This is a genomic window from Micromonospora desertarenae, from assembly GCF_056150265.1.
On record NZ_JAXCFQ010000001.1, the window covers coordinates 343,260 to 400,466 of the forward strand.

At 74.6% G+C, this 57,207-nt stretch carries 52 protein-coding genes (2 of these 52 running past the window's edge); 30 read left to right on the plus strand and 22 right to left on the minus strand.

Annotated features, from left to right (window positions below):
• The 3 genes from SM577_RS01550 to SM577_RS01560 form a co-directional block, all read left to right on the plus strand.
• A protein-coding gene (locus tag SM577_RS01550; RefSeq protein ID WP_474581220.1) for an NUDIX hydrolase crosses the window boundary here: on the plus strand, positions 1–416 show its 3' portion. It extends 127 nt beyond the left edge of the window; only the last 416 of its 543 coding nucleotides appear in the window; its start codon lies off the left edge, out of view; the stop codon is at positions 414–416.
• Positions 417–568: 152 nt separating this feature from the next.
• Positions 569–1,435 carry a nucleotidyltransferase family protein gene (locus tag SM577_RS01555; RefSeq protein ID WP_474586105.1) on the plus strand — a complete coding sequence of 289 codons (867 nt, stop codon included), beginning with the start codon at positions 569–571 and terminating at the stop codon, positions 1,433–1,435.
• 112 nt (positions 1,436–1,547) lie between these two features.
• A complete protein-coding gene (locus SM577_RS01560; RefSeq protein ID WP_088992685.1) occupies positions 1,548–1,835 on the plus strand; it encodes an Lrp/AsnC family transcriptional regulator in 288 nt (95 codons plus the stop codon).
• Between the two features lie 60 nt (positions 1,836–1,895).
• Here SM577_RS01560 and SM577_RS01565 read toward each other — a convergent pair whose 3' ends face one another.
• The 5 genes from SM577_RS01565 to ctaE all read right to left on the minus strand — a co-directional run bounded on the left by SM577_RS01565 (position 1,896) and on the right by ctaE (position 7,063).
• Positions 1,896–2,567 (minus strand): DUF4142 domain-containing protein, encoded by a 672-nt coding sequence (locus SM577_RS01565; protein WP_302921505.1) that lies wholly within the window; start codon positions 2,565–2,567, stop codon positions 1,896–1,898.
• 198 nt (positions 2,568–2,765) lie between these two features.
• On the minus strand, positions 2,766–4,400 hold the full coding sequence (gene qcrB / locus SM577_RS01570) for a cytochrome bc1 complex cytochrome b subunit (protein ID WP_302921504.1): 1,635 nt from the start codon (positions 4,398–4,400) through the stop codon (positions 2,766–2,768).
• Positions 4,397–5,485 carry a cytochrome bc1 complex Rieske iron-sulfur subunit gene (gene qcrA / locus SM577_RS01575; protein WP_302921503.1) on the minus strand — a complete coding sequence of 363 codons (1,089 nt, stop codon included), beginning with the start codon at positions 5,483–5,485 and terminating at the stop codon, positions 4,397–4,399. The genes qcrB and qcrA overlap by 4 nt, the downstream gene beginning before the upstream one ends.
• Positions 5,486–5,552: 67 nt before the next feature.
• Positions 5,553–6,389 (minus strand): cytochrome bc1 complex diheme cytochrome c subunit, encoded by an 837-nt coding sequence (qcrC, locus tag SM577_RS01580; protein WP_302921502.1) that lies wholly within the window; start codon positions 6,387–6,389, stop codon positions 5,553–5,555.
• Positions 6,390–6,463: 74 nt separating this feature from the next.
• Positions 6,464–7,063, minus strand: coding sequence for an aa3-type cytochrome oxidase subunit III (gene ctaE, locus SM577_RS01585; RefSeq protein WP_088992680.1), 600 nt, complete (start codon positions 7,061–7,063; stop codon positions 6,464–6,466).
• 108 nt (positions 7,064–7,171) lie between these two features.
• Here ctaE and SM577_RS01590 point away from each other — a divergent pair, with 108 nt between their 5' ends.
• The 4 genes from SM577_RS01590 (at position 7,172) to SM577_RS01605 (ending at position 10,204) form a co-directional block, all read left to right on the plus strand.
• Complete coding sequence (locus tag SM577_RS01590) at positions 7,172–8,116, plus strand: cytochrome c oxidase assembly protein (RefSeq protein ID WP_302921501.1); 945 nt, start codon at positions 7,172–7,174, stop codon at positions 8,114–8,116.
• A gap of 106 nt (positions 8,117–8,222) precedes the next feature.
• Positions 8,223–8,618: a helix-turn-helix domain-containing protein gene (locus SM577_RS01595; RefSeq protein ID WP_302921500.1), complete on the plus strand. Its 396-nt coding sequence runs from the start codon at positions 8,223–8,225 to the stop codon at positions 8,616–8,618.
• A 90-nt stretch (positions 8,619–8,708) separates the two neighbouring features.
• Positions 8,709–9,755 (plus strand): anthranilate phosphoribosyltransferase, encoded by a 1,047-nt coding sequence (trpD, locus tag SM577_RS01600; protein ID WP_474586106.1) that lies wholly within the window; start codon positions 8,709–8,711, stop codon positions 9,753–9,755.
• A gap of 242 nt (positions 9,756–9,997) precedes the next feature.
• Positions 9,998–10,204 (plus strand): hypothetical protein, encoded by a 207-nt coding sequence (locus SM577_RS01605; RefSeq protein ID WP_302921498.1) that lies wholly within the window; start codon positions 9,998–10,000, stop codon positions 10,202–10,204.
• Positions 10,205–10,421: 217 nt separating this feature from the next.
• Here SM577_RS01605 and SM577_RS01610 read toward each other — a convergent pair whose 3' ends face one another.
• Together SM577_RS01610 and ctaC are read right to left on the minus strand one after the other, a co-directional pair.
• A complete protein-coding gene (locus tag SM577_RS01610) occupies positions 10,422–10,847 on the minus strand; it encodes a cytochrome c oxidase subunit 4 (RefSeq protein WP_302921497.1) in 426 nt (141 codons plus the stop codon).
• Between the two features lie 10 nt (positions 10,848–10,857).
• Positions 10,858–11,829, minus strand: coding sequence for an aa3-type cytochrome oxidase subunit II (gene ctaC / locus SM577_RS01615; protein WP_302921496.1), 972 nt, complete (start codon positions 11,827–11,829; stop codon positions 10,858–10,860).
• A 195-nt stretch (positions 11,830–12,024) separates the two neighbouring features.
• On the opposite strand from ctaC, the gene SM577_RS01620 reads away from it, so the two are divergent.
• Together SM577_RS01620 and SM577_RS01625 are read left to right on the plus strand one after the other, a co-directional pair.
• Entirely contained in the window at positions 12,025–13,176 is a 1,152-nt protein-coding gene (locus SM577_RS01620) for a cysteine desulfurase family protein (RefSeq protein ID WP_474586107.1), read from the plus strand.
• On the plus strand, positions 13,173–13,406 hold the full coding sequence (locus SM577_RS01625; protein WP_302921494.1) for a sulfurtransferase TusA family protein: 234 nt from the start codon (positions 13,173–13,175) through the stop codon (positions 13,404–13,406). The genes SM577_RS01620 and SM577_RS01625 overlap by 4 nt, the downstream gene beginning before the upstream one ends.
• Positions 13,407–13,481: 75 nt before the next feature.
• Here the strand turns inward: SM577_RS01625 and SM577_RS01630 are convergent, their stop codons facing one another.
• The 3 genes from SM577_RS01630 to SM577_RS01640 all read right to left on the minus strand — a co-directional run bounded on the left by SM577_RS01630 (position 13,482) and on the right by SM577_RS01640 (position 16,496).
• A complete protein-coding gene (locus tag SM577_RS01630; RefSeq protein WP_302921493.1) occupies positions 13,482–14,459 on the minus strand; it encodes a carbohydrate kinase family protein in 978 nt (325 codons plus the stop codon).
• Positions 14,460–14,779: 320 nt separating this feature from the next.
• A complete protein-coding gene (gene erpA, locus SM577_RS01635) occupies positions 14,780–15,148 on the minus strand; it encodes an iron-sulfur cluster insertion protein ErpA (protein ID WP_088992670.1) in 369 nt (122 codons plus the stop codon).
• A gap of 208 nt (positions 15,149–15,356) precedes the next feature.
• Positions 15,357–16,496: a glycerate kinase family protein gene (locus SM577_RS01640; RefSeq protein WP_474586108.1), complete on the minus strand. Its 1,140-nt coding sequence runs from the start codon at positions 16,494–16,496 to the stop codon at positions 15,357–15,359.
• 68 nt (positions 16,497–16,564) lie between these two features.
• Here SM577_RS01640 and nadA point away from each other — a divergent pair, with 68 nt between their 5' ends.
• The 3 genes from nadA to SM577_RS01655 all read left to right on the plus strand — a co-directional run bounded on the left by nadA (position 16,565) and on the right by SM577_RS01655 (position 20,001).
• The gene (gene nadA / locus SM577_RS01645; protein ID WP_302921490.1) at positions 16,565–17,776 is read left to right on the plus strand and encodes a quinolinate synthase NadA; all 1,212 of its coding nucleotides are present in this window, start codon (positions 16,565–16,567) and stop codon (positions 17,774–17,776) included.
• A 196-nt stretch (positions 17,777–17,972) separates the two neighbouring features.
• Positions 17,973–19,328, plus strand: coding sequence for a UDP-N-acetylglucosamine 1-carboxyvinyltransferase (murA, locus tag SM577_RS01650; RefSeq protein WP_088992669.1), 1,356 nt, complete (start codon positions 17,973–17,975; stop codon positions 19,326–19,328).
• 73 nt (positions 19,329–19,401) lie between these two features.
• Entirely contained in the window at positions 19,402–20,001 is a 600-nt protein-coding gene (locus SM577_RS01655; RefSeq protein ID WP_302921489.1) for a DUF3043 domain-containing protein, read from the plus strand.
• A 294-nt stretch (positions 20,002–20,295) separates the two neighbouring features.
• Here SM577_RS01655 and SM577_RS01660 read toward each other — a convergent pair whose 3' ends face one another.
• Together SM577_RS01660 and SM577_RS01665 are read right to left on the minus strand one after the other, a co-directional pair.
• Positions 20,296–20,604, minus strand: a complete 309-nt coding sequence (locus SM577_RS01660; protein WP_474586109.1) for an AzlD domain-containing protein — start codon at positions 20,602–20,604, stop codon at positions 20,296–20,298.
• Complete coding sequence (locus tag SM577_RS01665) at positions 20,598–21,509, minus strand: AzlC family ABC transporter permease (RefSeq protein WP_302921486.1); 912 nt, start codon at positions 21,507–21,509, stop codon at positions 20,598–20,600. Before SM577_RS01665 ends, SM577_RS01660 begins: the two co-directional genes overlap by 7 nt.
• A gap of 65 nt (positions 21,510–21,574) precedes the next feature.
• Between SM577_RS01665 and SM577_RS01670 the strand changes: the two genes are divergently transcribed.
• A complete protein-coding gene (locus SM577_RS01670) occupies positions 21,575–22,135 on the plus strand; it encodes a helix-turn-helix domain-containing protein (protein WP_302921485.1) in 561 nt (186 codons plus the stop codon).
• Here the strand turns inward: SM577_RS01670 and SM577_RS01675 are convergent.
• The 3 genes from SM577_RS01675 to SM577_RS01685 are packed head-to-tail and all read right to left on the minus strand — an operon-like array spanning position 22,081 to position 24,774.
• Positions 22,081–23,091, minus strand: a complete 1,011-nt coding sequence (locus tag SM577_RS01675; RefSeq protein WP_474581216.1) for an ABC transporter ATP-binding protein — start codon at positions 23,089–23,091, stop codon at positions 22,081–22,083. The genes SM577_RS01670 and SM577_RS01675 overlap by 55 nt on opposite strands.
• Positions 23,088–23,930 (minus strand): ABC transporter permease, encoded by an 843-nt coding sequence (locus tag SM577_RS01680; protein ID WP_474586110.1) that lies wholly within the window; start codon positions 23,928–23,930, stop codon positions 23,088–23,090. The genes SM577_RS01675 and SM577_RS01680 overlap by 4 nt, the downstream gene beginning before the upstream one ends.
• A complete protein-coding gene (locus SM577_RS01685) occupies positions 23,923–24,774 on the minus strand; it encodes an ABC transporter permease (RefSeq protein WP_474586111.1) in 852 nt (283 codons plus the stop codon). Before SM577_RS01685 ends, SM577_RS01680 begins: the two co-directional genes overlap by 8 nt.
• Positions 24,775–24,955: 181 nt before the next feature.
• Here SM577_RS01685 and SM577_RS01690 point away from each other — a divergent pair, with 181 nt between their 5' ends.
• Together SM577_RS01690 and SM577_RS01695 are read left to right on the plus strand one after the other, a co-directional pair.
• Positions 24,956–30,478, plus strand: coding sequence for a WG repeat-containing protein (locus SM577_RS01690; RefSeq protein WP_474586112.1), 5,523 nt, complete (start codon positions 24,956–24,958; stop codon positions 30,476–30,478).
• 98 nt (positions 30,479–30,576) lie between these two features.
• Complete coding sequence (locus tag SM577_RS01695; protein WP_474586113.1) at positions 30,577–31,575, plus strand: aldo/keto reductase family protein; 999 nt, start codon at positions 30,577–30,579, stop codon at positions 31,573–31,575.
• A gap of 186 nt (positions 31,576–31,761) precedes the next feature.
• Here the strand turns inward: SM577_RS01695 and SM577_RS01700 are convergent, their stop codons facing one another.
• Both SM577_RS01700 and SM577_RS01705 read right to left on the minus strand, forming a co-directional pair.
• Complete coding sequence (locus SM577_RS01700) at positions 31,762–32,553, minus strand: site-2 protease family protein (protein ID WP_302921478.1); 792 nt, start codon at positions 32,551–32,553, stop codon at positions 31,762–31,764.
• On the minus strand, positions 32,553–32,753 hold the full coding sequence (locus SM577_RS01705) for a hypothetical protein (protein ID WP_088992660.1): 201 nt from the start codon (positions 32,751–32,753) through the stop codon (positions 32,553–32,555). Before SM577_RS01705 ends, SM577_RS01700 begins: the two co-directional genes overlap by 1 nt.
• 145 nt (positions 32,754–32,898) lie before the next feature.
• Between SM577_RS01705 and SM577_RS01710 the strand changes: the two genes are divergently transcribed.
• The 4 genes from SM577_RS01710 to SM577_RS01725 all read left to right on the plus strand — a co-directional run bounded on the left by SM577_RS01710 (position 32,899) and on the right by SM577_RS01725 (position 39,078).
• On the plus strand, positions 32,899–34,965 hold the full coding sequence (locus tag SM577_RS01710; RefSeq protein WP_474586114.1) for a serine/threonine-protein kinase: 2,067 nt from the start codon (positions 32,899–32,901) through the stop codon (positions 34,963–34,965).
• Positions 34,966–35,071: 106 nt separating this feature from the next.
• Positions 35,072–36,958, plus strand: a complete 1,887-nt coding sequence (locus SM577_RS01715; protein WP_474586115.1) for a bifunctional adenosylcobinamide kinase/adenosylcobinamide-phosphate guanylyltransferase — start codon at positions 35,072–35,074, stop codon at positions 36,956–36,958.
• Positions 36,948–37,721, plus strand: a complete 774-nt coding sequence (locus SM577_RS01720; protein WP_474586116.1) for an adenosylcobinamide-GDP ribazoletransferase — start codon at positions 36,948–36,950, stop codon at positions 37,719–37,721. Before SM577_RS01715 ends, SM577_RS01720 begins: the two co-directional genes overlap by 11 nt.
• A 67-nt stretch (positions 37,722–37,788) precedes the next feature.
• The gene (locus SM577_RS01725; protein ID WP_474581211.1) at positions 37,789–39,078 is read left to right on the plus strand and encodes a DUF2314 domain-containing protein; all 1,290 of its coding nucleotides are present in this window, start codon (positions 37,789–37,791) and stop codon (positions 39,076–39,078) included.
• Positions 39,079–39,201: 123 nt separating this feature from the next.
• Here SM577_RS01725 and gcvT read toward each other — a convergent pair whose 3' ends face one another.
• Complete coding sequence (gene gcvT, locus SM577_RS01730; protein ID WP_474586117.1) at positions 39,202–40,332, minus strand: glycine cleavage system aminomethyltransferase GcvT; 1,131 nt, start codon at positions 40,330–40,332, stop codon at positions 39,202–39,204.
• A 161-nt stretch (positions 40,333–40,493) separates the two neighbouring features.
• Between gcvT and SM577_RS01735 the strand changes: the two genes are divergently transcribed.
• On the plus strand, positions 40,494–42,065 hold the full coding sequence (locus tag SM577_RS01735) for a leucyl aminopeptidase (RefSeq protein WP_474586118.1): 1,572 nt from the start codon (positions 40,494–40,496) through the stop codon (positions 42,063–42,065).
• Between the two features lie 114 nt (positions 42,066–42,179).
• Here SM577_RS01735 and SM577_RS01740 read toward each other — a convergent pair whose 3' ends face one another.
• Positions 42,180–42,509: a hypothetical protein gene (locus SM577_RS01740; RefSeq protein WP_302922980.1), complete on the minus strand. Its 330-nt coding sequence runs from the start codon at positions 42,507–42,509 to the stop codon at positions 42,180–42,182.
• Positions 42,510–42,687: 178 nt separating this feature from the next.
• On the opposite strand from SM577_RS01740, the gene lpdA reads away from it, so the two are divergent.
• Positions 42,688–44,079 carry a dihydrolipoyl dehydrogenase gene (gene lpdA / locus SM577_RS01745; protein ID WP_302922981.1) on the plus strand — a complete coding sequence of 464 codons (1,392 nt, stop codon included), beginning with the start codon at positions 42,688–42,690 and terminating at the stop codon, positions 44,077–44,079.
• Positions 44,080–44,152: 73 nt separating this feature from the next.
• Positions 44,153–46,030 carry a 2-oxoglutarate dehydrogenase, E2 component, dihydrolipoamide succinyltransferase gene (sucB, locus tag SM577_RS01750; protein ID WP_474586119.1) on the plus strand — a complete coding sequence of 626 codons (1,878 nt, stop codon included), beginning with the start codon at positions 44,153–44,155 and terminating at the stop codon, positions 46,028–46,030.
• Between the two features lie 64 nt (positions 46,031–46,094).
• Here sucB and SM577_RS01755 read toward each other — a convergent pair whose 3' ends face one another.
• Entirely contained in the window at positions 46,095–47,042 is a 948-nt protein-coding gene (locus SM577_RS01755) for an SDR family NAD(P)-dependent oxidoreductase (protein WP_474586120.1), read from the minus strand.
• Between the two features lie 144 nt (positions 47,043–47,186).
• On the opposite strand from SM577_RS01755, the gene SM577_RS01760 reads away from it, so the two are divergent.
• The 3 genes from SM577_RS01760 to SM577_RS01770 all read left to right on the plus strand — a co-directional run bounded on the left by SM577_RS01760 (position 47,187) and on the right by SM577_RS01770 (position 50,142).
• Positions 47,187–47,765, plus strand: a complete 579-nt coding sequence (locus SM577_RS01760; RefSeq protein WP_302922984.1) for a TetR/AcrR family transcriptional regulator — start codon at positions 47,187–47,189, stop codon at positions 47,763–47,765.
• Positions 47,766–47,811: 46 nt separating this feature from the next.
• Positions 47,812–49,143, plus strand: coding sequence for a low temperature requirement protein A (locus tag SM577_RS01765; RefSeq protein ID WP_302922985.1), 1,332 nt, complete (start codon positions 47,812–47,814; stop codon positions 49,141–49,143).
• 75 nt (positions 49,144–49,218) lie between these two features.
• Positions 49,219–50,142 (plus strand): TIGR03621 family F420-dependent LLM class oxidoreductase, encoded by a 924-nt coding sequence (locus SM577_RS01770; protein ID WP_474586121.1) that lies wholly within the window; start codon positions 49,219–49,221, stop codon positions 50,140–50,142.
• 158 nt (positions 50,143–50,300) lie between these two features.
• Here SM577_RS01770 and SM577_RS01775 read toward each other — a convergent pair whose 3' ends face one another.
• Entirely contained in the window at positions 50,301–50,663 is a 363-nt protein-coding gene (locus tag SM577_RS01775; protein ID WP_302922988.1) for a MerR family transcriptional regulator, read from the minus strand.
• 53 nt (positions 50,664–50,716) lie between these two features.
• Between SM577_RS01775 and SM577_RS01780 the strand changes: the two genes are divergently transcribed.
• A complete protein-coding gene (locus tag SM577_RS01780) occupies positions 50,717–51,718 on the plus strand; it encodes an aldo/keto reductase (protein WP_474586122.1) in 1,002 nt (333 codons plus the stop codon).
• 58 nt (positions 51,719–51,776) lie between these two features.
• Positions 51,777–52,676: a TIGR01777 family oxidoreductase gene (locus tag SM577_RS01785; RefSeq protein WP_474586123.1), complete on the plus strand. Its 900-nt coding sequence runs from the start codon at positions 51,777–51,779 to the stop codon at positions 52,674–52,676.
• 96 nt (positions 52,677–52,772) lie between these two features.
• Here the strand turns inward: SM577_RS01785 and SM577_RS01790 are convergent, their stop codons facing one another.
• On the minus strand, positions 52,773–53,981 hold the full coding sequence (locus SM577_RS01790) for an extracellular catalytic domain type 1 short-chain-length polyhydroxyalkanoate depolymerase (RefSeq protein ID WP_474586124.1): 1,209 nt from the start codon (positions 53,979–53,981) through the stop codon (positions 52,773–52,775).
• Positions 53,982–54,235: 254 nt separating this feature from the next.
• On the opposite strand from SM577_RS01790, the gene SM577_RS01795 reads away from it, so the two are divergent.
• The 3 genes from SM577_RS01795 to SM577_RS01805 form a co-directional block, all read left to right on the plus strand.
• Positions 54,236–56,056 (plus strand): DUF6311 domain-containing protein, encoded by a 1,821-nt coding sequence (locus SM577_RS01795; RefSeq protein ID WP_302922992.1) that lies wholly within the window; start codon positions 54,236–54,238, stop codon positions 56,054–56,056.
• 143 nt (positions 56,057–56,199) lie between these two features.
• Complete coding sequence (gene lipB, locus SM577_RS01800) at positions 56,200–56,838, plus strand: lipoyl(octanoyl) transferase LipB (protein ID WP_302922993.1); 639 nt, start codon at positions 56,200–56,202, stop codon at positions 56,836–56,838.
• Positions 56,839–56,844: 6 nt separating this feature from the next.
• Positions 56,845–57,207, plus strand: the 5' portion of a protein-coding gene (locus tag SM577_RS01805; protein WP_474581201.1) for a VOC family protein. 33 nt of this gene lie beyond the right edge of the window; 363 of the gene's 396 nt are visible here — the first part of the coding sequence; it begins with the start codon at positions 56,845–56,847; its stop codon lies off the right edge, out of view.

Below are 57,207 nucleotides of genomic sequence, written 5' to 3' on the forward strand. Positions count from 1 at the left end.
TGGTCCGCGACGCCGAGGCCGAGGGGGCGGGCCGGTTGCTGCTGCTGCGCCAGCCGCCCGGCAACGGCTGGACCCTCCCGGCCGGGCTGCTGCAACGCGGCGAGGCGCCGGTGGTCGGCGCCGCCCGGGAGCTGTTCGAGGAGTCCGGGATCCGGCTCTCGCCCCGGCAGCTCCAGCCGGCCGTGCCGAACGCCGTGGTGCACGCCAAGGGCTGGGTGGACGTGGTGTTCACCGCCGAGGTGCCGGCGTCGACCACGGAGCTGAAGGTCGACGGCGCGGAGGTCTTCGAGGCGGCCTGGCACCCGCTGGACGACCTGCCCCGGCTGACCTGGCCGACGGCGCGCCTGCTCGCCTACTACGACATCGGCCCGCTGGCCGGCCAGTTCCCACCACCGGTCCCGGACACCACACCGTGAACCACCGCGCGCGGCGGAACCCCGGCGTGAGCGGGTCGGTCGGGCCCCACGCCGGGGCGCCACGCCTCCGGCGCGCAACGACGCGGAGTGCCGGCGTGAGCACGCTCGCCGCCGCGACCGCACGCCGGCGCGGAACCACGCGGAGCGCCGGCGTGACCGGGCCGGCCCGGCCCGACGTCTGCGCCGTGGTGCTCGCCGCCGGCGAGGGCACCCGGCTGCGGCCGCTGACCGAGCGGGTGCCCAAGGCGCTCTGCCCGGTGGGCAACGTACCGCTGCTCGACCGCGCGCTGGCCCGGCTGGCCGGGCTCGGCCTGACCGGGCCGGACCGGGTAGCGGTCAACGCCTGCTACCTCGGCGACCAGGTGGTCGCGCACGTGGGCGACCGGGCCCACGTCTCGGTCGAGCCGGGCGATCCGTTGGGCACCGCCGGCGGCGTCGGCAACCTGCGGGACTGGATCGCCGGGCGCGGGGTGCTGGTCGGCAACGCCGACGCCTACCTGCACGACCCGGCCGCCGCGCCGGGGCCGGACGTCGCCGCGCTGCTGCACGGCTGGGACGGCGAGAGCGTACGCCTGCTCGGTCAGCCCGCCGCGGACCCGGCGGCCCCCGGCACCTTCGACGGCCACGCGTTCACCGGTTTCTCGCTGCTGCCCTGGCGGCTGGTGCGGGACCTGCCGGCGGAGTTCGGCGACCTGGTCCGGGCGGTGTGGCGGCCGGCGGAGGCGGCCGGGGCGCTGACCGTGGTGCCGTACGCCGGCACCTTCTACGACACCGGCACCCCGGCGGACTACCTCGCGGCCAACCTGCACGCCGCCGGAGCCGGGAGCCTGGTCGACCCGACGGCCACGGTGACCGGCCGGTGCCACCGGTCGGTGATCGGCGCCGGGGCGAGCGTGCTCGGCGACGTCGAGCGCGTCGTGGTCTGGCCCGACGCCCGGGTGGCGGCCGGCGAACGACTCCGCGACGCCATCCGCGCCACCCCCGAGCTCACCGTCCCGGCAGCACCCCCGAGCCGGTGACCTGCCGGCCAGGGGCGGGTCGGATCGCCGGGGCCAGACCGGCGGACCGTCATCCGATCACGAGCCACCGCACTAGCATGAGCGACGACGTCGACGAACGGAGAAATGTCCCGTGATCACCGCGATCGTGCTGATCGACTGCGCCACCGACTCGATCCCCGAGGTGGCCGAGGCCCTGGCCGACCTGCCCGGCGTCAGCGAGGTCTACTCGGTGGCCGGCCACGTCGACCTGATCGCCATGGTCCGGGTGCGCGAGTTCGACCAGATCGAGCAGGTCATCGCCGGGCGCATCTCCAAGGTGCCGGGCGTGCTCAACACCGAGTCGCACATCGCCTTCCGGGCGTACTCCCAGCACGATCTGGAGGAGGCGTTCGCGATCGGCCTGGCCAACGCCGACTGAGCCCGGACAGGCGGCGACCGGCCCACCCCCGGGAGGGGATGGGCCGGCCGTCGTCCGACGTCAGCTCTCGCTCGGAACCGGCGTCTCGGTGGTGCCACCCGGGGCCGGCGACTCGGTGGTGCCGCCCGGAGCCGGGGTCTCGGTGGTGCCGCCCGGAGCCGGCGTGCCGCCCGGGCTCGGCGTGCCGGTGGCGGTGGCCTGCGGCACCGGGATGCCCAGCTGCTCGGCCAGCTGCACCAGCTCGTCGTAGTGCGCCTGGAGCGCCGGCAGCGCCGTCTGCGCCAGCTGGACCACCGACTGCTCGGTGCCCTGCGAGATCTCCGTCTGGGTGGCCTGGATGGCCTGGACGTGGCCGGCCAGCTGGCTGGTCACCCAGAGCCGGTCGAACTCCTCGCCGCTGGCGTTGTTCAGCTGGTCGATGACGGCCTGCTGGTCGGTCGTGGGCTCGGCGGGCAGTTGCACACCGAGCTGGGACGCGGTCTGCTGCACCGTCTGGTCCAGCTGGGTGTGATCCGTCTTGAACATCTCGCCCAGGTCCTTCACCCGCTGGTTCTGGCCCTTCTGCTGGGCCAGGTCACCGGTGGTGATCTCGAACAGGTTGACCTGGTGGATCGCCTGCAGATACTGGGTGTCCTGCGTCGACGGCTGCGCCGCCGCCTGGGCCGCCGCGGCGGGTGCCAGCCCCACCAGCACCAGCGCGGCCAGCAGGCCGAGGCGTTTGATACCCAACATGCTTCCCCCCCTTGAGACGTTGGACCGCACGGATACCCGACTGACCGGGGTTATTCCTGCGATCCGCCCGCCGGGACCGGCGCCGTCGTACCCGCTCAGGACGTCACGGTCCGACCGCTCCCCCGGCAGGCGGGGCGGAAACGGACGTGGCGCCCACCGGAGGACTCCGGGGGCGCCACGTCGGGGTGTCTCAGGCGGTCAGCCGCGACGCTCGCCGCTGCCGATCTCCTCCCGCTCCGGTCGGGCCTCGACCGGCGGGTGACCCGGCGACACCGGCGCCTCGGCCGGCTTCTCGATCGGGTAGAAGAAGCCCCGGATGGCCGGGCCGAGCGCGCCGAGCCGGTTCATCTTCTTCGGCACCACCCAGCCGGCGTACTCCAGCTCGCCGTGCGCCTCGCCGTCGTGCCCCTGGGCCGCGCTGAGCGGCTGGTGCACCTCGACGAACCGGCCGTCCGGCAGTCGCCGGATGATGCCGGTCTCGACACCGTGGGCGAGCACCTCGCGGTCGTGCTGCTGCAGACCGAGGCAGAGCCGGTAGGTGACGTAGTAGGCCAGCGGCGGCAGCACCAGCAGACCGATCCGGCCCGCCCAGGTCATCGCGTTCAGGCTGATCTGGAACTTGTCAGCGATCACGTCGTTGGCGCCGGAGAGCGTCAGCACGACGTAGAAGGCCACCGCCATCGCGCCCACCGCGGTCCGGGCCGGCACGTCACGGGGCCGCTGGAGCAGGTTGTGGCTCCGGTAGTCCTTGAGGTGCCGCGCCTCCAGGAACGGGTAGAGCGTGGAGAGGGCCACCAGGATGCCGGGCAGCACCACCGTCGGCCAGAACAGCGGCGGGATCACGTACCCGTCGCCGATCGGGATGGGGATCTCCCACGCCGGCATCAGTCGGGTCGAGCCGTCGAGGAACATCACGTACCAGTCGGGCTGGCTGGCCGCCGAGACCACCCACGCCTCGTACGGGCCGAACAGCCAGATCGGGTTGATCTGGAACAGGCCGCCCATCAGCGCGATCACGCCGAAGACGACCATGAAGAAGCCGCCCTGCTTGAGCGCGTAGCGCGGGAACATCCGCTCGCCGACCACGTTGCCGTTGGTCCGGCCGGGGCCGGGCCACTGGGTGTGCTTCTGCTTGAACACCAGACCCAGGTGGACGCTGATCAGCGCGACCAGCAGACCCGGGATGAGCAGCACGTGGGCGATGAAGAACCGGCTGATGATGATCGTGCCGGGGAACTCCCCGCCGAAGATCGACGAGGTGACCCAGGAGCCGATCACCGGGATGGAGAGCATGATCGCCGAGGCGATCCGCAGACCGGTGCCGGAGAGGCCGTCGTCCGGCAGCGAGTAGCCGGTGAAGCCGGCCAGGAAGCCGACCCAGAACAGCAGCGAGCCGATGATCCAGTTCGTCTCCCGCGGCTTGCGGAACGCGCCGGTGAAGAAGACCCGGAGCATGTGCACCACGATCGCGGCCATGAACAGCAGCGCCGCCCAGTGGTGCATCTGCCGCATGATCAGGCCGCCCCGGACGTCGAACGAGATGTCCAGGCTGGAGGCGTACGCGGCCGACATCGGCGTGCCCCGCAGCGGGGCGTAGCTGCCATTGTAGACCACCTCGGTCATCGCCGGCTCGAAGAAGAAGGTCAGGAAGACCCCGGTGAGCAGCAGGACGATGAACGAGAAGAGCGCGATCTCGCCGAGCAGGAAGGACCAGTGGTCCGGGAAGACCTTGTTCAGCAACCGGCGCAGCGGGGTGGCCGCCTGGAACCGGTCGTCCAGTCCCGCGGCGGTCTTGCCCGGCACCGCCGCCATGTCAAACTTTCGGCGCTTCACGGCCGCTCCCAGAAGTCGGGCCCGACGGTCTCGGTGTAGTCGGACTTCGCCACGAAGTAGCCCTCGGCGTCCACCTCGATCGGCAACTGCGGCAGCCGCCGGCTGGCCGGACCGAAGATGGGCCGGGCATTGTCGGTGATGAGGAACTGCGACTGGTGGCACGGGCAGAGCAGACGGTTGGTCTGCTGCTCGTACAGGCTCGCCGGGCAACCGGCGTGCGTGCAGATCTTGGAGAACGCGGCGTAGTTGCCCCACATGTAGTCGCCGTGGCCCTCGCGCTCGTTGTTGCGGCGCGACTCCTGGGCGTCCGAGTCCCGCAGGTGGATCAGCAGGGTCGGCGAGTCGGCGTGCCGGTTGCTCACGCCGTGCTCGATGCCGGGGAACACGGTGAGCTGGCCGCCGGCGCTGATGTCCGCCGGGCGGACCGGCCGGCCGTCCTCGCGGACCAGCCGGATCTTCTGGCCGCCCTCGGCCGGGGCGAACCCGGTGGTGAACATCTGGTTGTTCTTGTGCGGGTCGGAGATCAGACCGCCGACCAGCGGCGCCGCGACGACCGCGCCGACCGGCGCGAGGCCGGCCAGCAGCGAGATGCCGAGCAGCGGCCGGCGCTTCACGCCCAGCTCGTCGGCCATGTAGAGCATGGTCTGGCCGGTGATGGTGCGGTCGTCCGCGGACACCGCGCCCTCGTGCCGGTCCTGGATCGAGACCTCCTTGGGCAGCAGCTTCTTGCCCCAGGTCAGGATGCCGAAGCCGATGCCGAGCAGGGCCACGCCCAGGGTGACGCCGAGCAGCGGGGTGTACCACTTGTCCCCGCCGCGGCCCGGCGCGTACTCCCACGGCCACCAGATGTAGATGATCAGGAACGCGGTCGCGGCCAGACCGGTGAGCAGGAACATCGCCGCGACGGTACGGGTCAGCCGGCGCTCGGCCTTGCTGCCCGGGACGACCTGCGGCTCGTAGTGGACGATCTCGATGTCGTCCCGCCGCGCGCCCTCCCGCACGATGTCGAAACGGGTCAGCCCGGGGGTGTTCACGTCGAGCGGTTCCCGGCCCTGCTGGGCCTGGTGCTCGGTGTGCGTGCTCATGCCGTCACCTCGCTACGTGCGGTGCCGAGCCGCGGCACCACAGCACTGAAACCAACGATCCGCCCGGTCACGACTTGCCCGCAATCCACAGGCTCGTGAAGACCAGCGCGACGATGCCCACCAGGAAGATCGCCAGGCCCTCGGTGGAGGGGCCGTACCGGCCGAGGTTGAAGCCGCCCGGGTCCTGGTCGTGCTTCAGCGTCTGCTGGATGTAGGCGATGATGTCCGCCTTCTGCTCCGGGGTGATCTGGTTGTCCCCGAAGACCGGCATGTTCTGCGGGCCGCTCAGCATGGCGGCGTAGATCTGCCGGTCGGTGGCCGGACGCAGGCTCGGCGCGTACTTGCCGGAGGAGAGGGCGCCGCCGCCACCGCCGAAGGCGTGGCACTGCGAGCAGTTGATCCGGAACAGCTCGCCACCGGCGGCGATGTTCCCGTCCTCGTGCAGGTTGGCGCCCTCGGGCACGACCGGCCCGCCGCCGAGCTCCTGGATGTACTGGGCCAGCTGGCGGGTCTGCTCGTCGGTGAAGAGCTCCGGCTTGCGCTGCGCCTGGGCCTCCTGCCGGGCCATCGGCATGCGGCCCGTGCCGACCTGGAACTCCACCGAGGCCGCGCCGACGCCGATCAGGCTCGGCCCGCGTCCCTCGACACCCTGCGCGTTGCGACCGTGGCAGGTCACACAGCTCACGTCGAACAGCGCCTTGCCCTCCGCGGCGGCGCCGGTCAGCGGCGGATTGTCCTGCGCCTGCACGCCGGGGGCGAAGACGGTGTAGGCGCCGCCGGCCAGCATCAGCGCGGCCAGCAGCCGGACCGCGGCACCCAGCCGGCGGCGGCCCCTGCTGCGCGCTACGGGCCGCCCGCGCAGCCGCGCGAGCAGACCGCGTCGGCGGTCGTTGTCAGAAGTCATGACCTGTGTCCTTAACCGGTTGGACCTTGTGTCTCAGGGGACGGAGCAGCGACGCGATTCGTGACGCGCCAAGATCACTGAAGCCAGTAGATCATGGCGTAGAGGCCGATCCACACCACGTCGACGAAGTGCCAGTAGTACGACACGACGATCGCGGACGTGGCCTGCGCCGGGGTGAACCGGCCCATGGTGGTGCGGATCATGAAGATGATGAAGGCGACCAGACCGCCGGTCACGTGCAGACCGTGGAAGCCGGTGGTCAGGTAGAACATCGACCCGTAACCGTCTTCGTTGATCTTGATGCCCTCGTGCACCAGCTCGCGGTACTCGTTGAGCTGGCCGAGCACGAAGATCAGGCCCATCACGAAGGTGATCGTGAACCAGCGCCGCAGGGCGTGGACGTCACCCTTCTCGGCGGCGAACACACCGAGCTGGCAGGTCACCGAGGACAACACCAGGATCACCGTGAAGGTGGTCGCGTACGGGATGTTGAGGTGCTCGGTGTGCTCCGCCCACTGCTCCGGCGCCGCCGCGCGGATGGAGAAGTACATCGCGAACAGCGCCGCGAAGAACATGAGTTCGCTGGAGAGCCACACGATCGTCCCGACGCTGACCATGTTGGGTCGGGTCAGGGAGTGGATCCGGCTCTTGTCAATGGCTGGGGCCGCAGTCACGCGGTCATTATTGCCCTTGACCGGGGCCGGCGATCAGCGGGGGGCCAAACCGGTGGCCTCCGTGGCCCGATAGGGGTCGTCCGCTTCGCCTGACCTAGGCTGAAAAGCGTGCTGCACGTCGATCGGATCTCCGCCGCCACCTCGGTCGCCGCCTCGGCGGGAGGTGAGCCGACCCCACCGCCGTTCACCGTGACCTCGGTCTTCACCGAGACCCGGCTGGACAGCTGGCTCGCCGTCGGCCTGGTGCTGGCCGCCGGCATCTACCTCTACGGGGTGCACCGGCTGCGGCTGCGCGGCGACCGCTGGCCGGTCTCCCGGACGGTCTTCTTCCTCGGCCCCGGCCTGGGCGGCATCGCGTTGGTCACGGTCAGCGGCCTGCACGCGTACGACACCGCGCTGCTGTCGGTGCACATGGTGCAGCACATGGTGCTGTCGATGATCTCGCCGATCTTCCTCGCCCTGGGCGCCCCGATGACGCTCGCGCTGCGCACCCTGCCGCAGCGGCCGCGCAAGCGCCTGCTGGCGATCGTGCACAGCCGGATCGCGCGGGTCTACAGCTTCCCGCTGGTGGCGTTCGCGATCTTCGTGGTGAACCCGTTCGCGCTCTACTTCACCGACCTCTACCGGTTCACCCTGGAGCACGCCTGGGCGCACGAGCTGGTGCACGCGCACTTCATCCTGACCGGCTGCGTGTTCTTCTGGCCGCTGCTCGGTCTCGACCCGCTCCCCGGCCGCTGGCCGTACCCGGCGCGGGCGCTGCTGATGCTGCTCTCGGTGCCGTTCCACACCGTGCTCGGGCTCACCATCATGCAGAGCAGCACGCTCTTCGGCGGCGACTGGTACCCGTCGCTCGGGCTCGGCTGGGCCGACCCGTGGGACGACCAGGTGCTCGCCGGCGGCATCCTGTGGGCCGGCGGCGAGTTCGTCAGTGTGACCATGCTCGCCGTGCTGGTCGTGCAGTGGATGAAGCAGGCCGAGCGGGAAGCCCGCCGGATCGACCGCGAGCTGGACCGCCAGGAGGCCCGCCAGCGCGCCGCGGAGTCCGCGGCCTGAGCTGCGCCGACGGTACGCCCCGGGGGCACCCTCGGGCGGGACGTCACGCACCTCACACCGACCGGTACGATCAGCGGGCAGCTACGAGGTGGGAGCCAGTCCAACCATGAGCGATCGTTCGTGCACCATCCTGCTCTACAGCGACGACCCGCAGGTCCGCGACCAGATGCGGCTCGCCGTGGGCACCCGGCCGGCGCCCGGCCTCCAGGTCGAGTTCGTCGAGGCCAGCAACTACGCCGAGTGCGTCCGACTGGTCGACGACTACGAGATCCACCTGCTCCTGCTCGACGGCGAGGCCAGCCCGGGTGGCGGCCTCGGCATCGCCCGGCAGATCAAGGACGACCGCGAGGACGCTCCCCCGACCTGCGTGGTCATCGCCCGCGCCGCCGACCGATGGCTCGCCGCGTACGCCGAGGTCGACGCCACCCTGGTGCATCCGCTCGACCCGGTGACCACCGGCACCACGGTGGCCGAGCTGCTGCGGACGCACGCCCCCGCCTGACGTGCCCGCACCCGGCCCCGCCACGGCGTCGGGCCGACCGGCGCCGGATCCGTCCACCCGCACCCGCTCGCTTCGCTCGGGAGGCCCACCATGGGCGATCGGACCTGGCCGCACCTGCTCAACGCGCTGCTGCGTGGCGAGGAGCTGTCCACCGCCGACACCGCCTGGGCGATGGGCGAGATCATGTCCGGCGCCGCCTCCGCGGCCCAGATCGCCGGCTTCGCGGTCGGCCTGCGGGCCAAGGGCGAGACCTCGGCCGAGCTGGCCGGGCTGGTCGAGGCGATGCTCGGCCGGGCGGTCCAGGTCGAGCTGCCCGACGAGCTGCGGGCCACCGCGCTCGACGTGGTGGGCACCGGCGGTGACCTCGCCCACACGGTCAACATCTCCACGATGACCGCGCTGGTGGTGGCCGGCGCGGGCGTACGGGTGGTCAAGCACGGCAACCGGGCCGCCTCCTCGTCCTGCGGCACCGCCGACCTGCTGGAGTTCCTCGGCGTCCCGCTCGACCTCGGCCCCGAGGGCGTGGCCCGGTGCGTCACCGAGGCCGGCATCGGGTTCTGCTTCGCCGCCCGGTTCCACCCCGGCATGCGGCACGCCGGCCCGGTCCGGCGCGAGCTGGGCGTGCCCACCGCCTTCAACTTCCTCGGCCCGCTCACCAACCCGGCCCGGCCCCGGGGCGGCGCGGTGGGCTGCTTCGACCTGCGGATGGCCCCGGTGATGGCCGGCGTCTTCGCCGCCCGGGGCGACTCGGTGCTGGTCATGCGCGGCGAGGACGGCCTGGACGAGTTCACCACCGCCGCGCCGACCCGGGTCTGGGTGGCCCAGGACGGCACCGTACGAGAGGCCGTGCTCGACGCGGTCGACCTCGGGGTACCCCGGTCCACCCTCGCCGACCTGCGGGGCGGGGACGCCGCCTACAACGCCGAGGTGGCCCGGCGCCTGCTCGCCGGCGAGACCGGCCCGGTCCGCGACGCCGTACTGGTCAACTCGGCGGCCGCGCTGGCCACCCAGGGGCCGCTCGACGGCGACCTGATCGAGGCGCTGCGCGCCGGGATGGCGCGGGCGGCCGAGTCCATCGACTCCGGCGCGGCCGCCGCCGTCCTCGACCGCTGGATCGCCACCGCCCGCTCCCTCTGACCATCCCGCCCGCTCGGTGCCGGCGTACCGGCCCCGCCGGTCGCGGCATGTCGCGGCGACCCCGCGCCGGGTCGGCACGACATGCCGCACCCCGAGCCCCCGACGCCCAGGCCAGACCGCTCGGCCGGCGGGTGACGGGGGACATGTCGGACCCACGTGCCAAACTACAGCCGAGTAGTTTTCCGTTCCCGGCGCGCGCCGCGGTGCCCGTCGGGAGCCCGGAGGGAGAGGAGGCGTCCCCCATGCCGGATCGCGAACTCCACTGCGACACCTGCGCGGGCGTCCAGCTGTTCGAGGCGCCGCCCTGCGTCGACGACCACGGTGCCGACTGCCCCGAGCTGATCTGCACCCGCTGCGGCTCCGCCGTGCTGATCGCCACCTTCGCGTTCCGCGCCGCCCGCCTGGCCGACCGGCACCGTCCGCGCCCGCTCCACCGCCGCGCCGCCTGACGACACGGCGCCCGGCCGCCGCTCCTTGATCCACTCGGTTTCGGCGATATCGCGGTATCCGGGTCGCCACGACCCCCCCCGATATCGGCGATGTGGAGTGGATCAAGCGGGCCATGACCCGGGCCGACGAGTCGGCCGGCGAGATCACCCCGGACGGCGCGAAGCCCGCCACCCCGGAGGGTGGCGGGCTTCGTCAGGATCGTCCGGCGGAGCCGGGTCAGTGCTCGGCGGTGCGCCGGGTACCGGTGTAGTACTCGAAGAGCAGGCCGCAGGCAGCGAAGACGACCGCCACCAGACCGACGCCCAGCAGCCAGAACTGCCAGAACACCAGGCCGAGGCCGGCGATCGAGGCGGACAGCGCGATGCCGAACGGCCAGTAGCTGCCCGGGCTGAAGAAGCCGACCTCGCCCGCGCCGTCGGCGATCTCGGCGTCCGGCCGGTCCTCCGGGCGCAGGTCGATGCGGCGGGAGACGAACCAGAAGAAGCCGCCGCACATCGCGCAGAGCAGGAACGACAGCAGCAGGGCAGTGGTGCCCACCCACTCGACGCCGCCGGACTCACCGGCCGTCCAGGCGCCGTACAGGACGGTCGCGAAGAGCAGGAACCCGGCGATGATCAGGAAGATACGCCACTCGGTCTTCATGCCCGCTCCCTCAGCTTCCCGCGGTTGCCGGAGCGTTGTCCGGGTTGAAGTTGGCCTCGGTGCGCCGCGTCTCGAACGGCCGGGTGGTCGTGGCGTACGGCTCCTCGCCGATGGCCGTCAGCGCCTCCTGCGTCGACTTGCCGTCCTGCTTGGCCGCGAGGAACTGCTCGTACTTCTCCGGCGACACGACCCGCAGCTCGAAGTTCATGAACGCGTGGTAGCTGCCGCAGAGCTCGGCGCAGCGACCCACGTAGGCGCCCTCGGTGTCCAGGCTGGAGACCTCGAACACGTTGCGGATCTTGCCCGGCATGACGTCCCGCTTGAAGAGCATCTCCGGCACCCAGAACGAGTGGATGACGTCGCGGCTGGTCTCCTCGAACCGGATGGACCGGTCGGTCGGCAGCACCAGGATCGGGATGACCTCGCTGGTGCCCAGCGTCGAGGCGACGGTGTTGGCCTCCGGGCCCTGGCCGTCGCGGTAGTTGAACTGCCAGTTCCACTTGAAGGCGACCACCTCGACGGTGACGTCGGGGTTCTTGGTCGTCTTCACCACGTCGGTCTGCACGATCGCCGTGTAGTAGAAGAGCACGGAGACGATCAGGATCGGCGCGATGGTGTAGAGGAACTCCATCGGCATGTTGTAGCGGGTCTGCACCGGCAGCTCGTTGCCCCGCTTGCGGTAGCGGACGACGCACCAGAAGATCAGGCCCCACACGAAGACGCCGACCGCGAGCGCCGCGATGCACGAGGCGATCCACAGGTCGTACATCCGGTGGGACTCCGGCGAGATGCCACCCTGCGGCCAGCCGAAGCCGTCGAACGCCGCGCCGACGTCGCAGCCCGTGAGCAGGACCAGCAGCGCCGCCCCGCCGAGACCGAGCCCGGCGACCCGACCAGCACCACGCCGCCGGCGCCCACCGGCTCCTGGGGAAGCGCTGTGCCGTACGGCCGTCGGCCGTACCTCCGAACTCCTTGCGACCACCTGGTCCTGCCTCCCTAGCGCGCCGCGGTGTCTGTTCTCTTCTGCCGCCCCATCGGGCGGAGCGACAGCACCGGCGGCAAAGGCGTCACCGACGGTCGCAGATTACTCGACCATGACGGGCTGGACCGTGTTGGGGTCACTCTCCGCCCCCATCGGGGGGATCTTGGGCGTAGCGGCGCGATAGCGTGGACAGCCGTGAGCGCATCCCCGGTCTACCTGGACGCGGCGACCGCCGCACCGCTGCACCCGGTCGCCCGGCAGGCGCTGCTGGCCGCGCTCGACGACGGCTGGGCCGACCCGGGCAAGCTCTACGCGCAGGCCCGCCGGGCCCGCCAGCTCCTCGACGCGGCGCGGGCCGCGACCGCCGAGACCCTGGGCGTACGCCCCGACGAGCTCTCCTTCACCGGCAGCGGTACGACCGCCGCGCACGCGGCAGTCCTCGGCGGCCTGGCCGGGCGGCGCCGGGTCGGCCCGATCCTGGTGCACTCGGAGATCGAGCACTCCGCCGTGCTGCACGCGGCCGAGCGGCACACCGCCGCCGGCGGCACCGCGCTCGGGGTGCCGGTGGACCGGCTCGGCCGGCTGGACGTCGCCGCCTGGGAGACGGCGGTCCGCGCCCCGGGGGTCGCGCTGGCCGCGCTGATCGCCGCCAGCCACGAGGTGGGCACCGTCCAGCCGGTCGAAGAGGCGGCCGTCGCCTGCGCGGCGGCGGGGGTGCCGCTCTACGTCGACGCGGCGCAGGCGGTGGGCCGGGTACCGGTGCCGGCCGGCTGGTCGGTGCTGACCGCCAGCGCGCACAAGTGGGGTGGCCCGGCCGGGGTGGGGCTGCTGGTGGTGCGCAAGGGCACCCGCTGGGAGTCCCCCTGGCCGGCCGACGAGCGGGAGTCCGGCCGTACGCCGGGCGCGCTGAACCTGCCGGCGGTGGTGGCGGCGGCGGCCAGCCTGCGCGCGGCGGCGGCCGACGCGGCGGCCGAGGCGGCCCGGCTGGCGCCGCTGGTGGACCGGATCCGGGCCCGGGTGGCGGCGGAGGTGCCGGACGTGGAGGTGGTGGGTGATCCCGATCACCGGCTCCCCCACCTGGTCACCTTCTCCTGCCTGTACGTCGACGGCGAGGCGCTGCTGCACGCGCTGGACCGGCGCGGCTTCGCCGTCTCGTCCGGCTCGTCGTGCACCTCGTCGACGCTACGCCCGTCGCACGTGCTGGAGGCGATGGGCGTGCTCTCGCACGGCAACGTGCGGATCTCGCTGCACCGGGAGACGACCGAGGCGGACGTGGAGCGGTTCCTCGCCGAGCTGCCCGGGATCGTCGCCGACCTGCGAACCGAGGCGGGGGTGGTGGGGCTGTGACCGCGCCGCGGGAGGTACTGGACTGTCGCGGGCAGCGCTGCCCGCTGCCGGTGATCGCGGTCGCCCGGCGGCTGCCCGAGCTGCCGGTGGGCACCGTGGTCCGGGTGCTGGCCGACGACCCGGCGGCGGCGGTGGACATCCCCGCCTGGTGCCGGATGCGGGGACAGGAGTTCCTCGGCAAGGTCACCGGCGAGGACGGCCCCGCCTACGACGTCCGCCGCCAGCACTGACCCCGGGAAGCAGCACACGGTCGCGGCGGGCGTCGGACGCCCGCCACGACCGCGTGGTCGACGACAGCGGCCCGGTCAGGGCAGCAGGTGCGGCCGCACCTCGTCGGCGGCGACGTCGCCGTACGACTCGGCGAGGCGCTTGACGAACAGGTCGCGCCGGACCTGGTACTCCTGGGTGCCGACGGTCTCCAGCACCAGGGTGGCCAGCAGGGAGCCCACCTGGGCGGCCCGCTCCAGGCCGAGCCCCCAGGAGAGCGCGGTGAAGAAGCCGGCGCGGAAGCCGTCGCCGACGCCGGTCGGGTCGACCGCCTGGGTCTCCCGGGCGATCGGCACGTGGATCGGGTCGATGCCGCGGCCGGCGATCTCCACGCCGTGCTTGCCCAGCGTGGTGACCCGGATCTTGACCAGGTCGAGCAGCTGCTCGTCGCTCAGGCCGGCCTTGCTCTGCAGCAGCGACTTCTCGTAGTCGTTGGTCATCAGGTAGTCGGCGCCGTCGATCAGCGCGATGACGTCCTCGCCCGGCATCCGGGCCAGCTGCTGGGACGGGTCGGCGGCGAACGCGAAGCCGCGCTCCCGGCACTCGGCCGAGTGCCGCAGCATCGCCTCCGGGTCGTTGGCGCTGACCAGCACCAGGTCGAGCCCGCCGAGCCGGTCGGCGACCGGGGCCAGTTCGATGTTGCGCGCCTCGCTCATCGCCCCGGCGTAGAAGGAGGCGATCTGGCACATGTCGGTGTCGGTGGTGCAGACGAAGCGGGCGGTGTGCGCCACCTCGCTGATGTGCACCGACTCGCAGTCGACGTTGTGCCGCTCGAGCCACGAGCGGTAGTCGGCGAAGTCCGCCCCGACCGCGCCGAGCAGCACCGGGCGCAGGCCGAGCTGACCCATGCCGAAGGCGATGTTGGCGGCCACCCCGCCCCGGCGCAGCACCAGGTCGTCCACCAGGAAGGAGAGGGACACCTTGTGCAGCTGGTCGGCGATGAGCTGGTCGGCGAAGCGGCCGGGGAAGCTCATCAGGTGGTCGGTGGCGATCGAGCCGGTCACCGCGATCTTCATGTCAACCCTCAGGGTCGGGAGCAGGGCGCGGGTCAGCCTACCGGCCGCCGCAAGACCGGGCGACCGCACGGTTGCACATCGCCGACGGCCAGGTGAACGGCCACGCCGCCGCCAGCAGGCGTACCGGCGCGGGCGGGTGGCCGGGCGGCGGGGCGCACGGTTGAACGGTCACCGCCCGCCCGACGGCCGCCGGGCCGGACACGGCGGCGGCCCGGGACGGCGCGACCCGGACGCGGCTGCGCGGCCGGGGAAAACGGGCCGCGGACGGCGGCGGGGCCGTCCCTGCCGGGACGGCCCCGCCGTCGGTGATCGGTGTCGACTCAGCTGAACGAGTCGCCGCAGGCGCAGGAGCTGCCCGCGTTGGGGTTGTCGATGGTGAAGCCCTGGGCGTCGATCCGGTCGGCGAAGTCGATGGTGGCGCCGGCCAGGTAGGGGGCGCTCATCCGGTCGACGACGACCTCGACACCGTCGTAGTCGGTGACGATGTCACCGTCGAGGGAGCGCTCGTCGAAGAAGAGCTGGTACCGCAGGCCGGAGCAGCCGCCCGGCTGCACCGCGACCCGGAGCCGCAGGTCGTCGCGGCCCTCCTGTTCGATCAGGGCCTTGACCTTCTGCGCCGCGACGTCGGTGAGGACGACGGAAGTAGGGGCCTTGGCCTCGGTCGACTCGGTCTGCGCTGGCGTGGTCACGTGGAATTCTCCCTGCGCGCGTTCGGTGTGGTCGTCCCGACCAACGTCACCCGCCGGTCAGCGATTCCCACTGTGGTCCAGTTTTCGATTGTAGGCCGCTGCGGGCCGGGGCACCCCGCGGCGTGACCTCGGGGCTTCCCCGCGCGGCGCCGGTCACACCCCGGTCACCGACTCCGGTGGCATCCGGTCACCGGCTCCCGCCACCCGGTCACCGGCTCCACTGCCGGGCCAGCCGGGCGCCGAGCTCGCGCAGCCCCTCCGCGGGCCGGCTCAGCGCCGCGGCCAGGCCGCCGCGCTCCTCGCCGCCGAAGTGCTCCACCAGGCTGTACGCGTCGGTCACCCCGGCCGCGGCGGCCTCCCGCCGGCCGGTGCTGACCTGACCGGCGAGCACCACGCACGGCAGGCCGCGGTCCCGGGCCGCGCCGGCCACCCCGGCGACCACCTTGCCGCGCAGCGACTGGTGGTCGAACGAGCCCTCCCCGGTGATCACCAGGTCCACCCCGTCCAGCGCGACGTCCAGGCCGGTGGCCCGGGTGACCAGGCCGATGCCCGACTCGCACCGGCCGCCCAGAGCGAGGATCGCCGCGCCGAGCCCGCCGGCCGCCCCGCCGCCGGGCAGCGTGCCGAGCCGCGGCGGGCCGCCGGGCAGGTCCCGCTCCAGCACGGCGGCGAAGCGCTCCAGCGCGGCGTCGAGCAGCAGCACGTCGGCCCGGTCGGCGCCCTTCTGCGGGCCGAACACGTTGCTGGCCCCGTGCAGCCCGAGCAGCGGGTTGTCCACGTCGGTGGCGGCGACCAGCCGGGCGTCGCGCAGCCGGGGCGCGCCGTCGAGGCGGGCCGTGGCGGCCAGCGCGGCACCCCCGTACGGCAGGGCGAGGCCGGCCTCGTCCAGCGGCGTGACGCCGAGCGCGGTGAGCATCCCCGCGCCGGCGTCGTTGGTGCCGGAACCGCCCAGCCCGATGATCACCGTGCGGGCGCCGGCCTCCACCGCGGCGGCCACCAGCAGCCCGAGCCCGTACGAGGTGGTCGCCTTCGGGTCCCGCTCGTCGGCGGCGAGCAGGTGCAGGCCGCACGCCTGGGCGCTCTCCAGCCAGGCGGTCGACCCGCCGTCGGTGAGCAGGATCTCACCGGCCGCCGGCCGGCCCAGCGGGTCGACGGTCGGCACCGGCACCCGCCGCCCGTCCAGCGCGTCGGCGAGCACGTCGAGGAAGCCGGGACCGCCGTCGGCCAGCGGCCTGATCAGCAGCTCGTCGTCCCCGGCCACCTCGCGCCAGCCGGCGGCCACCGCGGCCGCGACCTCGGGGGCCGGCAGCGTGCCGGCGAACTTGTCCGGACAGAGCAGCACGCGCATGCCGAGCAGTGTGGCAGCCCACACCGGCGCAGGCCGCGCCGAGGCCACGCTGTGGGACCATGGGGGGCGTGACTTCGACCTGGGTAGAACCCTCCAACACCGCCACGGCGCTGCTGCTGCTCGGCCGGGGCAGCGACCCCGCCACCGAGCGTGGCGTCGAGTGTCCGGGCGACCTGCCGGCGCCCAGCGACCCGGACCTGGTGGCCCGGGCGGCGGCGGCGAAGGCGAAGCTGGGCAGCAAGGTGTTCGTGCTGGGCCACCACTACCAGCGCGACGAGGTGATCCAGTTCGCCGACGTGACCGGCGACTCGTTCAAGCTGGCCCGCGAGGCGGCCGCCCGGCCGGAGGCGGAGTACATCGTCTTCTGCGGCGTGCACTTCATGGCCGAGAGCGCCGACATCCTCACCTCGGACGCGCAGAAGGTGGTCCTGCCGGACCTGGCCGCCGGCTGCTCGATGGCCGACATGGCGGTGCTGTCGCAGGTCGAGACGGCCTGGGACGTGCTGACCGACCTGGGCATCGCGGAGCAGACCGTCCCGGTCACGTACATGAACTCCTCGGCGGACATCAAGGGCTTCGTCGGCCGCAACGGCGGCGTGGTCTGCACCTCGTCCAACGCCAGGCGCGCCCTGGACTGGGCCTTCCAGCAGGGCTCGAAGGTGCTCTTCCTGCCCGACCAGCACCTGGGCCGCAACACGGCGGTGCTGGAGATGGGCTTCTCGCTGGACGACTGCGTGCTCTACGACCCGCACAAGCCGAACGGCGGCCTCACCCCGGAGCAGCTGCGGGACGCCAAGATGATCCTGTGGCGCGGGCACTGCTCGGTGCACGGCCGGTTCACCCTCGACAGCGTCAACGACGTCCGGGAGCGGGTGCCCGGGGTCAACGTGCTGGTGCACCCCGAGTGCCGGCACGAGGTGGTCACCGCGGCCGACCACGTCGGCTCGACGGAGTACATCATCAAGACCATCGAGGCGGCCCCGGCCGGCTCGGCCTGGGCGGTCGGCACCGAGCTGAACCTGGTGCGCCGGCTGGCGCTGGCCCACCCGGACAAGCAGATCATGTTCCTCGACCGGGCGGTCTGCTACTGCTCGACGATGAACCGGATCGACCTGCCGCACCTGGTCTGGGCACTGGAGGAGCTGGTCGCCGGGCGGGTGGTCAACCAGATCACCGTCGACCCGGACACCGCGCACCACGCGCGGGTGGCGCTGGACCAGATGCTCGCCCTGCCCGGTGCGGACACCCCGCCGCCGGCACCCGCTGATCACCCTCGGTAGCGACCCTTTTACGGAATTGGGCCGGATCACCGATAAATGCCCCCAGGGGCGAAGTGACCGGGTCCATTTCCATCACTGAGGGCTATGCTGCCGGGGCGACAACGCACGCGGCTCGTTTCGACCCGTCCGCGTTCCGGGTAGCGATGACATCGTGAGCCCCACCATCAACAGCACCGACCGACCGCTGGAGGTTGCGTTGACCGACGACGTCCTGGTCGTACACGGAGGCACTCCGCTGGAAGGGCGGATCCGCGTGCGCGGCGCGAAGAACCTGGTTTCCAAGGCGATGGTCGCCGCACTACTGGGCGACAGTCCGAGCCGCCTGTTCGACGTGCCGAAGATCCGTGACGTCGAGGTCGTCCGCGGCCTGCTCGGCCTGCACGGCGTCAAGGTGACCGACGGCGACGAGGACGGCGAGCTGGTCTTCGACCCGGCGAACGTGGAGAGCGCCAGCACCGACCAGATCAACGTGCACGCGGGCTCCAGCCGGATCCCGATCCTGTTCTGCGGGCCGCTGCTGCACCGCCTCGGCCACGCCTTCATCCCGGACCTGGGCGGCTGCCACATCGGCCCCCGGCCGATCGACTTCCACCTCCAGGCGCTGCGCGAGTTCGGCGCCACGGTCGACAAGACCCCGGAGGGGCTGCACCTGTCCGCGCCGAACGGACTGCACGGCACGAAGTTCGCACTGCCCTACCCGAGCGTCGGCGCCACCGAGCAGGTGCTGCTCACCGCCGTGATGGCCGAGGGCGTCACCGAGCTGCGCAACGCCGCGGTGGAGCCGGAGATCATCGACCTGATCTGCGTCCTGCAGAAGATGGGCGCGATCATCAAGGTGCACACCGACCGGGTGATCGAGATCCAGGGCGTGCCGAAGCTGCACGGCTACACCCACCGGCCGATCCCCGACCGGATCGAGGCGGCCAGCTGGGCCGCGGCCGCGCTGGCCACCCGTGGCCACGTGGAGGTGCTCGGCGCGCAGCAGGCCGACATGATGACCTTCCTGAACATCTTCCGCTCGGTCGGCGGCGAGTACGAGGTGACCGACAGCCGGCCGCCGCGGCTGGGCGACCCGGGCCAGGAGGGCGGCATCCGGTTCTGGCACCCGGGTGGCGAGCTGAAGTCGGTGGCCCTGGAGACCGACGTGCACCCCGGTTTCATGACCGACTGGCAGCAGCCGCTGGTCGTGGCCCTGACCCAGGCGCGCGGGCTGTCCATCGTCCACGAGACGGTCTACGAGCAGCGGCTCGGCTACACCGAGGCGCTGAACTCGATGGGCGCCAACATCCAGGTCTACCGGGACTGCCTGGGCGGCACCCCGTGCCGCTTCGGCCGGCGCAACTTCAAGCACTCCGCGGTGATCGCCGGGCCGAGCAAGCTGCACGCCGCCGATCTGGTCATCCCCGACCTGCGGGCCGGTTTCAGCCACCTGATCGCGGCGCTGGCCGCCGAGGGCACCTCCCGGGTGTACGGCGTCGACCTGATCAACCGGGGCTACGAGGACTTCGAGGCGAAGCTGGCCGACCTGGGCGCGCACGTCGAGCGTCCGTAACCTCCCTCACTGACGACCGCGCCCGGTGCACCGCGATGTGCACCGGGCGCCGTCGGTTGGCTACCCTTTCCGCGTGCCGTCGCTGTTTCGCCGCAAGTCCACCGACCTCGTCGACGAGGCGGTCACCCCGGTGACCCCCGAGGACGAGGCCACGTCCAGCCGTCCCCGGGGTTACACCCCGGCCAAGGGGCGCGAGACGCCGAAGCGGCCGAGCGCCGGCCGCCGGCCGGGCGTGGCCACCAAGCCGATGACCAAGGAAGAGCAGCGGGAGCACCGGCGCAAGCTGCGTGCCGAGGCGGCGGCGGAGTTCCGGCGCGAGGGCGGCCCGCGTGACCGCGGCCCCGAGCGGCAGCTGGCCCGCAACGTGGTCGACTCCCGGCGTACGGTCGGCACCTGGTTCTTCGGCGGCGCGCTGATCGTGCTGATCGGCTCGAACGCGGCCATGCCGCCGGTGATCCGGCTGGTGTCCAACATCCTGTGGGGCGCGCTGGCCCTCGGCGTGGTGATCGACTCCTTCCTCATCTGCCGCAAGATCAGGAAGCTGGTCCGCGAGCGCTTCCCGAACACCGGGCAGCGGATGGGCTCGCTCTACCTCTACGCGGTCATGCGGTCGATCACGTTCCGCCGGATGCGTGCCCCGGAGCCCCGGGTCAACCTCGGCGACCCGGTCTGACCCCGACGGATCCGGCCCCTGCTCCACCGCGGTGAGGGGCCGTTCTCGTTCCCGCCGCCAGCCGCCGCGCTGGGGACCCCGGCAGGGGCCTGCGGTTTGCGGCGCGACACGGCCTGCACCGGCACGGCACGGCCAACCCGCCCCCTCCTCCGCCTGGACCGGGTGCGTCTGTCGTCGCTGGGGCGACAACAGACGCACCCAAACCTCGGCCGCGCACCCGAAGCGTCGACGGGACCACGAACCACGACGTTGGGCGGGCGGGCGGACTGCCGGTGACGCGGCGGCGCCGGAGCGCTACGGGACGCCGAGCAGGCGGAGCAGGGCGGTCGTCCCGGCGGCGGCGAGCACGACCAGCACGAAGGGCGCCCGCCGCCAGGCCAGCAGCACGCCGACCAGCACCCCCGTCGGCCGGGCCCAGCCGGCGAACGCGCCGGCCTCGGTCAGCGTGGCGGTGGCCGCGAGCGCGGCGAGCAGCGCGGCGGCGCCCACCGGTAGCAGCCGGCGGGACCACTCCGGCAGGTCGAGCCGGTCGCGCAGCAGCACCCCGGCGACCCGGAAGCCGTACGTCCCGGCGGCCAGCGCCAGGATCACCACGATCAGCACGACTCCCCTCCCCTGGGTCGGGCCGGGTCGGGTGTCCCGACCCCGCGCCCGGCGTCCGGGATCGGGGCGGGCGTCACCCCGACCTCCCGGACGCCGGTGACGGGACCGGTGACGGAGGCCGGGCTGGAGGTGCCCCCGGCCTCCCGTCCACCGGTCCCGGCTCCACCCCGGCCGACCCGGCGGGTGTCCCGGGTCGGGGCGGGCGTCACCCCTACCTCCCGGTCGCCGGCGCCGGCCCGGACGGCCCGTACGGCCAGCACGGCCGGACCGGCCAGGGCGAGCAGCACCGGCAGGCCGGCCGGCAGCAGCGGGGTGGTGAGCACGGCCAGCACCGCACCGGCCAGCGCCACCCGCCGGATCTCCCGGTCGCGCAGGCTGGGCAGCAGCAGCGCGAGCAGGCCGGCCGGGAAGGCGGCGTCCAGGCCCAGCGCGGCCGGGTCGCCGGCCACCCCGCCGGCCAGCACGCCGAGTACGGTGCCGACGTTCCAGGTGACGAAGAACAACGCCGCGGCCAGCCAGAACGCCCGGTGCCGGGCCGGACCCGCGGGCTGGGCCAGGGCGAACGCGGTGGCCTCGTCGGTCATCAGGTGGCTGCCGAGCAGCCGTTGCCACAGCCGACGGCCGAGGCTGTCGCCGAGGGTCAGGCCGAACGGCAGGTGCCGGGCGTTGAGCAGCAGCCCGGCGAGGACGGCGGCCAGCGGGCTGCCCGCCGCGACCAGCCCGACCGCCATGAACTGCGCCCCGCCGGCGAACACCAGCACGGACATCGCGACGGCGGCCCAGCCGGGCAGCCCGGCGGCGACCGCCACCGCGCCGAACGAGGCGCCCACCGCCACCATCGCCGCCCCGATGGCGGCGACGTCGCGGAGTACCCCGCCGCCGGCTGTTCGTTGTACCGTACGCATGGTCCACCATGATGAACGGAATGCGCGTGGTCGTCAAACCGAACGAACAGACCGACGGAGCGAACATGGCCGCCCTACCGGCACCCCCGCTGGCCACCATCGCCGCCGCGATCCGGCGTGAGCGGGAGCGGGTCGGCATCTCGCTGACCGAGCTGGCCCGGCGGGCCGGGATCGCCAAGTCCACCCTCTCCCAGCTGGAGTCGGGCGTCGGCAACCCGAGCGTGGAGACGCTCTGGGCGCTCGGCGTGGCACTGGACGTGCCGTTCAGCCGGCTGGTCGAGCCGCCGAGCCCGGCGGTCCGGGTGGTCCGGGCCGGCGAGGGCCCCCGGATCCGCTCCGAGCACGCCGACTTCACCGGGACGCTGCTCAGCGCCGGGTCGACGCACGCGAGGCGGGACATCTACGTCCTCGACCTGGAGCCCGGCGCGGTCCGCAAGGCCGAGGCGCACACCCCGCGCAGCATCGAGCACGTGGTGGTCGCCGCCGGGCGGATGCGGGTCGGCCCCGAATCCGACCCGGTGGAGCTGGGCCCGGGCGACTACGCCACCTTCCCCGGCGACGCCCCGCACCGCTACGAGGCGCTGGCCCCGGGCACCTTCGCCGTGCTGGTGATGGAGCACCCCTGACGCTCCCGCCGGTAGAGGCGGGCCACCACGTCCTCGATGTCCGGCTCCAGCACCGAGACGTCGCGCAGCGCGCCCAGCCCGGCGAGCCCGGCCACCACCTCGGCCACCCGCGCCGACTCCAGCGCGAACACCAGCCGGTGCCCGTCGTTCTCCACCCGGTGCAGCGACGCGCCGGGCAGCACCGGCGGCTCGGGTACGGGGGCGTCGAGGTCGGCCACCACCAGCCGGCGGGAGCCGTACCGCTCGTGCAGCGCGGCGATCGACCCGTCGTGCACCACCCGACCGTGGTCGATCACCACCAGCCGCCGGCAGAGCCGTTCGATGTCGGCCAGGTCGTGCGTGGTCAGCACCAGCGTGGTGTCCCCGGCCTGGCCCAGCTCGGCCAGGAAGCCGCGCACCGCCTGCCGGCTGACCACGTCCAGACCGATGGTGGGTTCGTCGAGGAAGAGCACCTCGGGGCCGTGCAGCAGCGCGGCGGTCAGCTCGCCGCGCATCCGCTGGCCGAGGGAGAGCTGGCGGACCGGGACGTCCAGGAACGCGTCCAGGTCGAGCAGGTGCCGGCAGCGGCGCAGCCGGGCGGCGTGCTCGCCGGGCGGCACCCGGTAGACGTGCCGGAGCAGGTCGAAGGAGTCCCGCAGCGGCAGGTCCCACCACAGTTGGGAACGCTGGCCGAAGACCACGCCGACGCGCAGCGCGAGCCGGGTGCGCTGGGCGACCGGGCGCAGCCCGCAGACGCGTACCTCGCCGGCCGAGGGCGTCAGCACCCCGGTGAGCATCTTGAGCGTGGTGGACTTGCCGGCCCCGTTCGGTCCGATGTAGCCGAGCAGCTCCCCGCGCTCGATCCGCAGGTCGATCCCGTCGACGGCGGTGACCAGCCGTTTCTCGCGGCGCAGCCGCCCGGCCCTGACCCGGACGGTGAACTCCTTGCGCAGTGCCCTGGCCTCGATGACGCTCATGACCCCGTACTCCGGTAGTGGCGGACGCCGACGCGCCAGGCGGCGGCGGCGATCGCGGCGGCGACCAGCGCGACGCCCGGCGCGGCCCAGCCGACCCAGCCCGGCAGGCCGAGCGGGTCGGCCCGGCCGAGCAGCGCCAGTGCCGGGTGGTAGCCGACGAAGGCGAAACCCAGGCCGTACGCGAAGAGCGCGCGGAACCATCCGTCGTAGACGGTGATCGGATAGGTGGTGAAGTCCCGCCCACCGTAGGTGACCGAGTTGGCCAGTTCGCCCGAGTCAACCCAGAAGAAGGAGACGGTGGCGGTGGCCACGAAGGCCGAGCCGAAGAAGACCACCGCGGCCAGCGGGGCGAGGACGACCAGCAGCACCCGGGCGGCGGTCCACTGGATCCCGGCGGACCCGACCGCCACCACCAGCACCGCGAGCCCGAAGACCGCCCGGGACACCTTGCGCAGCGGCAGGTCCATCAGCAGCAGTTGCGGCAGCGTGCCCAGCGGGCGGAGCAGCACGGCGTCGAAGAGCCCGGTACGCACGTAGCGGGGCAGCCGTTCGATGTTGCCGACCAGCAGGTCCGCGAGGGCGAACGCGCCGGTGGAGATGCCGACGATGACCATCGTCTCGCGCAGCGTGAAGCCGCCCAGCTCCCGGGTCACGCCGAACACGACCAGCACGGTGACCACGTCGAAGACGGTGAACCCGACGTTGCCCACCAGGTCCACCAGGAACGACGTCCGGTACGCGGTCTGCGCCCGCGCCTGCGCCCCGAGCAGCGCCCGGTACGCGGCCAGCGCGCCGGCGCCGGCGCGCACCGGTCCGCTCGGGGCCGCGTGGTCAGCCACCCTGCACGACCAGCCGGCGTTCGGCCCGGCGCTGCACCAGCCGGCAGGCGGCGAGGATCAGCACCGCCCAGCACAGCTGCACGCCGACCAGGGCGAGCTGGGTGCCGGCCGGGTCCCGCTCGACCAGCACGTCCAGCGGGGTCTGCAACAGGCTCGGGAACGGAGTGCCGAGCCAGAGCAGCAGCTGGAGCCACTCCGGCAGGAAGCGCAGCGGGAAGTAGAGCCCGGTGAGCACTCCCGAGACGAGGGTCCAGATGATGACCGGGCCGCGCGCGTCGTGCAGCCAGAACGCGGTGGCGTTGACCAGGTAGCGGCAGCCGAAGCAGAGCACCACGGCGACGAGCGCGGAGAGCGCGAACAACGGCCAGGTGGCCCATCGCTGCGGGACGTGCACCGGGAAGAAGAGCGGGCCGACCAGCACCGGCGGGATCAGCCGGGCCAGCGCGGCGTAGCCGGCCCGGCCCAGGTCGGCGGCGAGGTAGCTGGTCACCGGGTGTACCGGGCGGAGCAGGTCGGCGGCGACCTCACCGGTGCGGATCCGGTCGGCCAGGTCGGTCCATCCCCAGAGGAGGATGACGGCGAGCAGGCCCTGCCCCACCCAGACGAAGGTGGCGAGCTGGGCCCGGTCGTACCCGGCCACGGTGCCGGCCGCGCCGACCGCGGCGAGCAGGACGTAGCAGCGGAGGAAACCGAACACGCAGTTGGTGACGACGCCGGCCACCGCCGCCTGGCGGTAGGTGGAGTATCGTCGGAAGCCCGATCCGGCTATTGCCCTAAATGTCCGAAACCATAGGATAACGTTTGAGGCGGCAGGCGGTGCCACAGTGGCGGTGAGCGAGCCCACGCCGCTACCCTCCTTTCCGCAGCCAACGCCGTGCCGGAACGGGCGACTTTACCGGTCGACGGGGTGCCCAGCGCGACAATTTCCAACGAGGTGACATCGCCGTGAGCGAGCGGACGCGAGCCGGCCACCGGGACGCGGCCGTGAGCGAGCGGGCGGCCGGCGGCGACCCCGGCATGACCTCGTGTCCCCGTACCGGCGACGGGCCGCCCGGATGAGCCGCGGCTACGCGGACCGGTGGCACGACCCGGCGGAACCGGCCTGGGTCGTCGAGCCGACCACGGAGTGGCACCCCCAGTTCCCCGGCCAGCGCTACCCGGGCGACATCGGCATCCAGCACACACCGCCGCCGGCGCCCCGCGGTCGGGCGGCCGTGGTCGGCCGCGCCGAGGTGCCCCCGCTCGCGCCGACCCGCCCCGACGGGACGTACCTGGGCCGGTCCTGGGAGGACGAACCAGACGGCTGGGACCGGCACCGCGGCCGCGACGGCTGGCGGTACGACGGCGACCCGTACCGCCCGGGGCGCGGCGAGCCCGGGTGGCCCGACGACCGGCGGCCGGCCCCCAACCGGCGGGACGAGCACGCGCGCGCCCCGTACGGCGTCGACGCGGGCCGCACCGCACCCCGTGACCACGACCGGTACGACGACCGCACGCCCCGGCACGAGCCGCCCGGCCGGGGGCGGTCCGGCATCGCGCCCGTCTCCCCCGCCAGTCGGTCCGAACCCGGCTGGCTGGCCGAGCCGGACGAGGACCTGCCGGCGCGCCGGCCGGCCGCGCAGGACCGGTCGGCCAACGGCTACGACCAGCGCCCGGCCGACGGCACCCGCCGGCCCCGCTACCAGTGGGACCGCGCCGCCGACCAGCGCGAGCGGCCCCCGGCCGAGCAGCGTGACCGGTTCACCGGCGAACGCCGGCCCGCCGACCAGCACGAGCGGTTCCCCGCCGAGCGCACCGACCGGTTCCCCGCCGAGCACGAGCGGTTCGCCGCCGAGCGCCGGGACCGCGGACCGGTCGACCGCGCCGCGCCGGCCGGCCGCTGGGAGCGCCCGGAGCGGGGCGCCGACGAGCGGCCGTACGACGACGTCGAGCGCCGGCGGCCGGAGCCGGACGAGCACCGGCGGCCGCGCGAGGCGGCGGCCCGGGCCGAGACGTACCCGGAGCGGCGCCCACGCGAGGAGGCCCGGCCGGAGTTCCACCGCGAGCCACCGGGCCAGCCGCCGTCCCGGCCGGAGGGCGCCCTGCCCTGGCCGGCTCCCGGGCCGGTACGCCCCGGCTACGACCGCAGCCCCGGCCACCACACCGACCCCCGACCCGAGCACCGCCGGCCGGCGGAACCGACCGGCCCGGCCCGCGGCGACCGCTACGACGCCGCGCCGCCGGTCGACGAGCGGCGCGCCATGCCCGCCGCCGGCGCGCCCGCTCGTGACCTGCCGGTCTCCGGCCGGCCGGTCTCCCCCGCCCCGGCGGACCGCGACCTGCCCACTCGGGGCCGACCCGACCCGCGCACGCCCTACACCGACCGGCCGGTCTCCCCCGCCCCGGCGGACCACGACCTGCCCACTCGGCGCCGACCCGACCCGCGCACGCCCTACACCGACCGGCCGATCTCGCCCGCCCCGGCGGACCACGACCTGCCCACTCGGCGCCGACCCGACCCGCGCACGCCCTACACCGACCGGCCGATCTCGCCCGCCCCGCCCGAGCGCGCCCGACCCGGCCACGCCGGACCCGACCCCCGCACCCCCCACACCGACCGACCGGTCTCCCCCGCCACACACGGCGACCGACCCGTCTCGCCCGCCCCGCCCGAGCGCGCGCGACCCGGCCACGCCGGACCCGACCCCCGCACCCCCTACACCGACCGACCCGTCTCCCCCGCCGCACACGGCGACCGACCCGTCTCGCCCGCCCCGCCCGAGCGCGCCCGACCCGGCCACGCCGGACCCGACCCCCGCACGCCCCACACCGACCGACCGGTCTCTCCCGCCGCACACGGCGATCGGCCGGTGTCGCCGCCGCCGTTCGCCGGGCGACCGGCCGCCGGGTCACGTCCGGCTGCCCCGCCGCCGGCGTTCGGCCCGCCGGCCACCGATCGACCGGTGTCGCCGGCTCCGGGCGCCGGACGGGGCCCGACCCCGCCCCCGGCGTCCGGCCGCCCGGTGCCACCGCCGTACCCGGCCGGACCGGCGCAGCCCGCCCGCGGGGACCGGCCGGTCGGCCCACCACCCGCGTTCGACCCGGCGGCTGCCGGCAGCCACGCACGTCCCGCCGCACCGCCGGCGTGGGCCCCGGCGTCGGCGACGCCGGGTAGCGGCCGGCCCGAGACGCCCGCCGCCGAGCACCGGCCGCCGGCTACCCGTCCGCCGTCCACACCAGACCACCGGCCCGTCTCCGGGCCGCCGGCCGCCCGGCTGCGGATGGAGTTCCGGCCGACCCCGGAGGCGCCGACGAGCGCCCCACCGGCGTCGCCGACCGCCCCGGCCAGTCGGAGCGATGTGACGCCCGTCGACCGTCCCGTCTCGGGTGCCGGCACCGCACCGGCCGGGAGCGGGCAGCCCGTGCCTGCGCCGCTGGCCATCACCCCCGACCGGCCGAAGGTCTACGTCCCGCCGCCGCCCAGCGACCCGCCCGCTCCGGCCGTGCCGCCGGAGCCGGCGGCCGGCAACGCTCCGAGCGGACCGGCCGCCTGGTTCGGCACCGCCGAGCCGGCGGCGACCGCCGACACCACCGCGACAGCGCACCCGGCCCCGCCGACCGTCGCGACAGACCCCGCACCGGCCGCACCGACGCCCGAGCCGGTCCAGGGCGAGCCGGTCGAACCGGTCAGGGACGAGCCGGCGGCGCCGGTCGGGGACGAGGTGCCGGACCCGGCCGCCCCCGCCGACCCTCAGCCGGCCGAGCCGGCCCTCCCGCCGCACACCGACCACGCCGTCGCGCCGGTCTCCGCGCCACCCGCCGAGGCGGCGGCGTCCGCGCCGCCCGTCGAGCGAGCTGCCTCCGCGCCACCCGTCGAGGCGGCGGCGGGGCCGCCCGTCGAGGCCGTTGCCTCCGCACCGGCCGAGCGGGCTGCCTCCGCACCGGGGGTCGGCTCCGACGGGGCCGCGCCCGTGTCGGCAGCAGCGCCGGAAGCCCAGGCGACGGGTGACCTGTCCACGCCGCCCGTCAAGGGCCGGGAACCGGACGTACCGGCCGACGGCGTACCGGTCGCCGGGCCGCCGGCCGAGCCCCCGGCCGCCCCCGTGTCCGCACCGCCCGCCGACGGCGGCGCGGTGGCATCCGTGACGACGCCGACGGTCCAGCCCGGCCCGGCCGCACCCGCGCCGGGCGACGGCGAGCAGTTCGGCCATGCCCCGACGGCACCCGACGTGGGGCCGACGGCGGATCTGGCGGCCGTGGCCACCCACAACGGCGCGGTGCGGCCGGTGTCCGCGCCGCCGGTGAGCGACGACCCGGTCGTCCCGACGACCGCGACTGCCCCGGGCGCGACCGCCGCCGACGCCGCGCCACCGGCCGTTGCCGACGCCGCCGCCGTCCCGACCGTTCGCGCCATGCCAGCGGTGTCCGTGGCGCAGCTCGATCCGCCCGGATCGGCGGCACCTGATCCGGCCTCCTCCGGTCAGCCGGCCTCGCACCCCTCGCCGCGGTCCGCCGAGCCGACCACGGCGCCGGTCCCCGTGCCCGATGCCCCGGTCGCCGCGCCTCCGGGCGACGGAACCGCATCCGTGGCCGCCCCGCCCGCCCAGGGTGCCGCCACGCCGCCCGCCGCACCCCTGTCCCGGCGGCCGGACGCACCGGTCTCCGCACCACCGGCCTGGCCCGAATCCGCCCCGCCCGCCGCACCGGTCACCCCATCGGCCACCGCACCCACGTCCGGCCCGCCGGCTGCTCCCGTCTCGGTCCCGCCGGCCGCATCCGCGCCGGCGCAGGCCAGGTCACCCGTATTTGCGCCACCCGCCGCCACCCCGGCCGACGATCCGGTGCCCACCGCGGCCGGCGGTGCCACGTCCGGCCCGGCCGCTGGCTCCGTCCCGGCCCCGCCGGCCGCACCCGCGCCGGCGCGGTCCACGGCGCCCGTGTCCGCGCCACCTGGTTCGCCCGTCTCCGGCCCACCGGCCGCGCCCGCCTCGGCCCCGCCGGCCGTACCCGGGTCCGCGCCACCCGCGACAGCCGTCTCCGCCCCGGCCGACGCGTCGGCGTCCCCGCCGGCCGCCGCGCCCGGGTCCGGCCCACCGGCCGCCCCTGTCTCGGCCCCACCCGGGGCACCGGTCTCCGCGCCACCAACCGCGCCCGTCTCGGCACCGCCGGCCACTCCCGTCTCGGCACCGCCGGCCACTCCCGTCTCGGCTGCGCCGGCCGTCGGGACCGGGCCGGGCGGGCCGGAACCGGCCGCCGAGCGGACGGCCGGGCCGCAGGGCGACCCGGAGCAGGTGCTCGCCAGCTACCGCTGGCGGCTCGACCCGGTCAGCCTCCGCGAGGTGGTGGACGACCCGGAGGAGCTGCGGGCCGTCCGGCGGGGCCTGACCGAGAAGCTGGGCACCACTGTGGACAACCGGTCCCGCGCCCGGCTGCTCAGCCTGCGCGCGGTGGTGTCGCGGGTCCTCGGCGAGCTGGACGACGCGCTCGCCGACGGGCGGCTCGCCCTGACCTACGCGGAGGCCACCGGCGAGCTGCGGCGGATCGCGCTGGCCCAGGCCCGGCTGGCGCACGTGCTGCGCTGGCGGGGCGACCACGCCGAGGCCGACCGGCTCTTCGCGGAGGCGAACTCGCCCGAACTGCCCGACCGGCTGCGCGCGGCCCTGCACGAGCACGCCGGGCGGTCGGCGTACGACCAGGGGCGGTTGATGGAGGCGAGCCAGCACTTCGAGCGGGCGCTGGACCTGCGCGGCGCCGCCGACGCCGACCTGCTGGCCCGGATCCGGACGGCGCTGGACGCGGTCGCCGACCGGGCCACGAAGCACGGCTTCGGGCCGTACCCCCGGACCCGGGACGACCTGCTGGACCGGGTGCGGCCCCCGGTACCGGCCCGCGACGACACGCTCTGGGGCTACGCCGACCCGGACGGCGAGCTGGTGATCCCGGCCCGGTACGCGGAGGCGCAGCCGTTCCGCGAGGGGCTCGCCTGGGTACGCCGACCGGAGACCGACCGCTGGTCGCTGATCGCGCTCACCGGCACGACGGTGATCGAGCCGTCGTACCTCGCGGTGCGCTCCTTCTCCGACGGCCTGGCCTGGGTGCTCCGCGACCGGGGCGCCGGCTGGCTGGCCATCCGCCCCAACGGTGACGTGGCGATCCCGCCGGGCTTCGCCGACGTACGCCCGTTCCGGCGCGGGGTGGCCGCGGTGCGCCGGGAGGGCTGGGGCGCGGTGGACCGCAACGGCCAGATCGTGCTGCCGACCCGGTACCACGGGTTCGCCACGACGCTCTCCGACGGCCGCCAGGTCGACGACTTCACCGACGAGGGGCTGGCCGTGGTGGACCTGGCTGGCCGGCGCGGCGTGGTCGACCGGACCGGGCGGGTGATCGTGCCACCGGCCCACCCGGCGCTGGTCATCCACCCGGTCGCGTTCCTGGTGGGCACCGCCGCCGGGCGGTGGGGCGCGCTGGACCGGCGCGGTGAGCTGCTGATCGACCCGGTGCACCGGGACCGCGACGAGGTGGTCGCGGAGATCGAGCGGCTGCTCACCGACACCAACCCGGTGATCTGACCCGGCGACCCGGCGGTGGGCGCCACCCGCCGCCCGAACTGAGGTCGGCCGGTCAGCCGCTCGCCGGCCGGCCGCCGGCCGGGACTAGGGTCGGAGACATGGAATTCCGACACCTGGGCCGTTCCGGCCTGATGGTCAGCGAGATCTCGTACGGCAACTGGATCACCCACGGCTCGCAGGTCGAGGAGGACGCGGCGTTCGCCTGCGTCCGCGCCGCCCTGGACGCCGGCATCACCACCTTCGACACCGCCGACGTCTACGCCGGCACCCGGGCCGAGGACGTGCTCGGCCGGGCGCTGGAGAACGAGCGGCGCGAGGGCCTGGAGATCTTCACCAAGGTGTACTGGCCCACCGGGCCCGGCCGCAACGACCGCGGCCTGTCCCGCAAGCACATCATGGAGTCGATCAACGGCTCGCTGCGCCGGCTGCGCACCGACTACGTGGACCTCTACCAGGCCCACCGGTACGACTACAGCACGCCGCTGGAGGAGACGATGGAGGCGTTCGCCGACGTCGTGCACTCCGGCAAGGCGCTCTACATCGGCGTCTCCGAGTGGAAGGCGTCGCAGATCCGCGAGGCCCACCGGCTCGCCCGGGAACTGCGCATCCCGCTGGTCTCCAACCAGCCGCAGTACTCGATGCTCTGGCGGGTCATCGAGTCCGAGGTCGTGCCCACCAGCGAGGAACTGGGCGTCGGGCAGATCGTCTGGTCGCCGATCGCGCAGGGCGTGCTCTCCGGCAAGTACCTGCCGGGCCAGCCGCCGCCGGCCGGCTCCCGGGCCACCGACGAGAAGTCCGGCGCGGGCTTCATCGCCAAGTTCCTGACCGACGACGTGCTCACCCAGGTGCAGCGGCTCAAGCCGCTGGCCGAGCAGGCCGGGCTGAGCATGGCCCAGCTCGCCATCGCCTGGGTGCTGCAGAACCCGAACGTCTCCTCGGCGATCGTCGGCGCGTCCCGCCCCGAGCAGGTACACGACAACGTCAAGGCGGCCGGCGTGAAGCTCGACGCCGACCTGCTCAAGGCCATCGACGAGATCATCGACCCGATCGTCGAGCGCGACCCGGCCCGGACCGAGAGCCCGGCGCAGCGGCCGTGACACGTTCCGGCCCGGCCGGCTCCCGTCAGCGGGTGCCGGCGGGGCCGGACCGCCGTCGCACGGGCCACCGTCGCACGGACCGCCGTCGCACGGGCCACCGTCGCACGGACCGCCGTCGCACGGACCGCCGTCGCACGGGCCGACCGAGCCGCCGCCGACCGGGCCGTCGGGGCCCGGGGGCCGCGGTCAGCCCTGCCAGAAGCGGACCAGGTCCAGCCCGGTGGCGTAGAGCCAGGGCGGCAGGCCGAGCAGGTCGCCGACGGCGAAGACCAGGTCGAAGAACCAGCCGCTGATCCGCGGGTTCCACAGCAGCGCGAACAGCAGGATGAAGCCGTACGGGGCGAACAGGTCGTACATCCGGCGCCACTGCGGGTTCAGCCAGGGCTGGATCATGTTGCCGCCGTCCAGGCCCGGCACCGGCAGCAGGTTGAGCACGCTCGCGGTGAGCTGGAGGAAGGCGAGCAGCGCCACGGCGGCCCAGAACTCCACCGGCCCGCCGGCGCCCGCGCCCAGCCGCAGCACCGCCACCAGCACCAGGGTGAACAGCACGTTGGTGGCCGGGCCGGCGAGGCTGACCAGGGTGTGCCGCAGCCGCCCGGGGATCTCGTGCCGGTCGACCCAGACGGCCCCGCCGGGCAGCCCGATCCCGCCGAGCAGCACCACCAGCACCGGCAGCGCGATGGACAGCAGCGGGTGGCTGTACTTCAGCGGGTTCAACGTCAGGTAGCCGCGGTGCGCCACGCCCCGGTCGCCGGCCCGGTAGGCCACCACCGCGTGCGCGTACTCGTGCAGGCAGAGCGAGACCAGCCAGCCGGAGACGACGAAGAGGAAGACGTCGAACCGGACGTTGCCGAACCGCTGCCAGGTCAGCACGCCGCTGGTGACGAAGAGCGCCACCAGGGCGAGGAAGACCGGGCTGGGCCGGAACGCCGCCCGGGGCATGCCGAGCACCAGCGACCCCGGGCGGTCGGAACCCATCACTCCGCCGCGGGCAGCAGGCTCATCCGGTACTCCACCCGGTCGTCCTCGACGAGCGCGACCGAGGTGACGCCGGACGCCGCGAGCTCGCGCCAGGTCTGGCCGATCCAGGATTCGGCATCCGCCTGGCTGCCGAACGACTCCGCCGGCCCCTCGACCGACTCGCCGTTCGTGCCCTCGTACCGCCAGCTCCACGCCATGCCGCGTCTCCCCTCGCCGCTGATGTCCCGTGGGACGAACCCTCGCCAGCGTAGTCGGCCGGGCCGACGCCGGTCGCTCGCTCGTCCCGTGGACCGGGGGCGGGGCTTGATCCAGGCCGACGGAGCCGGCCGGTACCGTGGCCCGGTGCTGACTCAAGGCGTGGTGCTCAGCGAGCGGTACCGGCTGGGCGAACGGGTGGCCACCGGCGGCATGGGAGCGGTCTGGCGGTGCACGGATCTCCTCCTCGAACGCGAGGTGGCGGTGAAGGTGCTGCTGCCGGCGCTGACCGCGGACCCCGAGTTCACCACCCGGTTCCGGGCCGAGGCGCGGATGCTGGCGGCGCTGCGGCACCCCGGCGTGGTGGCGGTGCACGACGTCGGGCGCGCGACCCTCGCCGACGGCAGCGAGGTCGACTACCTGGTGATGGAGTACGTCGCCGGGGAGCCCCTGGGCGGCTGGATCCGGCGGGCCGGCCGGCTCGACGCCGCCTCCACCATGTCGGTGGTGGCGCAGGCCGCCGAGGCGCTGCACGCCGCGCACCTGGCCGGCATCGTGCACCGGGACGTGAAGCCGGGCAACCTGCTGGTGAAGCCCGACGGCCGGGTGGTGCTGGTCGACTTCGGCATCGCCCGCTCGGGCAGCACGGCCGGGATCACCGCCGCCCACACGATGCTCGGCACCGCCACGTACATGTCGCCGGAGCAGGCCACCGGCCAGCCGGTCTCGCCGGTGACCGACGTCTACGCGCTCGGCGCGGTGGCGTACTTCTGCCTCGCCGGGCGTCCGCCGTTCGAGGGCGAGAACCCGTTGCAGGTGGCCCTGCGGCACCAGCAGGACGAGCCCGCGCCGCTGCCGCCGGGCACCCCGCCGGCGGTGGTCGCGCTGGTCGAGCGGGCGATGGCGAAGCGCCCGGCCGACCGGTACCCGAGCGCGGCGGCGCTCGCCGAGGCCGCCGCCGAGACCCGGGACGCCACGCTGGCGTCGATCCCGGTCTCGGCCCGCCCGCCGTGGGCGGTGGCCGGCCCCTCGCCCGCCGTCACCCCGCCGCTGGAGCCGGTCTCCGGCGCCGGGCCGATCGCCCCGGGCGCCGCCGCACCGACGCCACCGCCGGCCGTGGACCGCTCCGGCTCGTTCGGGGGTACGTCCGGCACCGGCGAGCCAGCGGTGGCACCCGCGCCGCCGGGGCAGCTGCCGCCCGCCGGGCCACCGGGCTCGCCGACGGGTGGCGCCGCCGCGCCGATCTCGCCGCCCGGGCCGGTGCCACCGCCGCCCGCCGGACCGACCACCGCGCCGGTGTGGCCGTTCGGACCGGCCGCGGCGCCGGTCTCGCCCTCCGGACCGGCCGCCGCCCCGGTCTCGCCGTCCGGGTCCCACCCCGTCCCGGTGTCGCCGCCCAGCGGCCCGCCGTCCGGCTTCACACCCGGCCGGGCCGCGGCCGGCCGACCGACCCCCCTGCCGCACCAGCCGGGGACCGACGCCTGGGGGCTTCCGCCCACCCGGGAGGACCCGGTCGAGTCGCGGCCGGGCCGGCGCCGGATCGCGCTGGTCGGCGCGGCGGCCACCGTGCTGCTGCTCCTGGTCGGCGTGGTGGCGGCGACGACGCTCTTCGCCGGGGATCCCGGCGACGGGGACCGGCCGGACGCGCTCACCGGCGGTTCGGCCGGCCCGGTCACCGGCGAGCCCGCCCCCGCCCCCACCGACGGCAGCGGCCGGCTGGGTACCGAGCCGACGCCGGACGGCAGCGCGTCCGCCATCCCGCCACCGTCCAGCGCACCCGGGCGGTCCACCCCGCCGCCGTCGGGCGGGCCGGCGCCGACCGGCGATACGACCGCCCAGCCGGGCCCCACGCCGAGCACCAGCAAGCCGGAGAAGCCGAACCCGTACACGCCGGTCCAGGCGTGCGGCAGCGGCTACCAGGTGATCGACTCGGCGTCGCTGACCGTCTCGGGCGTGCGCAAGGGGCGGGTGTACCTGCTCTACCACGCCGGCACCGGCTACAACTGCGTGGTCACCATGAAGGACACCGCGGTCGGCACGAAGACCGCCGCCTCGGCCTACCTGGAGGTGCGGGGCCGCGCCCGTAGCACCGACAGCGGCTCGTTCGCGTACTACGCCGGGCCGGTGAAGGCCAAGGCGGCCGGGGTGTGCGTGAAGTGGGGCGGGTCCACCGGCGGCGCCAGCTACGGCAGCGGCTTCGAGCACTGCGGCTGACCGCCGGCCGGCCGCGGCCCGGCCGGGTGGAACGGCCCGCCGGGAGCGGGCGGCCGGCACGCGGGCCGGCCGGCGGGCGGGCGCCGGGCGGCCTTAAGGTACGGGCATGTCCGTTGACGGGTGGAACACGGTCCTGGTGCTCGGGGGCATCCGGTCCGGCAAGTCGGAGTTCGCCGAGTCCCTGGTCGCCGACGCGCCCACGGTCCGCTACCTGGCCACCGCCGCGGACGCCGCCGCGGACGACGCCGAGTGGGCCGCCCGGCTGGCGGCGCACCGCGCCCGCCGCCCGGAGACCTGGAGCACCGAGGAGACCGCGGCCGACCCGCGCCGGCTGGCCGACGTGATCGCCGCCGCCGAGCCGAACGAGACGCTGCTCGTCGACGACCTCGGCGGCTGGGTGACCGTGCTGCTGGACCCGGCCCACCAGCCGGCCGACGACACCGCCACCATCGCCGAACTGGCCGCCGCGGTGCGCTCCTGCGCGGCGCGGCTGGTGCTGGTCAGCCCCGAGGTCGGGCTCTCGCTGGTGCCGACCACCCCGCTCGGCCGGGCGTTCACCGACGCGCTCGGCGCGGCCAACCGGGCGGTCGCCGACGCCTGTGACGCGGTCGTGCTGGTGGTCGCCGGCCAGCCGGCCTGGCTCAAACCGGCGCAGGCCGCGCGGGCGGCGACCGTACCGGCCCAGGGCGGCCCCGCCCCGGCGCCGGCCGCCCCGGCGGTCAACGGCGCCGTCGTCGCGCCCGAGCCGGCCGCGCTGCCGGAGGTGCTGACCCCGACGCCGCCGCCACCGGCCGCCCCGCCCGCCGAGCCGGCCACGGCGTGGGCGGCGCCCACCATGGCGCTGCCGATGGTGGCCACCGGCCTGGTCATCCAGCCCGGCATGGAGCTGCCCATGCCCGACGAGTACGCCGGCCCGCAGGCGATCGAGCGGCTGGCCACGCTGGACGTGCCCGGCGCCGGGCTCGGCGTGCTGGAGCGGGTGGTCGGGTTCGCCGCCGCCACCCAGGGCACCCCGACCCCGGCCCCGTGGGGCTCGGTGCGGGTGCTGCTGCTGCACGGCGACCACGCCGGCGGGGCGGCCGCCGGCACGGTGGCCGGGGAGTCCGCCCGGCGGGCCCGGCAGGCGCGCGCCGGCGAGGGCCCGCTGGCCCGGATGGCGGCCGAGTGCGGCGCGAGCCTGCAGGTGGTGGCGGCGCCGGCGGCGGCGCCGATGGAGGTCGAGCCGGCGCTCAGCGGCGAACAGGTCGAGGCGGCCCTGCGCGAGGGCTGGCGCCTCGCCGAGCAGGCCGCCGACGCGGGCGTACGGCTACTGGTGCTGGCGGCCTGCGGCGCCGGCACCGAGGCCGCGGCGGCGGCGGTGCTCGCCGCGACCGCCGGCGCGGAACCGCCAGCGGTGCTCGGCCGGGTGCTGACCGACGCGGGTGAGATCGACGACGCGGCCTGGATGAAGCGGTGCGCGGCGGTCCGCGACGCGCTGCACCGCACCCGCCGCTCGCCGCGGGGTGCCAAGGACGTGCTGGCCGAACTGGGTGGCGGGGACATCGCGATCGCCACCGGCGTGCTGCTCGGCGCGACGGCCCGCCGGATCCCGGTGATGCTCGACGGCCCGGTCGGGCTGGCCGCCGGCATGGTGAGCCGCGACCTGGCCGGGCAGGCGCGGCACTGGTGCCTGCTGGCCGACCACGGCGGCGACCCGGCCGCCCGGCTCGCCGCCGACGTGCTGGGCCTGACTCCGCTGCTGGACGTGCGGCTCGACCTGGGTGAGGGGGCGAACGCGCTGGCCGCGCTCCCGCTGCTGCGCTCGGTGCTGGCGCTGGCCGCCGCGCTGCCCACCCGCCCCTCGCTCGCCGGCGGCGGCCCCGAGGAGCCGGAGCCGGTCGAGGAGGAGGACGACCAGCGCGAGTTCGTCGAGCCGGAGCCGGCCGGGCCGGGCCCGACCACCACCGAACCGGACGGCCAGCCGGTGGACCCGTCCGGCCGGCGTGCCGGCTGACCGGCGGCTCGCCGACGGGGCGCGGCTGGCGCTGACCACCTTCAGCACGCTGCCGGTGCGCGCCGGCCGGATCGACCGGTCGGTGGCGGGCACCGCGATGGCGCTGGCCCCGGCGGTGGGGGCGCTGCTCGGCGCGCTCCTCGCCGGGCTGCTGCTGCTCCTGGTCGCGGTGGCGCCGCCGCTGGTCGCCGCCGGGGTGACCGTGGGCGCGGGCGCGCTGCTCACCCGGGGCCTGCACCTGGACGGGCTGGCCGACACCGTGGACGCGCTGGGGTCGTACCGGCGGGGGGCGGCCGCGCTGGAGATCATGAAGAAGCCGGACGTGGGTCCGTTCGGGGTGGCCGCGCTGGTGGTCGTCCTGCTGGTGCAGGCCGCGACGCTCGCGGAGCTGGCCGGGCGGTCCTGGCCGGCGGCGCTGGCCGCGGTGGTGGCGGCGACCGCCGCGGGCCGGCTCGGGGTCGCCGTGGCGTGCCGGCGGGGCGTGCCGGCGGCCCGGCCGGACGGGTTGGGCGCGCTGGTCGCCGGCACCGTCGGGCCGGTCGCGCTGGTCGCCGGGACGGCCGCCGTCGCGCTGGTGGCGGTCGCCGCGGTGCCGGACCGCCCGTGGCAGGGGCCGCTCGCCGTCGTCGCCGCGCTCGCCGTGGCGGTGGCGCTGCTGCGGCACGTGGTACGCCGGCTCGGCGGGATCACCGGCGACGTGCTCGGCGCGACCGTGGAGCTGGTCACCACGCTGGTCTACCTGGGACTCGTGCTGTCCGGCTGAGTCCGGCGCGCCACGGCGGGTAGCGTTCTCCCACGACAGCGCGGGTGCGGCCAACCGGGGGAACGACATGCTGATCACGGACGACTTCCTGCCCGTACCGGTGCCGGAGTCGCTGAGCGCCACCTACCTGGTGCCGATGGCCGGGTTGCCGAGGGTCGGTCCGAAGACCGCGGTGGAGGCGCTGCGGGGCCGGCTGGCCGACCCGGTGTTCGGCCTGGCCCGGCAGATGCTGGACAGCCCGTTGATGAGTGTGGACACCCGGTCGGTGGGCGAGTTCCCCGAGCTGCCGCCGGATCTGCTGACCGCGTTCGGCGCCAGCGAGGCGCAGCTGGACCGGTTGGCCGCGGCCAGCCACCTGGTGGTGGTGCAGGCCGAGTACCGGCCCGGCTGGCCGCCGGCGCACGAGTGGGCGGCGCGGGCGGTGGCCGCCGCGGTCGCCGAGTCGGTGCACGGCGACGTGGTGGACGTCTTCGGGTTGCAGTTCCTCGACCCGGCGACCGCGCTGCGCTCGCTCCCCGACGAGCAGGGCCGGATCCGGCTGGTCGACTGGGTGCTGGTGCCGTACTCCTCGGACGCCGAGGGGCTCTGGTTCACCACCAAGGGGCTGCGCCGGTTCGGGCTGCTGGAGTTGCAGACCCAGGGGGTGCCGGACCACCTCACCCGGGCCTGGGGCGCGGTGATGACCGGCGCCGCGCGGCGGTTGCTGCGGGACTGGACCGACGGGCTGGCCGGCGAGGAGGTGCCCGCGTTCGTGCAGCTGCCGGTGCTGGCCACGGTGACCGGGCACGACATCGCGGTGGCGTACGGCAATCCGGAGCAGCACGGGGCGACCGCGCCGGTGCTGCTCCGGCTGGAGCTGGACCCGGCCACGGACCCGGAGGCCGACTCGTTCCTCAGCCTGCACCCGCCCGCCGGGCACCCGGGGCCGGCCGGGCGCTACTTCGCCGCCGCCTGCGCCACCCTCTTCTCCGGCATCCAGCCGGACGTGCGCTACGCCCGGTCGGGCGACGCGATGAGCCGCGCCGTCGCCACCGCCCGCGCCGGGCTGGGCGACATCCGGGCCCGGTTCGTCACCGGCCAACTGCCGCCGGAGACCCAGCTCGTGGTCAAGTACGGCCTGCCCGGCGAGGACGGCCCGGAGTTCGTCTGGGCCGGGGTGACCTCGTGGGAGTCACCGGAGCGGATCGTCGGCGCCAGCGCCAGCGACGCGCACACCGACCCGACCGTCCGGATCGGCGCCCCCGTGGTGGTGGAGGCCGCCGACGTCGTCGACTGGGCCCTGCTCGACGCCACCGGCGTCATCGAAGGCGGCTGGACCCAAGCCGTCCTGGACGCCGGCGAACCCCCCACCCCCTAACCCCCTCCCCCACTCCCTCCCCCCGCCCCCACCCCCCCGCCATAGGCGTCGATCATGAGGTTGCCGGCGATGTCGATCTCTGTTCGTGCCGCCAACCTCATGATCAACGAGGTGAGGGGCGGGTTACTTGACCGAGGGGTGGATGAATGGGGGGCGGGTGATGCGCATCTGGGCGCGGCGGCCGCGGATGTCGACCTCGACCAGGTCGCCGTCGGCGAGGTTGGCGGCGGTGTCCAGCAGGGCCAGGGCGATGCCCTGCTTCCTCGTCGGCGAGAAGGTGCCGCTGGTGATGGTGCCGACCGAGGTGTCGCCGAGGTGGACCGTCATGCCCGGGCGCGGGATGGCCCGGTCGACCGCCTCCAGGCCGCGCAGCGTACGCCGGGGGCCGGCCGCCTTCTCGGCGCGCAGCGCGTCGCGGCCCCAGAAGGCCGGCTTGTCCCAGCCGACCGCCCAGCCGGACCGGGCCTGCACCGGGGTGATCTCCAGCGACAGGTCCTGCCCGTGCAGCGGGTACCCCATCTCGGTGCGCAGGGTGTCCCGGGCGGCCAGCCCGCAGGCGCGCAGCTCGTACGCCGCACCGGCGGCGAAGAGCGCGTCCCAGACCGCGACGGCGTGCTCGGCCGCCACCACCAGCTCGTAGCCCAGCTCGCCGGTGTAACCGGTGCGGCAGACGGTCAGCGGCACCCCGTCCAGCTCGGCGGCGGAGAAGCTCATGTACTCGTGCCCGGTGGGCAGGCCGAGCGCGCCGAGCAGGTCGGCCGAGCGCGGCCCCTGCACGGCGAGGACCGCGTACGCCTCGTGCTCGTCGGTGACCGTGACCGGCGGCGGCGCGGCGGCGCGCAGCCGGCGCACCACCTCCGCGGTGTTCGCGGCGTTCGGGATGAGGAAGACGTGGTCGTCGGCGTGCAGGTAGGCGATGATGTCGTCCACCACGCCGCCGGTGGCGTCGTCGCAGCAGAGCGTGTACTGGGCCCGGCCCGGGCCGATCCGGCCCAGGTCGTTGCTCAGGCAGGCGTTGACGAACTCCGCCGCGCCGGTGCCGGTCACCCGCGCCTTGCCCAGGTGCGAGACGTCGAAGACGCCGACCGCGGTACGCACCGCGGTGTGCTCCTTGAGCACCCCGCCGCCGGCGTACTCCAGCGGCATCTCCCAGCCGCCGAACGGGGCGAACTTGGCGCCTGCGGCGGTGTGCCGCTCGTGCAGCGGGGAACGGCGCAGCCGGGTCGCGGCGGCGTCGGAGGTCACGTCGGTCATGGGTGGCAACTTACCGGCAGCGCACCGGCTGGTTAGCATCGGCGGGACCCGCCGGAGCCGTCGGCGGGACAGCCCCGACGTCCGGCGGGTACGGTCCGCCGGAGACCTTCATCGCCGGTACGCGACGACGCGGCCGGCCCGGCCCGCCCGGAGTAGCTTCAGTGACATCGCCCAGCACCACCCTGAGCCTGGTCGACACCGACCCCGCCGAGCTTGCCGTCGACGCGATCGTGATCGGCGTGCACAGCCAGACCGGAGAGCAGGACGCCACCAGCGGCCTGGCCGGCACCCTGCTGCTCGCCAGCGGCGCGGAGAGCATCGCCGCCGCCTTCGACGGCAAGCTGACCGAGACGCTGGCGCTGCTCGGCGCGACCGGCGGCCCCGGGGAGGTGGTCAAGCTGGCCACCCTGGGCACGGTGACCGCCCCGGTGATCGCCGCCGTCGGGCTCGGCCCGGAGCCCTCCGGCGCCGCCCCGGCACCGGAGACCCTGCGCCGCGCCGCCGGCGCGGCCGTCCGCGCCCTGGCCGGCGCGTCCCGGGTGGCGCTCGCCCTGCCGGTGCCCGACGACGCCGACGCCGCGACCGCGCTGCGCGCGGTGTCCGAGGGCGCGCTGCTCGGCGGCTACCGGTTCGCCGGCTACAAGACCCGGCCGCAGCCGACCCGCCGCGAGCCGGTGGCCGAGGTGCTGGTCGCCGTGCCGGACGCGGGCGACGCCGCTGCCCAGGCCGAGGTGGCCCGCACCCAGGCGGTCGCCGGCGCGGTCCGGCGCAGCCGGGACTGGGTCAACACCGCCCCGAACGAGCTGCGCCCGCCGGCCTTCGCCGACGCGGTCGCCGCCGCCGCCCGCGAGGCCGGGCTCGAGGTCGAGGTGCTGGACGAGGAGGCGCTGCGCGCCGGCGGCTACGGCGGCATCATCGCCGTCGGCCAGGGCTCGGAGGCCCCGCCGCGACTGGTGAAGCTGACCTACACCCCGGCCGGTGGCGGCAGCGGCAAGCGGGTCGCGCTGGTCGGCAAGGGCATCACCTTCGACACCGGCGGCATCTCGATCAAGCCGGCCCAGGGCATGTGGGAGATGAAGTCCGACATGGCCGGCGCCGCCGCGGTGGGCGCCGCCATGCTGGCGATCGCCGCGCTCAAGCCGTCCGTGGCGGTGACCGGTTACCTGCCGATGGCCGAGAACATGCCGTCCGGCACGTCGTACCGGCCGGGTGACGTGATCACCATGTTCAACGGCAAGAGGGTGGAGGTGCTCAACACCGACGCCGAGGGCCGGATGATCCTGGCCGACGCGATCGCCCGGGCCTGCGCGGACGGCTGCGACTACCTCTTCGAGACCTCCACCCTCACCGGCGGGCAGGTCATCGCGCTGGGCAAGAAGGTCGCCGGCGTGATGGGCAGCCCGGAGCTGTGCGAGCGGGTGAAGGCCGCCGGCGAGGCGACCGGCGAGCCGGCCTGGCCGATGCCGCTGCCGGACGACGTGCGTAAGGGCATGGACTCCGACGTCGCCGACATCTCGCAGGTCAACGCCGGGATGGACCGGGCCGGCCACATGCTCCAGGGCGGGGTGTTCCTGCGCGAGTTCGTCGCCGACGACGTCGCCTGGGCGCACATCGACATCGCCGGGCCGGGCTACCACTCGGGCGAGCCGACCGGCTACTGGACCAAGGGCGGCACCGGCGTCCCGGTCCGCACCCTGGTCCACCTGGTCGACGACATCGCCGCCAACGGCTGACCCACCCCGCCGCGGGCACGACCCGCGCACGTTCACCGAAAGAGTGGCCATTCCGTCCGGGATGGCCACTCTTTCCGTGCGGGAGGCGCCTTCGGTGCACGGCGCGGCGGGGGGTCAGTAGAGGTCGGGGCGGCGCTTGCGGCGTTCGTTGAAGTCGCGCATGCGCTGGGGATAGCCCATCAGGCGGACGTCGTAGACCGGGATCCCCATCCGGTGGGCGAACCGGCGGGCGCCGTCCGGGCCGTCGATCCGGCGGCGGGTCCACTCCCCGTCGTCGGCGATCAGCATCACCGTGGTCTCGGTGACCGTGGTCCGCGGCTCGATGTACGCCTCGACCCCGCGCCTGGTCCGGACAAAGTTCTCAAGGTGGTCCAGATCGGCGCGGTCGGCGGCGCGGTCGAGGCTCGTCGTGCCCGCCTTCTTGCGTCGTCGGAACAGTCCCACCGACCGTCTCCCCACAGTGCGTTCATCGAAGGTCGCGCCAAGCGTACGTGTCACGGACGTGTCGTTGGGCACCTCACTACGCGCCCTGTGCCCGGTGGTGACAAGATGACCGAGGTGGGGTGTGTCCGTGTGACCCCGCCGTGACCCCCGATGCAGCGACGCGACCTGGGAGTTGGACGTGAGCGAGCCGAACGACGCAACCTTCGACATCGTCATCCTCGGAGGTGGCAGCGGCGGCTACGCGGCGGCGCTGCGGGCCGCCCAGCTGAACCTCTCCGTCGCGCTGATCGAGAAGGGCAAGCTCGGCGGCACCTGCCTGCACAACGGCTGCATCCCGACCAAGGCCCTGCTGCACGCCGCCGAGATCGCCGACCAGACCCGCGAGTCGGAGCAGTTCGGCGTCAAGGCCGAGCTGGTCGGGATCGACATGGCGGCGGTCAACTCGTACAAGGACGGCGTCATCGCCCGCCTCTACAAGGGCCTCCAGGGCCTGGTCGGCGGCGCCAAGAACATCACCTTCGTGGCCGGCGCCGGCAAGCTGGTCGGCAAGAACGTCGTCGAGGTCGACGGCAAGCGCTACACCGGCCGCAACGTCGTGCTGGCCTCCGGCTCGTACGCCAAGAGCCTGCCCGGCCTGGAGATCGACGGTGAGCGGATCATCACCAGCGACCACGCGCTCACCCTGGACCGGGTCCCGTCCTCGGCCATCGTGCTCGGCGGCGGCGTGATCGGCGTCGAGTTCGCCAGCGTGTGGAAGTCCTTCGGGGTGGACGTGACCATCATCGAGGCGCTGCCCCGGCTGGTCGCCGCCGAGGACGAGGAGTCGTCGAAGGCGCTGGAGCGGGCCTTCCGGAAGCGGAAGATCAACTTCAAGGTCGGCAAGCCGTTCGAGAAGGTCGAGAAGACCGACAACGGCGTCAAGGTGACCATCGCCGGCGGCGAGACCGTCGAGGCCGAGCTGCTGCTGGTGGCCGTCGGCCGCGGCCCGAACACCGCCAACCTCGGCTACGAGGAGCAGGGCGTCAAGATGGACCGCGGCTACGTGCTGACCGACGAGCGGCTGCGCACCAGCGTGCCGAACGTCTACGCGGTCGGCGACATCGTGCCCGGCCTCCAGCTCGCCCACCGCGGCTTCCAGCAGGGCATCTTCGTCGCCGAGGAGATCGCCGGCCAGAACCCGGCCGTGATCGACGAGGCCGGCATCCCGCGGGTCACCTACTCCGACCCGGAGCTGGCGTCGGTCGGCCTCACCGAGGCGAAGGCCAAGGAGCAGTACGGCGCCGACAAGGTCAAGACCTACAACTACAACCTGGGTGGCAACGGCAAGAGCCAGATCCTCAAGACGGCCGGCTTCGTCAAGCTCGTCCGGGTGGAGGACGGCCCCGTCGTCGGCGTGCACATGGTCGGCGCCCGGGTCGGTGAGCTGGTCGGCGAGGCGCAGCTCATCTACAACTGGGAGGCGTACCCGGCCGAGGTGGCGCAGCTCGTGCACGCCCACCCGACGCAGAACGAGGCCCTGGGCGAGGCGCACCTGGCCCTCGCCGGCAAGCCGCTGCACGCGCACGCCTGATCGAGAACTGATTCCGCGGCGTCCGGCGGCAGACGGGCGAGATCGCACCAGGGGAATGAAGGAGTCTTAAGAGATGCCGGTATCGGTCACCATGCCCCGGCTCGGCGAGAGCGTCACCGAGGGCACCGTCACGCGCTGGCTCAAGCAGGAGGGCGACACCGTCGAGGTCGACGAGCCGCTGCTCGAGGTGTCGACGGACAAGGTCGACACCGAGATCCCGTCCCCCGCGGCGGGTGTGCTGAGCCGGATCGTGGTCGGCGAGGACGAGACCGCCGAGGTCGGCAGCGAGCTGGCCGTGATCTCCGGTGAGGGCGAGGCGGCCGGCGGCGGCGAGGCCGCCCCGCAGCAGGAGCAGCCGGCCGAGCAGGCCGCCGAGGCGGCCGAGCAGCCGCAGGCCGAGGCCGAGCAGCCGGCCGTCGAGGAGCCGGCGCCGGCCCAGGCCGCCCCGGCGCCGTCGGGCGGGGGCACCCCGGTCACCATGCCGGCCCTCGGCGAGAGCGTCACCGAGGGTACGGTCACCCGCTGGCTCAAGCAGGTCGGCGAGACCGTCGAGGTGGACGAGCCGCTGCTGGAGGTCTCCACCGACAAGGTGGACACCGAGATCCCGTCGCCGGTCGCCGGCACCGTCCTGGAGATCAAGGTCGCCGAGGACGAGACCGCCGCGGTCGGCGCCGAACTGGCCGTGATCGGTGCCGCCGGCGCGGCCCAGGCCGAGGCGAAGCCCGAGCCGACGCCGCAGCCCGAGGCGAAGCCGGAGCCCAAGGCCGAGGCCAAGCCGGAGCCGAAGCCCGAGCCCAAGCCGAAGCCCGAGCCCAAGCCGGAGCCGAAGCCCGAGCCCAAGCCGGAGCCCGAGCCGCGGGTGCAGGAGCCGACGCCGGGGATGTCCTACAACGAGCCGGCGGCGGAGGCCGAGACCGCGGCCCAGCCGGCGCAGGCCGAGCAGCGGGCCACTCCCCCGGCCCCCACGGCGACCCCGCAGCGCCCGTCCGCGCCCGCCCAGGGTGGCGGCGAGGAGGCGGCCGGCTACGTGACCCCGCTGGTGCGCAAGCTGGCCAGCGAGCACGGCGTCGACCTGTCCTCGGTCAACGGCACCGGCGTGGGTGGCCGGATCCGCAAGCAGGACGTGCTGGAGGCGGCCGAGCGGGCCAAGGCGGCGAAGGCGGCTCCGGCTCCGGCGCAGCCGGCGGCGGCCCCGGCCAAGCCGGCCGCGAAGCCGACCCCGAGCACGAAGCGGGGCACCACCGAGAAGCTGCCGCGGATCCGCAAGGCCATCGCCACGCGGATGCACGAGTCGCTGCACGAGATGGCGCAGCTCACCACGGTGATCGAGGTGGACGTCACCAAGATCGCCAAGCTGCGGGCCCGGGCCAAGGACTCCTTCCTCCAGCGGCACGGCGTGAAGCTGTCCTTCCTGCCGTTCTTCGCCCTCGCGGCGGTGGAGGCGCTGCAGACGTACCCGATCGTCAACGCCCGGATGGACCTCGAGGGCGGGACGATCACCTACCCGGACGCGGAGCACCTCGGCATCGCCGTGGACACCGAGCGGGGTCTGCTGGTGCCGGTCATCCACAACGCCGGTGACCTGAACCTGGGCGGGATCGCCAAGCGGGTGGCCGACCTGGCCGAGCGCACCCGGACCAACAAGATCAGCCCGGACGAGATCGCCGGGGCGACCTTCACGCTGACCAACACCGGCAGCCGGGGCGCCCTGTTCGACACCCCGATCGTGCCGTCGCCGCAGTCGGCGATGCTCGGCACGGGTGCCGTGGTCAAGCGTCCGGTCGTGGTCAACGACCCGGAGCTGGGCGAGGTCGTCGCGATCCGGTCGATGATCTACCTGGCCCTCTCCTACGACCACCGGCTGATCGACGGTGCCGACGCGGCCCGCTTCCTGACCGCTGTCAAGGAGCGGCTGGAGGCCGGCAACTTCGAGGCCGAGCTCGGCCTGTAGGTCGGCGGTACGACGCGCAGGGCGCCCCGGTCACCGGGGCGCCCTGCGCCGTTTCGCCGGTCGGTCAGGCGGCCCGCAGGGTCTCCTCCGAGACCTGCCAGAGCCGTACCGCGGCCTCCGGGTCCCGGGCGTACGGGGCGTAGCCGGTGCGGGTGCCCGGCTGGTTCGGGCCGGCCTCCTGGCAGTCCTCGAAGTAGCGCCCGCCGACGCCGTCGAGCAGCGGCGAGGTGGCGACCAGCACCGAGGTGGCGGCACCCTGCTCCGGGGTCTTCCAGTGCGCGGCCCCGCCGCCGCTCTGCGCCCGCATCCGGGCCAGTTCCTCGTCGCTGATGTAGCGCTGGAGGTTGGTCCGGATCGCGCCCGGCATCAGCGCGTTGACCAGGATGCCGTCGTCGGCCCAGCGCCGGGTTCCGTCCACGGCGAAGAGCACGTTGGCGGTCTTGGACTGCCCGTACGCCAGCCACGGGTCGTACTGGCGGCGCTCGAAGTGGATGTCCTCGAAGACCACCGGCGAGCGCAGGTGGGCGGCCGAGCTGACCGAGACGACGCGCGCGCCACCGGCCGCGGCCAGCGACCGGTGCAGCCCGGTGGCCAGCGCGAAGTGGCCCAGGTGGTTGGTGGCGAACTGCATCTCCCAGCCCTGCGCGGTGCGCATCTCCGGGGAGGCCATGATCCCGGCGTTGTTGACCAGGATGTGCAGCGGGCCGTCCCAGGTCGACACGAAGGTGGCCACCGACGCCAGGTCGGCCAGGTCGAGCGGGGCGACGAGGACCTTGTCGTTGCCGGTGCTGCTGGTGATCTCCGCGGCGGCCCGCTGGCCGGCCTCGGGGTTGCGTACCGCCAGGGTGACGTCGGCTCCGGCGGCGGCGAGCGCGCGGGCGGTCTCCACACCGATGCCGGAGGCGCCGCCGGTGACGACGGCCCGCCGCCCGGCGAGGTCGATGCCCCGCACCACCTCCAGGGCGGTGCTCTCGGGAGTGAAGGGCGTGCTGACACGTGTGCTGGTGGTCATGATCCGTCCTTGTCCGGCCCGGCGCGCACCCGCGCCCGGCCGCTACGATGAGAAGCGGAGGATCCTCCGTTACGGTCGAGACTAACCGGAGGACCCTCCGTTTGCCAACCGGCCGGCAGGCCGTGGACGACGCCAGGAGGAGCCGTGCCGGAGAACGCCCCCCGACCGTTGCGCGCCGACGCGCGACGCAACCGCGAGCGACTGCTCGACGCCGCGGTACGGGCGTTTTCCCGACCGGGGGCGGAGGTAACCCTGGACGCCGTCGCCAAGGACGCCGGGGTGGGCATCGGCACCCTCTACCGCCACTTCCCCACCCGGGAGGCGCTGGTCGAGGCGGCGTACCGCAACGAGTTGGCCAAGCTCTGCGACTCGGCGGAGGAACTGCTCGGGCAGTTGCCGCCGGACCGGGCCACCCGGGCCTGGATGGACCGGTTCGTCGACTACTTCGCCACCAAACGGGGCATGGCCGACGCGCTGCGCCTGGTGATCGCCGCCGGCAGCAACCCGTACGCGCAGAGCCGCGACCTGCTGATCGCCGCGCTCACCCGGCTGCTCGACGCGGCCACCGCGGCCGGCGCGGTCCGGGCCGACGTCCGCGCGGAGGACGTGCTGGCCGGCCTCAGCGGGGTCTCCCTCGCCGCCGGCGAGCCGGCCCAGCGGGAGCAGGCGAGCCGCCTGCTCGACCTGTTGATGGACGGCCTGCGGTACCGGGCGTCGGGCTGAGCCCATTCCGGCCCCTGTCGGGCGGGCGCGCTGCGACAGTGGGGTGATGGGTGGCATCGGGCGGCGCGGGCGGCTGGGCCCGGCCATCGCGATCGCCCCCGGCGCCCGGGTGGACCGGTTCGAGGTCTTCTTCGACCTGGTCTTCGTCTTCTCGTTCTTCATCATCACCCGGGCCACCGCGATGGACGTCTCCGGCCGCAGCCTGCTGCACGCCATGCTGGTGCTCGCCGTGCTGTGGTGGGTCTGGGTGGTGCACTGCGTGGTGGCCACCCGGGTCCGGCTCGGCGAGGGCTTCGTCCCGGCGCTGATGGTCCTCGCCATGGCGGCCCTGTTCTGCTTCGCGCTCTCCCTGCCCCAGGCGTTCGGCCCGACCCAGGACATGGCCGCCGGGCCGATGGTGGTCGCGCTCAGCTACCTGGTGATCCGCAGCGTGCACCTGCTGCTCTACTGGCACGTCGCCAAGGAGCGACCCGGTGAGCGCCGGCTGCTGCTGAAGTACTCGCCCGAACTGGTGGCCAGCACGCTGCTGCTCGTCGGCGCCGCGCTGATCCCGCCGCTGATCGACGATCCCGGCCTGGCCGGCGGGGTGCGGGACGGCCTCTGGGTGAGCGTGGTCGTGCTCCAGTACGGCATGGGCCTGGTCGCCGGCGCCTGGGGCTGGACGGTGACGTCCGCGGAACACTGGACCGAGCGGTACGACCTCATCCTGATCATCGCCCTGGGCGAGTCGGTGATCTCGGTCGGCGTGGGCAGCAACCTGCTCGGCCAGCCGCCGACCTGGCCGGCCGTCGCGGCGGCCGTGCTCGGCATCTTCTTCACCGCCGCGCTCTGGTGGGCGCACTACGACGTGGTCGGGCCGGCCGCCCGGATCGCGCTGCACGTGGCGAAGGGCCGCGCCCGGGTCGCCATGGCCCGGGACGCCTACGCCTACTTCTACCTGGTGATGATCGCCGGCATCATCCTGTTCGCGCTGGGTGCCGAGGAGATCGTGCACGACATCGCCGACCCCGAGGTGCCGCTGGCCGAGCCGCCGCACGGCCCGGGCGTACCGCTGCTCTTCGGCGGGGTGGCCTGCTATCTCTGCGCGAACATGCTCTTCCAGGCGCGCACCCTGCACACGCTCTCCTGGACCCGGCTCGGCACGGTGCTGCTGCTGATCGCCGCCATCCCGCTCGCCGGAGGGCTGCCCGGGCTCGCCGCGCTCGCCCTGCTGACCGCCATCTGTGTGGGTCTGGTGACGGTCGAGGTGGTGGTGATGGCGGATTCCCGGCGGGCGCTGCGTGACGTGGTCTTCCAGGAGAAGGCCGAACACGAGGCGCACGAGGCCGCCGTCCGCGCCCGCTGGCACGAACACGTCGAGAACGAGCCGTCCACCTGAGCCACGGGTCTGCCGGTAGCAGAAACGGGGCGGTTCGGCTGGCCGCTCGGGGCGGACGGGCGGCAGGGTGGGCGGATGGCGATCTTCTCCCTCCAGGCCCAGCCCACCGACGGCCCGGGCTGGCTCGACCTGGCCCGGCGGGCCGAGGCGGCCGGCTACCACGCGCTGCTCGCCGCCGACCATCCCGGCGCTGTCGGGTCGCCGTTCGTCGCGCTGGCCGCCGCGGCCGCGGTGACCTCCACCATCGGGCTCGGGTCGTACGTGTCGAACGCCGGGATCCGCGAGCCGATGCTGCTCGCCTCGGACGTGGCCACCCTCGACGTGCTCTCCGGCGGTCGGGCCCGGCTCGGCATCGGTGCCGGGCACACCCCGGTCGAGTGGCGCGCGGTCGGCCGCGAGCGCCCCGACGTGGCCGGCCGGGTCCGCCGCTGCGTGGCCGTCGCCGAGGCGGTCCGGGCCCTGCTCGACGGCGAGGAGGTCACCGTCGACACCCCGGAGCTGGCGATGCGGGCGGCCCGGCTGGACAACCCGCGTCCGGTGCAGCGGCGGGTCCCGCTGACCTTCGGCGGGGCGAACTCGACGCTGCTGCGCTGGGCGGGCGCGCACGCCGACGTGGTCGGGCTGGCCGGGCTGGGCCGTACCCTGCCCGACGGGCACCAGCACGAGGTGCGCTGGCGGGCGGCGGAGATCGAGCACCAGCTCGAGTGCGTGGCCGCCGGGGCGGCCGGACGGGCCGAGCCGCCGGTGCTGGAGGCCCTGGTGCAGCAGGTAGCGGTAACCGACGACGCCGAGGCGGCGGCGGCACAGACCGCCGCCGAGACCGGCCTGACCGTCGCCGAACTGCTGGCCACGCCGTTCGTGCTGATCGGCACCGAGGACGAGATCGTCGCGGCGGTCGCCGAGCACCGGCGCCGCTGGGGCGTCACCCGCTTCGTCGTACGCGCCGACGCGCTGGAGCCGCTCACCCCGGTCCTCGCCCGCCTGGCCCACACCGGCTGAGCGACCGGCTCCCCGGCTGCCCGGCGCCCCGGTGGGAGGGTGGCGGTCGAGGGTGATACCGCTGAGTCATATCGATGCTCAGAGGTATCGACACGACCAGGGCGATCGGCGGGCCGGCGCCGCTCGTCGTCGGGCCGCGACCATCGGGCCGGGCGCCGTCAGTCGGGAAGGCGGTCGTAGAAGCGGATCTTCTCGCGGAGGTGGTCGTACTGGCGTTGGAGCAGGCGCATCTGCTCCTCGACCCGCTCGGCGTGGCGCTGGAGCAGCGCTCTCCGCTCGCCGGCGGTGTGGTCGCCCTCGCGGGCGAGTTCGGCGTAGCGGCACATCTCGGCGATCGGCATGCCGGTGTCGCGCAGGCAGCGGAACAGCACCAGCCAGCTGAGGTCCTCGTCGGTGAAGACCCGCCGCCCGCCGGAGGTGCGGCCGACGCCGCTGAGCAGGCCGATCTTCTCGTAGTAGCGGAGGGTGTCGAGGCTGAAGCCGCTGCGCCGGGCGGCTTCGGAGGGGGCGTAGCCGGGCATGGCGGCAGCGTAGCGCTTGACCTGGAGCGCGCTCCAGGTTGAAAGCTGGGCGCATGACGATGACACGGACACTGGGTCGCAGCGGAATCGAGGTCAGCGCGCTCGGCATGGGGTGCTGGGCGATCGGTGGACCACTGTGGGGCGACGGCGGGCAGCCGTTCGGCTGGGGCGAGGTCGACGACGGCGAGTCGGTCCGCACCATCCACGCCGCGCTCGACGCGGGCGTGACGCTCTTCGACACGGCCAGCAACTACGGCGCCGGGCACAGCGAGCGGATCCTCGGCCGGGCGCTCGCCGGCCGCCGCGACCGGGCGGTGATCGCCACCAAGTTCGGCAACCGCGCCGACGAGGCGACCCGGCGGTGGACCGGCACCGACGCCAGCCCCGCCTACTGCGTGCAGAGCCTGGAGGAGTCGCTGCGCCGGCTCGGCACCGACCACGTCGACCTCTACCAACTGCACATCAACGACCTGCCGGCGGCCGCCGCGCTCGACCTGGTCGACACCCTGGAGGGCCTGGTCGCCCAGGGCAAGATCCGGGCGTACGGGTGGAGCACCGACAACCCCGCCTCGGCGGAGGCGTTCGCGCAGGCCGGCCCGCACTGCGCGGCGATCCAGCACGACCAGTCGGTGCTGCTGGACAACGCCGCGACGCTGGCCGTCTGCGAGGCGTACGACCTGGCCAGCCTGAACCGGGGCCCGCTGGCGATGGGGCTGCTCACCGGCTCGACCCGGGCGGTCGGCCGGGACGACGTACGCGGGTTGGCCCCGGAGTGGCTGGTCTGGTTCACCGACGGGCGACCCACGCCGGCCTGGGCGGCCCGGGTCGAGCAGATCCGCGCGGCGCTCACCGCGGACGGCCGTACCCTCGGCCAGGGCGCGCTCGGCTGGCTGCTGGCCCGCAGCCCACGGACGGTGCCGATCCCGGGCTGCCGCACGGCGGCCCAGGCCGAGGAGAACTTCGCGACCCTCGCGCTCGGCCCGCTCCCCCGGGACGCGTACGCGGAGGTCGAGCGGCTGCTGGCCGACCTGCGGCAGCCGTCACCGGTGGGATGAGAGAAGGTCCACCCGGCTCAACGCATCCGGTGCGCCGTCCGTACCCGAAGATATGAGCATGCGGATCCTGATGGCCGGCGCGTCCGGCTTCCTCGGCACCCGCCTGGCCGACCGGCTCGTCGCCGACGGGCACCAGGTCACCCGGCTGGTCCGGCGTCCGCCCCGCGGCGCGGACGAGCGGCAGTGGAACCCGTCGGCGGCGCAGCTCGACCCGGCGGTGGTCGCCGAGTCCGACGCGGTGGTCAACCTGGCCGGCGCCGGGGTCGGCGACCGGCGCTGGAACGACGCGTACCGGCAGCTCATCCGGTCGAGCCGGGTGGACACCACCACCACGCTGGCGATCACCATCGCCGGCCTGCCGGCGGCGGACCGGCCGAAGGCGCTGCTCAACTCGTCGGCGGTCGGCTGGTACGGCGACACCGGCGACCGGGCGGTGGAGGAGGACGCGCCGGCCGGCGAGGGCTTCCTGGCCGACGTCTGCCGGGTCTGGGAGGCCGCCACCCGGCCGGCCGAGGACGCTGGCGTACGGGTGGTGCGGATGCGCATCGGCCTGCCGCTGCACCGCGACGGCGGGATGCTCAAGCCGCAGCTGCTGCCGATGCGGCTGGGCATCTCCGGCAAGCTGGGCAGCGGCCGGCAGTGGTGGCCGTGGATCTCGATGGCCGACTGGCTGTCGGCCACGGTGTTCCTGCTCGAATCCGACAGCGTCGCCGGACCGGTCAACCTGGTCGGTCCGGCCCCGTCGACCAACGCCGAGTTCACCCGGGAACTGGCCCGGCAGCTGCGCCGCCCGGCGTTCATGCCGATCCCGGCGCTGGCGCTGAAGGTGGTGCTCGGCGGCTTCTCCACCGAGGCCCTCTCCAGCTCCCGCGTCCTGCCCGCCGCCCTCACCACCGCCGGCTTCCACCACCACCACCCCGACCTCCCCAGCGCCCTCCACGCCGCCCTCACCGAGTGACCCCACCCGCGGACCGCGGTTGATCATGAAGTTGTTGTCGCGACACGCCGGTGTGGCCGACACCAACTTCATGATCAACGCGCGACCGGGGTGGGGTCAGCAGCCGATGACCCAGTGGTTGGGGGCGGTCTGCTGGAGGGTGGTGGTGTTGAAGGTGTTGTAGAGGCCCATGCGCTGGTTGGAGCCGTTGGCGTAGGCGTAGCCGCCGGAGTGGTAGGCGCGGCCGGCGGTGACGTGCGCGTAGTTGCTGGCGGTGACGCAGGTGGGCGGGGTGGTCGGGGTCGCGGTCGGGGTGGGCGTCGGGCTGGTGGGGGTCGGGTCGGTGCCGCCGCCGTCGAGGCCGAAGAAGACCGCGTCCCGGTGGGTGGAGCAGATGGTGTCCAGGAAGTACGCGGCGGTGCTGCCGCACTGCTCGGCGCCGGAGCCGGGGTCGACCGGCGTGCCGTGCCCCATCCCGGAGACCCGGTAGAGGCGGACCGCGCCGTTGCCGTACACCTCGAGGCTGGTGCCGGCGGGCAGTTGGGCGGTGCTGGTCGGGGTCTGCGACACGCCGAGCACGTTGGTCCACTGGTCCCGGGACTCGGTCGCGTTCGCCACCGCCACCGTGTAGTCGCCGGTGCCGTGCCAGATGGCGACCTTCGGGCGCGACCCGGAGTAGCCGGCATGGGCGTTGCGCACCAGGTCGCCCCACTGCGCCGGGGTCTTGTCCACGCCCGGGCTCATGCAGGAGAACGCGTTCACCATGCCGGTGGCGCAGCGGTACGGGATGCCGGCGATCACCGAACCGCCGGCGAAGACGTCCGGGTAGGCGGCGAGCATGACCGCGCTCATCGCCCCGCCGGCGGAGAGCCCGCTGACGTAGACCCGGTTGGCGGCGGTGCCGTAGCTGCTCCTGGCGTGGTCGACCATCTGCTTGATCGACAGCGCCTCACCCTGGCCCCGGGCGGTGTCCCCGGTCTCGAACCAGTTGAAGCAGCTGTTGGCGTTGTTGGCGGACTTCTGCTCCGGCACGATCAGGGCGAACTTCCACTGGTCGGCGTACTTCTGCCAGCCGGAGTTGGCGAAGTAGCCGGCGGCGTTCTGGGTGCAGCCGTGCAGCAGCACCACGGCCGGCGCGTTCGCCGGCAGGTTGTCCGGACGGTAGGCGTACATGGCGAGGTTGCCGGGGTTCGAGCCGAAGCCGGTCACCTGGGTGAGGCTGGCGGCCTGGGCGGGAGCGGCGACGGCCAGCGCCGCCGCGGCGGCGAGTACGGCCCCGGCGACGGCGCCGGTGAGCCGGGCGAGCAGGGATGGGGAGCAGCGCACGGGGGCCTCCTGACGGGGTTGTGAGCTGAGTCACCCGCGAATTGCCGCGACGTTACGTCGAGGTGTCGACGGTGTGACATGGGGCACGGTCACACATTCACGGTCGTCGAGGTGTGCGTCAGCGGCCGCGGCGGCCGCCCCGAGCCGCCGTTCCGGCTGGTCGGGCCGGCGGGGTGAACGCCGGCCCCGACACCGGGTCGCCGAGCTTTCGGGTCTGACCGGCGTGTCCAGGTCCGGTTGGTAACGTCCGCTGCGTGCCGACCTCCCCGTCCCTGGCGCCCTCGCCCGCCTCGCCGCCGCGCGTCGCCCGCGACCGGCGGGCCGACCTGTACGTGGCGCTGGCCGCGCTGGCGCTCGCCCTCTGGGTGACCAGCGGCCTGTGGCGGGACCCGAACGTCCGCACCATCACCGTCAACTCCAGCGACCAGGCGCTCTTCGAGTGGCTGCTGGCCTTCGGCGGCCACGCGCTGACCCACGGGGAGAACCCGTTCTTCACGTACCTGATCAACGTGCCGGACGGGGTGAACCTCGCGGTCAACACCTCGATCACGGTGTACGCGGCGGTCTTCGCCCCGCTGACCTACCTGATCGGGCCGCCCGCGACGTTCCTGGTGATCCTCACCCTCAACCTGGTCGCCACCGCGCTGGCCTGGTACTGGCTGCTCTCCCGGCACCTGGTGCGCAGCCCGCTCGCCGCCGCCGTCGGCGCGCTGTTCATCGCCTTCTCCCCCGGCATGGTCTCGCACGCCAACGCCCACCTGAACTGGACCGCCGGCTGGCTGGTGCCGCTGCTGGTCTGGCGGGTCTTCGCGCTGCGCCGCCGGGAGCACCTGCTGCGCAACGGGGTGGTGCTCGGCGTGCTGGTCGCTGTCGCCTTCTCCATCGCGGCCGAGGGGCTCTTCTTCACCGCGCTCGCGCTCGGCGTATTCCTCGCCGTCTGGGCGCTGCACCCGGCCCGCCGCGCCGAGGCCCGGGACGCGCTGCCCAGCCTCCTGCGCGGGCTGGCGGTCACCGCCGTGGTGGCCGGGCTGCTGCTGGCGTACCCGCTCTGGCTGCACTTCGCCGGTCCGCAGCGGTTCCACGGCACCGGTTTCGACGCGGTGATCCACTCCGAGGACGTGGTCTCGTTCGGGGCGTACCCGCGCCGGTCGCTGGCCGGCGAGGTGGGGCTGGGCACCCGGCTGGCGCCGAACCCGACCGAGGAGAACTCGTTCTTCGGCGTACCGCTGCTGGTGCTGGCGGTGGCCTGCTTCGTGGCGCTGTGGCGGCGCGCGGACCCGGGTCGCCGGGCCACCCTGTGGGCGATCGGCGTCACCGCGGTGGTCTTCACGCTGCTCTCCTTCGGGCCGGAGGCCAAGGTCGACGGGCGCCGCACCGACCTGCCGATGCCCTTCGACCTGGTCGGGCAGTTGCCGGTGGTGAACGCCGCCCTGCCGGCCCGGCTGGCGCTGGTGGTGACCCCGATGATCGGGCTGCTGCTGGCGTACGCCGTCGACCGGTTGCGCGCGCACCCGCCGCGGCGCCGGGCGACGCGGCTGGCCTGGGGGATCGGCTTCGCCGCGGCGCTGCTGCCGCTGGTACCGACCCCGCTGCTGACCATCGAACGCGAGCCGATCCCGCGGTTCATCACCGCCGGGACCTGGCGGGAGCACGTCTCGCCGGGCGGGGTGCTCACCCCGGTGCCGCTGACCCTCGACGTCTACCCGGACGGCCAGCGCTGGCAGGCGTACGCCCTCGCGCACCGGCAGGGTGAGTTCGCCATCCCGTCGGGGTTCTTCCTGGGCCCGGGCGGGCCGGACGGCCGGGGCCGGATCGGCCCGGTCCCCCGCCCGTTCGGCGCGCTGGTCGACCAGGCCGGCCGGGACGGCCTGGTGCCGATCATCACCGAGGGCTCCATCACCGAGGCGCTGACCGACCTGCGGCACTGGCGGGTCGAGGTGGTGGTGATGCCGGACCGGGTGCACGGGGCCAAGTACGACGTGCACGAGGACGCCGTGCGCCGCACCGTGACCGCGCTGCTCGGCGAGCCGCAGCGGGTGGACGACGTCTGGCTGTGGCGGGTCCCCCCGGCCTGACGCGCCCCGCCGGCCCCGATCGCGCCCCGCCGGCCCTGACCGCGCCCGACCGGCCTGACCGCGCTCCGGGAGAGCGGGGCGGCCGGCCCGTGGTGAGCCGGCTCACCCCAGGTGACCGGCGAGTACGGGTCTACGCTGAAGCCGTGACCACGACGACCCCCGGCCTCACGGCCGTCCGCGCCGGTGTCCTCGACTACCAGGCCGCCTGGGACGAGCAGCGCCGGCTGCACGAGTCGGTGGTGGCCGGCGAGCGCGCCGACACCGTGCTGCTGCTGGAGCACCCGAGCGTCTACACCGCGGGCAAGCGGACCGAGCCGTGGGACCGCCCGATGGACGGCACCCCGGTCATCGACGTCGACCGCGGCGGCAAGATCACCTGGCACGGTCCGGGGCAGCTGGTCGGCTACCCGATCCTGCGCCTGCCCGACCCGGTGGACGTGGTCGCCTACGTCCGCCGCACCGAGCAGCTGCTGATCGAGGTGTGCGCCGAGTTCGGGCTGACCGCCGGCCGGGTCGAGGGCCGCAGCGGGGTGTGGGTGCCCGAGGACGACCGGGGCCCGGCCCGCAAGGTCGCCGCCATCGGCATCCGGGTCGCCCGCGGCGTGACCCTGCACGGCTTCTCCATCAACTGCGACTGCGACCTGGGCTACTTCGACCGGATCGTGCCGTGCGGCATCCGCGACGCCGGGGTCACCTCGCTCACCGCCGAGCTGGGCCGCCCGGTCACCGTGGCCGACGTGCTGCCGGTGGTCGAGCGCCGGCTGCCGACGTTGCTGGCCTGACCGTCCGTGGCCACCCGGATCGACCTGGTCACCCTCGTCGTCGCCGAGTACGACCCGGCGATCGCCTTCTTCACCGAGGTGCTCGGCTTCGAGCTGACGGAGGACTCGCCGTCGCTGACCAACGACGGCCGACCCAAGCGCTGGGTGGTGGTCCGCCCGCCCGGCGGCGGGACCGGGCTGCTGCTCGCCCGCGCCGACGGCGACCGGCAGGAGGCGGCGGTGGGCGACCAGGTCGCCGGCCGGGTCGGCTTCTTCCTCCGGGTCGACGACTTCGACGCCACCTACCGCCGCATGGTCGAGGCGAAGGTGGAGTTCGTCAAACCCCCGCGCACCGAGCCCTACGGCCAGGTAGCCGTCTTCCGCGACCCA

Bases quoted from the DNA above. Each gene is read 5' to 3' on its own strand.
- SM577_RS01565 (WP_302921505.1), bottom strand. From the start codon at position 2,567: ATGTTGGGTATCAAACGCCTCGGCCTGCTGGCCGCGCTGGTGCTGGTG.
- qcrA (WP_302921503.1), bottom strand. From the start codon at position 5,485: ATGAGCACGCACACCGAGCACCAGGCCCAGCAGGGCCGGGAACCGCTC.
- qcrC (WP_302921502.1), bottom strand. From the start codon at position 6,389: ATGACTTCTGACAACGACCGCCGACGCGGTCTGCTCGCGCGGCTGCGC.
- SM577_RS01595 (WP_302921500.1), top strand. From the start codon at position 8,223: ATGAGCGATCGTTCGTGCACCATCCTGCTCTACAGCGACGACCCGCAG.
- trpD (WP_474586106.1), top strand. From the start codon at position 8,709: ATGGGCGATCGGACCTGGCCGCACCTGCTCAACGCGCTGCTGCGTGGC.
- SM577_RS01605 (WP_302921498.1), top strand. From the start codon at position 9,998: ATGCCGGATCGCGAACTCCACTGCGACACCTGCGCGGGCGTCCAGCTG.
- SM577_RS01610 (WP_302921497.1), bottom strand. From the start codon at position 10,847: ATGAAGACCGAGTGGCGTATCTTCCTGATCATCGCCGGGTTCCTGCTC.
- SM577_RS01630 (WP_302921493.1), bottom strand. From the start codon at position 14,459: ATGAAGATCGCGGTGACCGGCTCGATCGCCACCGACCACCTGATGAGC.
- SM577_RS01640 (WP_474586108.1), bottom strand. From the start codon at position 16,496: ATGCGCGTGCTGCTCTGTCCGGACAAGTTCGCCGGCACGCTGCCGGCC.
- SM577_RS01665 (WP_302921486.1), bottom strand. From the start codon at position 21,509: ATGCGTACGGTACAACGAACAGCCGGCGGCGGGGTACTCCGCGACGTC.
- SM577_RS01670 (WP_302921485.1), top strand. From the start codon at position 21,575: ATGGCCGCCCTACCGGCACCCCCGCTGGCCACCATCGCCGCCGCGATC.
- SM577_RS01675 (WP_474581216.1), bottom strand. From the start codon at position 23,091: ATGAGCGTCATCGAGGCCAGGGCACTGCGCAAGGAGTTCACCGTCCGG.
- SM577_RS01695 (WP_474586113.1), top strand. From the start codon at position 30,577: ATGGAATTCCGACACCTGGGCCGTTCCGGCCTGATGGTCAGCGAGATC.
- SM577_RS01700 (WP_302921478.1), bottom strand. From the start codon at position 32,553: ATGGGTTCCGACCGCCCGGGGTCGCTGGTGCTCGGCATGCCCCGGGCG.
- SM577_RS01705 (WP_088992660.1), bottom strand. From the start codon at position 32,753: ATGGCGTGGAGCTGGCGGTACGAGGGCACGAACGGCGAGTCGGTCGAG.
- SM577_RS01715 (WP_474586115.1), top strand. From the start codon at position 35,072: ATGTCCGTTGACGGGTGGAACACGGTCCTGGTGCTCGGGGGCATCCGG.
- SM577_RS01725 (WP_474581211.1), top strand. From the start codon at position 37,789: ATGCTGATCACGGACGACTTCCTGCCCGTACCGGTGCCGGAGTCGCTG.
- gcvT (WP_474586117.1), bottom strand. From the start codon at position 40,332: ATGACCGACGTGACCTCCGACGCCGCCGCGACCCGGCTGCGCCGTTCC.
- sucB (WP_474586119.1), top strand. From the start codon at position 44,153: ATGCCGGTATCGGTCACCATGCCCCGGCTCGGCGAGAGCGTCACCGAG.
- SM577_RS01755 (WP_474586120.1), bottom strand. From the start codon at position 47,042: ATGACCACCAGCACACGTGTCAGCACGCCCTTCACTCCCGAGAGCACC.
- SM577_RS01765 (WP_302922985.1), top strand. From the start codon at position 47,812: ATGGGTGGCATCGGGCGGCGCGGGCGGCTGGGCCCGGCCATCGCGATC.
- SM577_RS01770 (WP_474586121.1), top strand. From the start codon at position 49,219: ATGGCGATCTTCTCCCTCCAGGCCCAGCCCACCGACGGCCCGGGCTGG.
- SM577_RS01775 (WP_302922988.1), bottom strand. From the start codon at position 50,663: ATGCCCGGCTACGCCCCCTCCGAAGCCGCCCGGCGCAGCGGCTTCAGC.
- SM577_RS01780 (WP_474586122.1), top strand. From the start codon at position 50,717: ATGACGATGACACGGACACTGGGTCGCAGCGGAATCGAGGTCAGCGCG.
- SM577_RS01785 (WP_474586123.1), top strand. From the start codon at position 51,777: ATGCGGATCCTGATGGCCGGCGCGTCCGGCTTCCTCGGCACCCGCCTG.